Source organism: Pseudomonas simiae (assembly GCF_900111895.1).
Lineage (GTDB): Bacteria > Pseudomonadota > Gammaproteobacteria > Pseudomonadales > Pseudomonadaceae > Aquipseudomonas > Aquipseudomonas simiae.
Map to the genome: position 1 here is coordinate 280,710 of NZ_FOKB01000002.1, position 57,671 is coordinate 338,380.

51 protein-coding genes (2 of these 51 cut by a window edge) are annotated in these 57,671 nt (G+C 60.4%); 23 read left to right on the forward strand and 28 right to left on the reverse strand.

Translation table 11 applies throughout. The features are described 5' to 3' along the window. The 8 genes from ftsW to lpxC all read left to right on the forward strand — a co-directional run. Positions 1 to 403 carry the 3' end of a putative lipid II flippase FtsW gene (gene ftsW / locus BMZ57_RS07320; RefSeq protein WP_010213037.1) on the forward strand. 821 nt of this gene lie to the left of the window's left edge, so 403 of the gene's 1,224 nt are visible here — the last part of the coding sequence; its start codon lies beyond the left edge, outside the window; it ends in the stop codon at positions 401 to 403. Next, positions 393 to 1,463, forward strand: coding sequence for an undecaprenyldiphospho-muramoylpentapeptide beta-N-acetylglucosaminyltransferase (gene murG, locus BMZ57_RS07325; RefSeq protein WP_010213036.1), 1,071 nt, complete (start codon positions 393 to 395; stop codon positions 1,461 to 1,463). The genes ftsW and murG overlap by 11 nt, the downstream gene beginning before the upstream one ends. Beyond that, positions 1,456 to 2,901, forward strand: coding sequence for a UDP-N-acetylmuramate--L-alanine ligase (gene murC / locus BMZ57_RS07330; RefSeq protein WP_010213034.1), 1,446 nt, complete (start codon positions 1,456 to 1,458; stop codon positions 2,899 to 2,901). The genes murG and murC overlap by 8 nt, the downstream gene beginning before the upstream one ends. Continuing rightward, a complete protein-coding gene (locus BMZ57_RS07335) occupies positions 2,898 to 3,854 on the forward strand; it encodes a D-alanine--D-alanine ligase (RefSeq protein WP_069672399.1) in 957 nt (318 codons plus the stop codon). The genes murC and BMZ57_RS07335 overlap by 4 nt, the downstream gene beginning before the upstream one ends. 4 nt (positions 3,855 to 3,858) lie before the next feature. Then, positions 3,859 to 4,728, forward strand: a complete 870-nt coding sequence (locus tag BMZ57_RS07340) for a cell division protein FtsQ/DivIB (RefSeq protein WP_010213032.1) — start codon at positions 3,859 to 3,861, stop codon at positions 4,726 to 4,728. 15 nt (positions 4,729 to 4,743) lie between these two features. Beyond that, a complete protein-coding gene (ftsA, locus tag BMZ57_RS07345; protein ID WP_010213031.1) occupies positions 4,744 to 6,006 on the forward strand; it encodes a cell division protein FtsA in 1,263 nt (420 codons plus the stop codon). A 74-nt stretch (positions 6,007 to 6,080) separates the two neighbouring features. After that, a complete protein-coding gene (ftsZ, locus tag BMZ57_RS07350) occupies positions 6,081 to 7,277 on the forward strand; it encodes a cell division protein FtsZ (RefSeq protein WP_010213029.1) in 1,197 nt (398 codons plus the stop codon). Between the two features lie 112 nt (positions 7,278 to 7,389). Further along, on the forward strand, positions 7,390 to 8,301 hold the full coding sequence (lpxC, locus tag BMZ57_RS07355) for a UDP-3-O-acyl-N-acetylglucosamine deacetylase (RefSeq protein WP_003171886.1): 912 nt from the start codon (positions 7,390 to 7,392) through the stop codon (positions 8,299 to 8,301). Between the two features lie 77 nt (positions 8,302 to 8,378). Here the strand turns inward: lpxC and BMZ57_RS07360 are convergent, their stop codons facing one another. From BMZ57_RS07360 to BMZ57_RS07385, 6 genes are all read right to left on the reverse strand, one after another. Beyond that, positions 8,379 to 9,878: a sensor domain-containing diguanylate cyclase gene (locus tag BMZ57_RS07360; RefSeq protein ID WP_069672398.1), complete on the reverse strand. Its 1,500-nt coding sequence runs from the start codon at positions 9,876 to 9,878 to the stop codon at positions 8,379 to 8,381. An 85-nt stretch (positions 9,879 to 9,963) separates the two neighbouring features. Next, positions 9,964 to 11,286, reverse strand: coding sequence for an OprD family porin (locus tag BMZ57_RS07365; RefSeq protein ID WP_069672397.1), 1,323 nt, complete (start codon positions 11,284 to 11,286; stop codon positions 9,964 to 9,966). A 263-nt stretch (positions 11,287 to 11,549) separates the two neighbouring features. Further along, positions 11,550 to 12,914 (reverse strand): heavy metal sensor histidine kinase, encoded by a 1,365-nt coding sequence (locus tag BMZ57_RS07370; protein WP_044286656.1) that lies wholly within the window; start codon positions 12,912 to 12,914, stop codon positions 11,550 to 11,552. Then, positions 12,904 to 13,581 carry a heavy metal response regulator transcription factor gene (locus BMZ57_RS07375; protein WP_010213025.1) on the reverse strand — a complete coding sequence of 226 codons (678 nt, stop codon included), beginning with the start codon at positions 13,579 to 13,581 and terminating at the stop codon, positions 12,904 to 12,906. The genes BMZ57_RS07370 and BMZ57_RS07375 overlap by 11 nt, the downstream gene beginning before the upstream one ends. 31 nt (positions 13,582 to 13,612) lie before the next feature. Next, positions 13,613 to 16,702: a multidrug efflux RND transporter permease subunit gene (locus BMZ57_RS07380; protein ID WP_069672396.1), complete on the reverse strand. Its 3,090-nt coding sequence runs from the start codon at positions 16,700 to 16,702 to the stop codon at positions 13,613 to 13,615. Beyond that, entirely contained in the window at positions 16,699 to 17,865 is a 1,167-nt protein-coding gene (locus tag BMZ57_RS07385) for an efflux RND transporter periplasmic adaptor subunit (protein ID WP_069672395.1), read from the reverse strand. Before BMZ57_RS07385 ends, BMZ57_RS07380 begins: the two co-directional genes overlap by 4 nt. Positions 17,866 to 18,079: 214 nt before the next feature. On the opposite strand from BMZ57_RS07385, the gene BMZ57_RS07390 reads away from it, so the two are divergent. Continuing rightward, entirely contained in the window at positions 18,080 to 18,313 is a 234-nt protein-coding gene (locus BMZ57_RS07390; RefSeq protein ID WP_010213018.1) for a hypothetical protein, read from the forward strand. A 163-nt stretch (positions 18,314 to 18,476) separates the two neighbouring features. Next, a complete protein-coding gene (locus BMZ57_RS07395) occupies positions 18,477 to 19,247 on the forward strand; it encodes a transporter substrate-binding domain-containing protein (RefSeq protein ID WP_069672394.1) in 771 nt (256 codons plus the stop codon). A 43-nt stretch (positions 19,248 to 19,290) separates the two neighbouring features. Here the strand turns inward: BMZ57_RS07395 and BMZ57_RS07400 are convergent, their stop codons facing one another. The 5 genes from BMZ57_RS07400 to BMZ57_RS07420 all read right to left on the reverse strand — a co-directional run bounded on the left by BMZ57_RS07400 (position 19,291) and on the right by BMZ57_RS07420 (position 23,714). Beyond that, positions 19,291 to 20,034 (reverse strand): YkgJ family cysteine cluster protein, encoded by a 744-nt coding sequence (locus BMZ57_RS07400; RefSeq protein WP_021491864.1) that lies wholly within the window; start codon positions 20,032 to 20,034, stop codon positions 19,291 to 19,293. A gap of 107 nt (positions 20,035 to 20,141) precedes the next feature. After that, positions 20,142 to 20,624: a GNAT family N-acetyltransferase gene (locus BMZ57_RS07405; RefSeq protein ID WP_069672393.1), complete on the reverse strand. Its 483-nt coding sequence runs from the start codon at positions 20,622 to 20,624 to the stop codon at positions 20,142 to 20,144. After that, on the reverse strand, positions 20,621 to 21,523 hold the full coding sequence (locus BMZ57_RS07410; protein ID WP_069672392.1) for a chemotaxis protein CheV: 903 nt from the start codon (positions 21,521 to 21,523) through the stop codon (positions 20,621 to 20,623). The genes BMZ57_RS07405 and BMZ57_RS07410 overlap by 4 nt, the downstream gene beginning before the upstream one ends. Positions 21,524 to 21,646: 123 nt before the next feature. Next, complete coding sequence (locus BMZ57_RS07415; RefSeq protein WP_069672391.1) at positions 21,647 to 22,621, reverse strand: 2-hydroxyacid dehydrogenase; 975 nt, start codon at positions 22,619 to 22,621, stop codon at positions 21,647 to 21,649. A 124-nt stretch (positions 22,622 to 22,745) separates the two neighbouring features. Further along, positions 22,746 to 23,714 (reverse strand): LysR family transcriptional regulator, encoded by a 969-nt coding sequence (locus BMZ57_RS07420; protein ID WP_010213008.1) that lies wholly within the window; start codon positions 23,712 to 23,714, stop codon positions 22,746 to 22,748. A 180-nt stretch (positions 23,715 to 23,894) separates the two neighbouring features. Here BMZ57_RS07420 and BMZ57_RS07425 point away from each other — a divergent pair, with 180 nt between their 5' ends. The 4 genes from BMZ57_RS07425 to BMZ57_RS07440 are packed head-to-tail and all read left to right on the forward strand — an operon-like array spanning position 23,895 to position 28,664. Then, positions 23,895 to 25,406: an efflux transporter outer membrane subunit gene (locus tag BMZ57_RS07425; protein WP_069672390.1), complete on the forward strand. Its 1,512-nt coding sequence runs from the start codon at positions 23,895 to 23,897 to the stop codon at positions 25,404 to 25,406. 10 nt (positions 25,407 to 25,416) lie between these two features. Beyond that, on the forward strand, positions 25,417 to 27,603 hold the full coding sequence (locus BMZ57_RS07430; RefSeq protein ID WP_010213006.1) for an FUSC family protein: 2,187 nt from the start codon (positions 25,417 to 25,419) through the stop codon (positions 27,601 to 27,603). Next, positions 27,593 to 27,793, forward strand: coding sequence for a DUF1656 domain-containing protein (locus BMZ57_RS07435; RefSeq protein ID WP_010213002.1), 201 nt, complete (start codon positions 27,593 to 27,595; stop codon positions 27,791 to 27,793). Before BMZ57_RS07430 ends, BMZ57_RS07435 begins: the two co-directional genes overlap by 11 nt. Positions 27,794 to 27,803: 10 nt before the next feature. Then, positions 27,804 to 28,664: an efflux RND transporter periplasmic adaptor subunit gene (locus tag BMZ57_RS07440; RefSeq protein WP_021491861.1), complete on the forward strand. Its 861-nt coding sequence runs from the start codon at positions 27,804 to 27,806 to the stop codon at positions 28,662 to 28,664. Between the two features lie 7 nt (positions 28,665 to 28,671). Here BMZ57_RS07440 and BMZ57_RS07445 read toward each other — a convergent pair whose 3' ends face one another. Further along, a complete protein-coding gene (locus BMZ57_RS07445) occupies positions 28,672 to 29,073 on the reverse strand; it encodes a hypothetical protein (protein WP_010212999.1) in 402 nt (133 codons plus the stop codon). Beyond that, on the reverse strand, positions 29,070 to 30,254 hold the full coding sequence (locus BMZ57_RS07450; RefSeq protein WP_069672389.1) for an MFS transporter: 1,185 nt from the start codon (positions 30,252 to 30,254) through the stop codon (positions 29,070 to 29,072). The genes BMZ57_RS07445 and BMZ57_RS07450 overlap by 4 nt, the downstream gene beginning before the upstream one ends. Before the next feature lie 111 nt (positions 30,255 to 30,365). On the opposite strand from BMZ57_RS07450, the gene BMZ57_RS07455 reads away from it, so the two are divergent. Continuing rightward, complete coding sequence (locus BMZ57_RS07455) at positions 30,366 to 31,223, forward strand: LysR family transcriptional regulator (RefSeq protein WP_010212994.1); 858 nt, start codon at positions 30,366 to 30,368, stop codon at positions 31,221 to 31,223. On the opposite strand, the gene BMZ57_RS07460 is transcribed toward BMZ57_RS07455, so the two are convergent. Further along, positions 31,220 to 32,032: an SDR family oxidoreductase gene (locus BMZ57_RS07460; RefSeq protein WP_010212993.1), complete on the reverse strand. Its 813-nt coding sequence runs from the start codon at positions 32,030 to 32,032 to the stop codon at positions 31,220 to 31,222. The genes BMZ57_RS07455 and BMZ57_RS07460 overlap by 4 nt on opposite strands. 14 nt (positions 32,033 to 32,046) lie before the next feature. Continuing rightward, complete coding sequence (locus BMZ57_RS07465; protein WP_010212990.1) at positions 32,047 to 32,511, reverse strand: hypothetical protein; 465 nt, start codon at positions 32,509 to 32,511, stop codon at positions 32,047 to 32,049. A gap of 329 nt (positions 32,512 to 32,840) precedes the next feature. Here BMZ57_RS07465 and BMZ57_RS07470 point away from each other — a divergent pair, with 329 nt between their 5' ends. Beyond that, positions 32,841 to 33,170 (forward strand): hypothetical protein, encoded by a 330-nt coding sequence (locus BMZ57_RS07470; protein WP_010212989.1) that lies wholly within the window; start codon positions 32,841 to 32,843, stop codon positions 33,168 to 33,170. 90 nt (positions 33,171 to 33,260) lie between these two features. Here BMZ57_RS07470 and BMZ57_RS07475 read toward each other — a convergent pair whose 3' ends face one another. The 13 genes from BMZ57_RS07475 to yaaA form a co-directional block, all read right to left on the reverse strand. Then, positions 33,261 to 34,712, reverse strand: a complete 1,452-nt coding sequence (locus tag BMZ57_RS07475; RefSeq protein WP_010212986.1) for a mannose-1-phosphate guanylyltransferase/mannose-6-phosphate isomerase — start codon at positions 34,710 to 34,712, stop codon at positions 33,261 to 33,263. Between the two features lie 173 nt (positions 34,713 to 34,885). Beyond that, the gene (locus tag BMZ57_RS07480; protein ID WP_021491856.1) at positions 34,886 to 35,542 is read right to left on the reverse strand and encodes an alginate O-acetyltransferase AlgF; all 657 of its coding nucleotides are present in this window, start codon (positions 35,540 to 35,542) and stop codon (positions 34,886 to 34,888) included. A 16-nt stretch (positions 35,543 to 35,558) separates the two neighbouring features. After that, a complete protein-coding gene (locus BMZ57_RS07485; RefSeq protein WP_042571679.1) occupies positions 35,559 to 36,743 on the reverse strand; it encodes an alginate O-acetyltransferase in 1,185 nt (394 codons plus the stop codon). Positions 36,744 to 36,754: 11 nt separating this feature from the next. Further along, positions 36,755 to 38,287 carry an MBOAT family O-acyltransferase gene (locus BMZ57_RS07490; protein ID WP_010212981.1) on the reverse strand — a complete coding sequence of 511 codons (1,533 nt, stop codon included), beginning with the start codon at positions 38,285 to 38,287 and terminating at the stop codon, positions 36,755 to 36,757. Positions 38,288 to 38,505: 218 nt separating this feature from the next. Beyond that, positions 38,506 to 39,615: a mannuronate-specific alginate lyase gene (locus BMZ57_RS07495; protein WP_010212979.1), complete on the reverse strand. Its 1,110-nt coding sequence runs from the start codon at positions 39,613 to 39,615 to the stop codon at positions 38,506 to 38,508. Positions 39,616 to 39,623: 8 nt separating this feature from the next. Next, positions 39,624 to 41,072, reverse strand: coding sequence for an alginate O-acetyltransferase (locus tag BMZ57_RS07500; RefSeq protein ID WP_010212978.1), 1,449 nt, complete (start codon positions 41,070 to 41,072; stop codon positions 39,624 to 39,626). An 11-nt stretch (positions 41,073 to 41,083) separates the two neighbouring features. Continuing rightward, complete coding sequence (algG, locus tag BMZ57_RS07505) at positions 41,084 to 42,673, reverse strand: mannuronan 5-epimerase AlgG (protein WP_029529241.1); 1,590 nt, start codon at positions 42,671 to 42,673, stop codon at positions 41,084 to 41,086. Beyond that, a complete protein-coding gene (locus BMZ57_RS07510; RefSeq protein ID WP_010212974.1) occupies positions 42,673 to 44,160 on the reverse strand; it encodes an alginate export family protein in 1,488 nt (495 codons plus the stop codon). Before BMZ57_RS07510 ends, algG begins: the two co-directional genes overlap by 1 nt. Then, positions 44,157 to 45,581 carry an alginate biosynthesis TPR repeat lipoprotein AlgK gene (algK, locus tag BMZ57_RS07515; RefSeq protein WP_422393848.1) on the reverse strand — a complete coding sequence of 475 codons (1,425 nt, stop codon included), beginning with the start codon at positions 45,579 to 45,581 and terminating at the stop codon, positions 44,157 to 44,159. The genes BMZ57_RS07510 and algK overlap by 4 nt, the downstream gene beginning before the upstream one ends. A gap of 89 nt (positions 45,582 to 45,670) precedes the next feature. Further along, positions 45,671 to 46,837, reverse strand: coding sequence for an alginate biosynthesis protein Alg44 (locus tag BMZ57_RS07520; RefSeq protein ID WP_010212971.1), 1,167 nt, complete (start codon positions 46,835 to 46,837; stop codon positions 45,671 to 45,673). Between the two features lie 38 nt (positions 46,838 to 46,875). After that, positions 46,876 to 48,357: a mannuronan synthase gene (alg8, locus tag BMZ57_RS07530; RefSeq protein ID WP_032882964.1), complete on the reverse strand. Its 1,482-nt coding sequence runs from the start codon at positions 48,355 to 48,357 to the stop codon at positions 46,876 to 46,878. A gap of 83 nt (positions 48,358 to 48,440) precedes the next feature. Then, entirely contained in the window at positions 48,441 to 49,757 is a 1,317-nt protein-coding gene (locus BMZ57_RS07535; protein WP_010212967.1) for a nucleotide sugar dehydrogenase, read from the reverse strand. A gap of 835 nt (positions 49,758 to 50,592) precedes the next feature. Continuing rightward, positions 50,593 to 51,372, reverse strand: coding sequence for a peroxide stress protein YaaA (gene yaaA, locus BMZ57_RS07540; RefSeq protein ID WP_010212966.1), 780 nt, complete (start codon positions 51,370 to 51,372; stop codon positions 50,593 to 50,595). Between the two features lie 169 nt (positions 51,373 to 51,541). Between yaaA and BMZ57_RS07545 the strand changes: the two genes are divergently transcribed. The 7 genes from BMZ57_RS07545 to BMZ57_RS07575 form a co-directional block, all read left to right on the forward strand. Beyond that, complete coding sequence (locus BMZ57_RS07545) at positions 51,542 to 52,666, forward strand: polysaccharide deacetylase family protein (protein WP_021491849.1); 1,125 nt, start codon at positions 51,542 to 51,544, stop codon at positions 52,664 to 52,666. A gap of 339 nt (positions 52,667 to 53,005) precedes the next feature. Continuing rightward, entirely contained in the window at positions 53,006 to 54,400 is a 1,395-nt protein-coding gene (locus tag BMZ57_RS07550) for a PhoH family protein (RefSeq protein WP_005785025.1), read from the forward strand. A gap of 167 nt (positions 54,401 to 54,567) precedes the next feature. Continuing rightward, positions 54,568 to 55,041 carry a cyclic pyranopterin monophosphate synthase MoaC gene (gene moaC / locus BMZ57_RS07555; protein WP_010212961.1) on the forward strand — a complete coding sequence of 158 codons (474 nt, stop codon included), beginning with the start codon at positions 54,568 to 54,570 and terminating at the stop codon, positions 55,039 to 55,041. After that, entirely contained in the window at positions 55,038 to 55,280 is a 243-nt protein-coding gene (gene moaD, locus BMZ57_RS07560) for a molybdopterin converting factor subunit 1 (RefSeq protein ID WP_010212960.1), read from the forward strand. The genes moaC and moaD overlap by 4 nt, the downstream gene beginning before the upstream one ends. Positions 55,281 to 55,282: 2 nt before the next feature. Next, positions 55,283 to 55,732 (forward strand): molybdopterin synthase catalytic subunit MoaE, encoded by a 450-nt coding sequence (gene moaE / locus BMZ57_RS07565; RefSeq protein WP_069672387.1) that lies wholly within the window; start codon positions 55,283 to 55,285, stop codon positions 55,730 to 55,732. Between the two features lie 246 nt (positions 55,733 to 55,978). After that, on the forward strand, positions 55,979 to 56,950 hold the full coding sequence (locus tag BMZ57_RS07570) for a hypothetical protein (protein ID WP_069672386.1): 972 nt from the start codon (positions 55,979 to 55,981) through the stop codon (positions 56,948 to 56,950). A 53-nt stretch (positions 56,951 to 57,003) separates the two neighbouring features. Beyond that, positions 57,004 to 57,671: the 5' portion of an RHS repeat domain-containing protein gene (locus BMZ57_RS07575; protein ID WP_069672385.1), read on the forward strand. Its footprint extends 4,102 nt past the window's final position; 668 of the gene's 4,770 nt are visible here — the first part of the coding sequence; its start codon is at positions 57,004 to 57,006; the stop codon falls past the right edge of the window.

The window sequence follows — 57,671 nt, forward strand, 5'->3', positions numbered from 1 at the left end:
GGAAGCGCACACCGACTTCGTGTTCTCGGTACTCGCCGAAGAGCTGGGCGTGGTGGGTTCGCTGTGCACCGTTGCGTTGTTCGTGTTCGTGTGTGTGCGCGGTATGTACATCGGCTTGTGGGCCGAGAAGGCCAAACAGTATTTCGCCGCCTATGTGGCCTACGGCTTGTCGTTCCTGTGGATCGGCCAGTTCCTGATCAACATCGGTGTGAACGTCGGCCTGCTGCCGACCAAGGGCCTGACCTTGCCGTTTCTCAGTTACGGCGGCAGTTCGTTGGTGATTTGCTGTGCGTGCCTGGGCTTGTTGCTGCGCATCGAGTGGGAGAGTCGAACCCACCTGGGCAGCGAAGAGATGGAATTCAGCGAAAGCGATTTTGCCGAGGAGCCACCCCATGGGCGCTAACGTGCTGATCATGGCGGGTGGCACCGGGGGCCATGTGTTCCCTGCGTTGGCCTGTGCTAGGGAATTCCAGGACCGTGGCTACTCCGTGCACTGGCTGGGCACGCCGCGTGGCATCGAAAACGAACTGGTGCCGAATGCCGGCTTGCCGCTGCACCTGATCAACGTCACCGGCTTGCGTGGCAAGAGCAAGTTGTCCCTGCTCAAGGCGCCGTTCGTATTGCTCAAGGCGGTGTGGCAGGCGCGCAAAGTGATTCGTGAACTGAAGCCGGTGTGTGTACTCGGTTTTGGTGGGTATGTGACCGGTCCTGGTGGTGTCGCCGCCAAGCTCGCCGGTGTACCGGTGATCGTGCACGAGCAGAACGCCGTCGCCGGTACCGCCAACCGCCTGCTGGTGCCGCTGGCTGCACGGGTGTGCGAGGCGTTTCCGAAGACCTTTGGCGCCTCGGACAAACTGCGTACCACCGGCAACCCGGTGCGCACTGAACTGTTTATGGGCATCGCCCGTGAAGCACTGGCGGGGCGCAAGGTGCACCTGCTAGTCATGGGCGGCAGCCTGGGCTCCGAGCCGTTGAACAAACTGCTGCCGGAAGCACTGGCGCAACTCCCTGTGGAATTGCGCCCGGAGGTCTTCCATCAGGCCGGCAAGCACCACGGTGAAGTCACCGCCACGCGTTATCGCGAAGCCGGTGTCGAGGCGAACGTACAGCCCTTCATCAAAGACATGGCCCATGCCTATGGCTGGGCCGACCTGGTGGTCTGCCGCTCCGGTGCGCTGACCGTCAGTGAACTGGCCGCCGCCGGTCTGCCGTCCTTGCTGGTGCCTTTGCCCCACGCGATCGACGATCACCAGACCCGCAACGCCGAATATTTGGCCGGGGAGGGCGCTGCCTTCCTGCTGCCGCAAAGAACGACTGGCGCCGCCGATTTGGCCGCACGCCTGACCGAGGTTTTGATGCAACCGGAACGACTCAATAGCATGGCGAGCACCGCAAGCCGCCTGGCCAAACCTGACGCAACCCGCACTGTGGTGGATATCTGCCTGGAGGTGGCCCATGGTTGAGAATCAGAAAGCCATGCCGCAACCGGAAATGCGCCGCATCCGTCGTATCCACTTCGTCGGCATTGGCGGCGTGGGCATGTGTGGCATTGCCGAAGTGTTGCTGAACCTGGGCTACCAGGTGTCCGGCTCTGACTTGAAAGAGTCGCCGGTCACTGAACGCCTGAAAACCTTTGGTGCACAGATCTTCATCGGCCACCGCGCCGAGAACGCCGCCGAGGCCGATGTGCTGGTGGTGTCCAGCGCCGTGAACACCTCCAACCCGGAAGTGGCCACTGCCCTTGAGCGTCGCATTCCCGTGGTGCCACGCGCCGAGATGCTGGCCGAGCTGATGCGCTATCGCCACGGCATTGCCGTCGCCGGTACCCACGGCAAAACCACCACCACCAGCCTGATCGCCTCCGTGTTCGCGGCCGGTGGCCTGGACCCGACGTTCGTCATCGGTGGCCGTCTGAATGCAGCCGGTACCAATGCACAACTGGGCACCAGCCGTTACCTGATCGCCGAAGCCGACGAAAGTGACGCGAGCTTCCTGCACCTGCAACCGCTGGTCGCCGTGGTCACCAATATCGACGAAGACCACATGGCGACCTACGACGGGGACTTCAACAAGTTGAAGAAAACCTTCGTCGAGTTCCTGCACAACCTGCCGTTCTACGGTCTGGCCGTGGTGTGCCTGGACGATCCGGTGGTGCGTGAAATCCTGCCACTGGTCAAGCGTCCGACCGTGACCTACGGCTTCAGCGAAGACGCTGACGTGCGCGCGATCAATGTGCGCCAGGAAGGCATGCAAACCTTCTTTACCGTGTTGCGTCCCGACCGCGAGCCGCTGGATGTATCGGTGAACATGCCGGGCAACCACAACGTACTCAATTCCCTGGCGACCATCTGCATCGCCACCGACGAGGGCGTCAGCGATGAAGCCATCGTCGAAGGCCTGTCGCGCTTCGCCGGCGTGGGCCGCCGTTTCCAGGTATACGGCCAGTTGCCGGTAGACGGTGGTGACGTGATGCTGGTGGACGACTACGGTCACCACCCGACTGAAGTGGCTGCCGTGATCAAGGCCGTACGCGGTGGCTGGCCGGAGCGCCGCCTGGTGATGGTCTACCAGCCGCACCGCTACAGCCGTACCCGCGACCTGTATGACGACTTCGTCAATGTACTGGCCGATGCCAACGTGCTGCTGCTGATGGAAGTCTACCCGGCCGGTGAAGAACCGATTCCGGGCGCCGACAGCCGCAAGCTGTGCAACAGCATCCGTCAGCGTGGCCAGTTGGACCCGATCTACATCGAGCGTGGTGTGGACCTGGCGCCCATCGTCAAGCCGCTGCTGCGGGCCGGTGATATTTTGCTGTGCCAGGGGGCCGGTGATATCGGTGGTCTTGCGCCTAAGTTGCTGGCGAGCCCGCTGTTTGCGGCGGCCAAGGGGAAGTCGAAATGATCAACGACTACGGCTCCCTGTTCTCGACAATCGCACCTGCCGACTTCGGTCGCGTAGCGGTGTTGTTCGGTGGCAAAAGCGCTGAACGCGAAGTCTCGCTCAAGTCCGGCAACGCCGTGCTCGACGCCCTGCAAAGCGCTGGCGTGAACGCCTTCGGCATCGACGTGGGCGATGACTTCATCGCCCGCCTGCAGGCCGAGAAGATCGACCGCGCCTTCATCATCCTCCACGGCCGTGGCGGTGAAGACGGCAGCATGCAAGGCCTGCTGGAGTGCGCCGGTATCCCCTACACCGGCAGTGGCGTCCTGGCGTCCGCGCTGGCGATGGACAAGTTGCGCACCAAACAGGTGTGGCACAGCCTGGGTATTCCGACCCCGCGTCACAGTGTTCTGTGCAGCGAAGACGATTGTATTTCTGCCGCCAAGGAACTGGGCCTGCCTTTGATCGTCAAACCAGCCCATGAAGGCTCCAGTATCGGCATGGCCAAAGTGAACTCGGCCGCCGAATTGATCGACGCATGGAAAGCGGCAAGTACCTACGATTCGCAAGTGTTGGTGGAACAGTGGATCCAGGGTCCCGAGTACACCATCGCCACCCTGCGTGGCCAGGTATTGCCGCCTATCGCATTGGGCACGCCCCACACCTTTTATGACTACGACGCCAAGTACCTGGCTTCCGATACCCAGTACCGGGTCCCCTGCGGCCTTGACGCAAGCAAAGAACAGGAATTGATGGACCTCACGGCGAAAGCCTGTGAGGCGCTGCGTATCGCCGGTTGGGCGCGAGCAGACGTGATGCAGGATGACCAAGGGAATTTCTGGTTCCTGGAAGTCAACACCGCACCGGGCATGACGGATCACAGTTTGGTACCTATGGCAGCCCGTGCGGCCGGTTTGGACTTCCAGCAGTTAGTGCTGGCGATCCTGGCCGACAGCATTGAGCCAAGAGGCTAAGGACATGAAAGGCGCATCGCTTCGTCATCAGCCCCCACAAGCACCGAGCCGCAAGCCGGTGCCGCGGGGTGCCAGTCGAATGGTGGCTAAAGAGCCGATGTCGGCGCGCCTGCCGAAAGCCAACTTCGGTTTCCTAAAGGCGCTGTACTGGCCGGTTTTGCTGGTGGTGCTGGGCTTCGGAACCTATGAAGGCGCGCAACGTCTGTTGCCGTATGCCGACCGGCCGATCACCAAGATCAGCGTGCAGGGCGACTTGAGCTACATCAGCCAGCAAGCGGTACAGCAGCGCATCGGCCCGTACCTGGCGGCGAGCTTCTTTACCATCGACCTGGCCGGAATGCGCTCGGAGCTGGAACAGATGCCATGGATCGCCCACGCCGAAGTCCGCCGCGTATGGCCGGACCAGGTGACGATCCGCCTGGAAGAACAGCTGCCGGTGGCCCGTTGGGGGGACGAAGCGCTGTTGAACAACCAGGGCCAGGCGTTCACCCCGCGTGAACTGGCGAACTATGAACACCTGCCGCAGCTGTTCGGGCCGCAGCGGGCACAGCAACAAGTGATGCAGCAGTACCAGGCCTTGAGCCAGATGCTGCGGCCAATGGGCTTCTCCATCGCACGCCTGGAATTGCGTGAACGGGGCAGTTGGTTTTTGACGACCGGGGCAGGCAGTTCCGGCCCGGGCATCCAGTTGTTGCTGGGACGCGACCGCTTGGTGGAAAAGATGCGCCGCTTCATTGCCATCTATGACAAGACCTTGAAAGAACAGATTACGAACATTGCGAGCGTCGACCTGCGTTACGCCAACGGCCTTGCCGTCGGCTGGCGTGAACCGGCTGCGCCCACGGCAGCGCAACCCGCTGTCGCGAAGAATTAAGAAGAGGCAGGACCCATGGCAAACGTGCAAAGCGGAAAAATGATCGTCGGTCTCGATATCGGCACCTCCAAAGTGGTGGCGCTGGTGGGCGAGGTCGGGGAAGACGGCGTCATCGAAATCGTCGGTATTGGCACGCATCCGTCCCGGGGCCTGAAGAAGGGCGTGGTGGTGAACATCGAGTCCACCGTGCAATCGATCCAGCGCGCCATCGAAGAAGCGCAGCTGATGGCCGGTTGCCGGATCCACTCGGCGTTCGTCGGCGTGGCGGGCAACCATATCCGCAGCCTGAACTCCCACGGCATCGTGGCGATCCGCGACCGCGAAGTCAGCTCCGCCGACCTTGAGCGCGTCCTCGACGCCGCCCAGGCCGTGGCGATCCCGGCGGACCAGCGCGTGCTGCACACCCTGCCGCAGGACTACGTGATCGACAACCAGGAAGGCGTTCGCGAGCCTCTGGGCATGTCGGGGGTACGTCTGGAGGCCAAGGTTCACGTCGTGACTTGCGCCGTCAACGCCGCACAGAACATTGAAAAATGCGTGCGCCGCTGCGGTCTGGAAATCGACGACATCATTCTCGAGCAGTTGGCCTCGGCCTACTCGGTACTGACCGACGACGAAAAAGAACTGGGCGTCTGCCTGGTCGACATCGGCGGCGGCACCACCGACATCGCGATCTTCACCGAGGGTGCGATCCGTCACACCGCCGTGATCCCGATTGCCGGTGACCAGGTGACCAACGACATCGCCATGGCGCTGCGTACACCGACCCAGTACGCCGAAGAAATCAAGATCCGCTACGCCTGCGCCCTGGCCAAGTTGGCCGGTGCCGGCGAGACCATCAAGGTGCCGAGCGTGGGTGACCGTCCACCGCGCGAACTGTCGCGCCAGGCCCTGGCCGAAGTGGTCGAGCCGCGCTACGACGAACTGTTCACCCTGATCCAGGCTGAACTGCGCCGCAGCGGCTACGAAGACCTGATCCCGGCTGGCATCGTGCTGACCGGTGGTACCTCGAAGATGGAAGGCGCGGTCGAGTTGGCCGAGGAAATCTTCCACATGCCGGTTCGCCTGGGCGTGCCCCATGGCGTCAAAGGCCTGGGCGACGTGGTACGCAACCCGATTTATTCCACCGGTGTGGGCTTGCTGTTGTACGGGCTGCAAAAGCAGACCGACGGCATTTCCCTGTCGGGCCCAAGCAACCGTGACAGCTACCGCAGCGACGACGAGGCCAAAGCGCCGTTGTTCGAGCGGTTGCAGGCATGGGTCAAGGGTAACTTCTAAAGATTTACCGCGACACCGCAGCACCGCAATAAGCAGTAGGCGAAAAAACTAGAGAAAACGAAAGGAGAGGGAACATGTTCGAACTCGTAGACAACATCCCCGCAAGCCCGGTCATCAAAGTGATCGGTGTCGGCGGTGGCGGCGGCAACGCTGTCAACCACATGGTCAAGAGCAACATTGAAGGCGTTGAATTCATTTGCGCCAACACTGATGCCCAGGCGCTGAAAAGCATCGGCGCGCGGACCATCCTGCAATTGGGCACAGCCGTGACCAAAGGCCTCGGCGCTGGCGCCAACCCGGAAGTCGGCCGTCAAGCCGCGCTGGAAGACCGCGAGCGTATTGCCGAAGTGCTGCAAGGCACCAACATGGTGTTCATCACCACCGGCATGGGCGGCGGTACCGGTACCGGTGCTGCGCCGATCATTGCCGAAGTGGCCAAGGAAATGGGCATTCTGACGGTGGCTGTCGTGACCCGTCCGTTCCCGTTCGAAGGTCGCAAGCGCATGCAGATCGCCGACGAAGGCATCCGTCTGCTGTCTGAAAGCGTCGACTCGTTGATCACCATCCCCAACGAGAAGTTGCTGACCATCCTGGGCAAGGACGCAAGCTTGCTGTCCGCCTTCGCCAAGGCTGACGATGTACTGGCCGGTGCCGTTCGCGGTATCTCCGACATCATCAAGCGCCCAGGCATGATCAACGTCGACTTTGCCGACGTCCGTACCGTGATGAGCGAAATGGGCATGGCGATGATGGGCACTGGCTGCGCCAGCGGTCCGAATCGTGCGCGTGAAGCCACTGAAGCGGCCATCCGCAACCCGTTGCTGGAAGACGTGAACCTGCAAGGTGCACGCGGCATCCTGGTGAATATCACCGCCGGTCCTGACCTGTCCCTGGGTGAGTACTCCGACGTGGGTAGCATCATCGAAGCCTTCGCTTCCGAGCACGCCATGGTCAAAGTCGGTACCGTGATCGATCCGGACATGCGCGACGAGCTGCATGTAACCGTGGTTGCGACCGGCCTGGGCGCGAAAATCGAGAAGCCTGTGAAGGTCATCGACAATACCGTCCATACCAACCATGCCAGCCAGCAAGCTGCCGCTCCAGCGCCTGCGCGCCAGGAACTGCCGTCTGTGAACTACCGTGACCTGGACCGTCCGACCGTGATGCGCAACCAGGCCCAGGCCGGTGCTGCAGCGTCCCGTAGCCCGAATCCGCAAGATGATCTGGACTACCTGGACATCCCGGCATTCCTGCGTCGTCAGGCCGATTAATGGAATGTATCAGGGCTATGAAGGTGATTGGTGTTCAGCAAAGGTCTGGTCTGCTATTATCGCCAGCCTTTGTTGATACCAGTTCGCAATTTGCGCTGAAGCGGTCCAAGCCATGATTAAACAACGCACCCTGAAGAATATTATTCGTGCCACAGGTGTAGGTCTGCACTCCGGGGAGAAGGTATACCTGACCCTCAAGCCTGCACCTGTCGACACCGGCATCGTGTTTGTGCGTGCCGACCTGGACCCTGTGGTGCAGATTCCTGCTCGCGCGGAAAACGTTGGCGAAACCACCATGTCGACCACATTGGTCAACGGTGACGTCAAAGTGGACACGGTGGAGCACTTGCTCTCGGCCATGGCTGGCCTGGGCATCGATAACGCCTACGTCGAGCTCTCCGCGTCCGAAGTCCCGATCATGGATGGCAGCGCTGGACCCTTCGTATTCTTGATTCAATCTGCCGGCCTGGAAGAACAGGACGCAGCCAAGAAGTTCATTCGCATTCTGCGGGAAGTGACAGTAGAAGACGGCGACAAGCGCGCCACCTTCGTCCCGTTCGAAGGCTTCAAAGTGAGCTTTGAGATCGATTTCGATCACCCGGTATTCCGTGACCGCACCCAAAGTGCAAGCGTGGATTTTTCCAGCACTTCGTTCGTAAAAGAAGTCAGCCGCGCCCGTACCTTTGGTTTCATGAGTGACATCGAGTACCTGCGCAAGCACAACCTCGCACTCGGCGGCAGCGTTGAAAACGCCATTGTGGTCGACGCGGATGGTGTACTGAACGAAGACGGCCTTCGCTACGAAGATGAATTCGTGAAGCACAAGATCCTCGATGCAATCGGTGACCTCTACCTGCTGGGCAATAGCCTGATAGGCGAGTTCAAAGGCTTCAAGTCGGGCCACGCCCTTAACAACCAGTTGCTGCGCAAGTTGATTGAGCAGACAGACGCTTGGGAAGTTGTGACCTTCGAAGATGCCAGCACCGCACCGATCTCTTACATGCGTCCCGTTGCGGCGGTGTAAGTAACAACTCTCTTTCTTTCGTTTTGAAAGGCCGCCTTCGGGTGGCCTTTTTTTATGTGCCGGCTACGACGTTGATCCTAGAGTGAGGGGGGTTGAGCCTCGACAATGCGGTTTCGGCCGCTGTGCTTGGCTTCATACAACGCCTGATCCGCACTCAGTAACAACGCTTCCAGCGACAGCCGGCTACGCTTGTCCCAGGTGCTCATGCCGATGCTCGCCGTAATCGGTTGCGCATCCCCCGCCACCCTTGGCAAATGCTCGATGCTGCTGCGGATATGCTCGGCGATGACCCAGGCACCCTTCGCGTCCGTGTGGGGCAGCACCACCGCGAATTCCTCACCTCCATAACGCGCCGCGAGATCAGCCGGGCGGCGGATATTGGCGCCTATCACTTGCGCCACGGTGCGCAATGCCGCGTCTCCACCGTGATGGCCATGGCGGTCGTTAAAGGCTTTGAAGTGGTCGACGTCGATCATCAGCACGGTCAGTGGTTCGAGCGAGCGTTGCGCGCGGTCCCATTCAAGGCGCAGGCGTTCGTCCAGAATGCGACGGTTGGCCAAGCCGGTCAGGGCGTCGACGGCTGCCAGTTCTGACAGCACGCGCTCTGCGCGATAACGGCGTCGCAGTTCGCGGCGCAGCATCCAGGTCAGCCATAACAAACCGATACACAGGATGCCAGTGGCGCCACTGGTCAACAGCGCGGCGCGTTGCCAGCGGGCGAATACATCTTGGCTGGACAGTGCAACCACAACGATCAGCGGTAGCTCACCCACATTGGTGAAGGTGTACAGGCGTTCCGTGCCGCTGATGGCAGAGATCGCCTGGAAGGTGCCACTGCCTTCACGCAGTATTCGCTTGAAATTCGGTCGCTCGCTCAGGTCCTTGTCGATCATGTCGCTTTCGAGCAGCGGCTGCTGGGCCAATAAAAAACCTTGGTTATTAAGCAGGTTGACGCTGCTGCCGTTGCCGATGGTCACGGTGTTGAAGAGCTGGTCGAAATACGCCAGGCGCATGGTCGCGACCGCAACGCCAGCAAACTCACCGTTGGGCCCCGACACCCGACGGCTGAATGCCATGCGCCAGACCTGGTCGCAGTCGCAATGAATCTTGAACGGCCGGCTGATATACAAGCCGGCCTGGGCGTCCTTGGTATGCACCTGGAAGTAATCGCGGTTGGCAAAATTGCGTGGGGTGGGCTGCAGGGTGGAAGAATCGGCGATCACTGTGCCATTGGCATCCAACAACAGCACTTCACCTTTGAAAGGCGCAGCGGTGGACAGGTCAAACTGCACCAAATGCTGGATATTCGCGGAAACCTGGGCCAGGTCCTCACGTTGCCTGGCAGCAATCAACCCTTTGAGGGCCAGGTCGTAGAGTTCGACGTTACGCAGCACGTCGGCATTGATCAACTGCGCAATATTGGTGGTTGAGCGCGTCGCGGCCTGCAGGGTGCTCGCGTGTTCGCGGATCAGCAACACCGCGACGATGACCACGATCAGGACGACAGTAAGGCCACTGCCCAGAATCAGAAATAGCTCTGGGCGTGCCGGTAAGCTTCGAACGCGGGGAGGACTCATCGGGCAGACTTCAGCGGGACAATACTGGCAGTTTAGATCTACCCGATGAAAATTAAATACCCGATAAAAAAGAAAGATCTGGGTGTCAGAACACGTTGATCGGGTAATCGACGATCACTCGGTATTCATCCACGTCTCGATCCACCGCCGAGTAGCCGTTGCTGCCGCGATTGGTCGCCCACTGCAGGCGCACGGCCAGGTCTTTGGCTTTGCCACCCTGTACCACGTACTTGAGGTCGATATCCCGTTCCCAGTGTTTGGCGTCTTTGCCGTCAGCGCTGTACCAGGCGCTATAGCCCCGGCTTTGCGGGTCGACCTTGGTCAGGTCGGTCTTGCCGCTGATGTAGGACACCGCCGAGGTCAAGCCGGGCAGGCCCAGTCCACCGAAGTTATAGGCGTACTTGAGTTTCCAGGAACGCTCATTGGGGCCGTTGAAGTCGGAGTATTGCTGTGAGTTGTCCAGGTACACGCTGTCGCCCTGGGCGATGTAGTCGAACGGCGTGTTGCCGTTGACCCTCTGGTACGCGGCAGTGACGCTGTGATGGCCGACGTCCACGGTGAAGTGCAGGCTGTAGGTGTTGTTGTCGATATCCCCCAGCAGCGACTGCCCGGTGTCCTGGGTGTGGTAGTAATGCAGACCGGGGTTGAGACTGATCATCTCGTTCACCACATAGGTGTAGTCCAGGTCGTAGTAGTACTGATTCCACACGTCCTTGAGTTCGGCGGCGTAGAGGTTGCTGGTCAGCCCGTCGATACCGCTGAACGACACGCCGGCCCAGTTCATGTGCTGGCTGTCCGTGTGCTCGGGCAGCGCGCCGTAGCTGGTGCCGATGCGACGGTGGCCGCTCTGGTTATAGAGCTTGGTGAAGCTGGCCTGGCCACCTTCGAACATCCAACCGTCGAGGCTGTGGTTGGTCAGGCTCACGCCACGGAAAGTCTGCGGCAACATGCGGGTCGCGCCGCCGGCAATCACCGGGTTATTGAGGAACAGGTCGCCGGCTTTCAGCTCGGTATCGAATGCGCGCATTTTCAAGGTGCCACCGGCCGTCGAGAACGAGCCGGGCGCCTTGCCGTTGCCGCTGCCGTACGGAAGGATGCTGGAGCCATCGGTGCCGCCACCGCCGTCCAGTTTGAGGCCGAGCATGGCGTGGGCGTCCAGGCCGAAACCGACCGTGCCCGGGGTGTAGCCGGACTCGAAGATGCCGAGAAACCCCTGGCCCCATTCCTTGCTGTCATCGGTGTGAATATCGCGACGGTCGCGGTTCATGTAGTAGTTGCGGGTGTTGATATTGAGGTGGGCACCTTCGACGAAACCGTCGGCGGGGGTGGAGTCTGCCGCGTGGGCAAGGGGGACAATCGTTGCTGCAATCGCGAGGAATAACGGGGTGAACGTCAGCGAGTTCTTCACCGGTGGAGCTCCTTTGGTCAATCGAAAACGGCCAGTGTCGTTGGGGTGCCTGGCCTTTTTTACGGCAAAAAAAAGCCGCTGAAGTCAGCGGCTTTAAGACAGATTCCCAGTGTAGAGCCCTGGAAAAAAGTCGAGGGAAATTCGGGTAAGCGGAGACTGCCTTTGCCGTCGCGCTCATCGATGCGTCAAATTAACGCAGGCGAGCGGTGCGATACAGAGTGTAACAAGATAATGACTGTTGCCCAAATCGCAACAGTCAGGCGTTAGACCGGCAGGGTAATGCCAAACGTATTCCCACCGCCGTCGCTGCGTACGAACACATCGCCGCCGTGCATCAGGGCAATCGCCTTGACGATGGCCAGGCCCAGGCCATGATTGGCCCCACTGTTGCTGCGCGATGCATCCACTCGATAGAAGCGTTCGAACAGGCGCGGCAAGTGTTCGCTGGCAATCGCGTCACCGGGGTTGGTCACGCCGATTGCTACCTGATGGTCCTGTCGCTCGATGCTCACCACGATCACCTGATCGGGTGCTGTGTGTTGCACCGCGTTGCTCAGCAGATTGATCAGTGCGCGGCGCAGGTGGGCTTTTTCGATCTGCACCCTGGCATCGCCGCGTACCTGCACCTTGACCTGGGCGTCTTCGAGGATGAAGTCCAGGTAGTCGAGGGTGGTTGCCACTTCATCGGCCAGGGAGCTTTCGGTCAGCTTGGTGGCCTTGCTGCCTTGGTCGGCGCTGGCCAGGAACAGCATGTCGTTGATGATCGAGCGCAGGCGCTCCAGCTCTTCGAGGTTGGATTGAAGCACCTCGAAATAATGCTCGGCAGAGCGCCCGCGAGTCAGCGCAACCTGGGTCTGGCCGATCAGGTTGGTCAGTGGCGAGCGCAGTTCGTGGGCCACGTCGGCATTGAACGACTCAAGGCGTGAGTAAGCCTGCTCCACGCGGTCGAGGGTGGAATTGAACGAGTTGACGAACTGGCTCAACTCCGGCGGCAACGGTGACAGTTGCAGGCGTCCGGAGAGCTTGGGTGGGGCGAGTTTCTGTGCCTCATCCGAGAGTTTCCCCAGGGGTTTGAGGCCGATGCGCGCGACCCAGAAGCCCAGCAACGACGCCAGCACCACGCCCACCAACGAGAGGGCGACCAGCGCGACCAGCAAGTGGTGCTGGGTGGCACGGAAATTCTCGGTGTCGATGGCGATCATGAAACGCAAGGGCGGACGCTGATCCTTGGCCGGGAACTGGCTCACCAGCACCTTGAGCGGGTATTCGCGCCCCGGCAGGCGCAGGTCGCGCTTGCCCGTGGGGCCTTCGGCGAAGGCACGGATCTGCGCATCGGGGTTGCCGTACTCATAGTTCGGATCACTGCTCACGACCCAGAAGCGGATGCGCTTGTCTTCCTCACCCAACAACTTGAGCTTGGCCTGAATCTTCACCCAATGGTCCGGTGTACCGAAGCGGTTCACCGAAGACTCCAGCACGCTGTAGCGCGCATCCAGCTCGGCGCCCGGCAACAAGCCGAGGCTGCGGTCCACCTGCTGATACAACGCGCCGCCGATCAATAGGAAGATCAGCAGCGCCACCAGGGTGAACATGCTGCTCAAGCGCAGGGCGATGGAGTTAGCTGACACTTCGGCTCTCCAGCACATAGCCCATGCCACGGATGGTGTGCAGCAGCTTGGTGTCGAACGGCCCGTCGAGTTTGGCGCGCAGGCGCTTGATCGCGACTTCCACCACGTTGGCGTCGCTGTCGAAATTGATGTCCCAGACCATTTCCGCAATCGCGGTCTTGGAAAGGATCTCGCCCTGGCGCCGCGCCAATACGCTGAGCAGTGAGAACTCCTTGGCGGTCAGATCCAGGCGCACGCCGTTGCGGCTGGCCTTGCGGCTGATCAGGTCGATCCACAGGTCGGCAACTGTCACCTGCACCGGTTCGTGGCCGCCGCTGCGGCGGGTCAGGGCTTGCAGGCGGGCCACCAGTTCCAGGAAGGAGAAAGGCTTGCCCAGGTAATCGTCGGCGCCTTCGCGCAGGCCACGGATGCGGTCTTCCACGCGTTCGCGGGCGGTGAGCATGATTACCGGCGTCTGCTTGCGCGCACGCAAGGCGCGCAGCACGCCAAAGCCGTCGAGGCCGGGCAGCATCACGTCAAGTACGATCACGGCGTAGTCGTTTTCCAGTGCCAGGTGCAACCCCTCGACGCCTTCGCGCGCCACATCGACGGTGTAGCCTTGCTCCGTCAGGCCGCGGTGCAGGTAATCCGCGGTTTTTTCTTCATCTTCAATAATCAGGACGCGCATCAGCCTTTTGCTCCAGGGCGGGGCCTCAGCCTCAATGTGTGGTCGCCAATGCAGGCGTTGGTTTGGGCTTGTGGAAAAACTTCTCAAGGTACAAGTATATGACCGGCGTGGTGAACAGCGTCAGTGCCTGGCTCACCAGCAACCCGCCGACCACTGCGATACCCAGCGGTTGGCGCATTTCCGCACCGGGGCCGGTACCGAGCATCAGCGGCACCGCGCCGAGCAGGGCGGCGAGGGTGGTCATAATGATCGGTCGGAACCGCGTGACGCAGGCTTCGTAGATCGCATCCTCCGGCGACAGGCCCCTGACGCGCTGAGCCTCCAGGGCAAAGTCGATCATCAGGATGCCGTTCTTCTTCACGATGCCGATCAACAGCACCAGGCCGATCAGCGCCATGATCGAAAAGTCCTGGCCCATCAGCGACAGCATGATCAGCGCACCCAACCCCGCCGAAGGCAAGGTGGAGATGATCGTCAACGGGTGCACGAAACTCTCGTACAGCACGCCGAGGATAATGTAGACCGCCACCAGTGCCGCCAGGATCAGCCATGGCTGGCTGGCCAGCGAACTCTGAAAGGCCTGTGCCGCGCCCTGGAAGTTGCCGATGAGGGTGGTCGGCATGCCGATTTCATTCTTGGCCTGGTTGAGCATGATCACCGCGTCGCCCAGTGCCACCCCAGGCGCCAGGTTGAATGACAGGTTGGCGGCCGGGAACATGCCGTCATGACTGATCGACAGTGGGCCCACGGTGGGCGGATCGACTTTGGCCAGTGCCGACAGCGGCACCATCTCGTTGGTCAGCGGCGAGCGCAGATAAAAGTAGTTGAGGCTCTCGGCCTTGCCGCGTTGCTGGGTGTCCAGTTCCAGCACCACTTGGTACTGGTTGATCTCGGTCTGGAACTCATTGATCTGGCGTTGGCCGAACGCGTCGTACAGCGCCTGGTCGACATCGGTGGCGGTGAGGCCGAAGCGCGCGGCGGCCTGACGGTCGATGCTGATGTGGGTGATGCTGCCGCCCAGTTGCAGGTCATTGGACAGGTCGCGAAACGCCGGGTTGGCCCGCAGTTTTTCGGTGAGGCGCTGGGTCCAGGTGTTGAGCGTCGGCCCGTCGTTGCTCTTGAGCACATACTGATACTGGGCGCGGCTGGGGCCGGAACTCAAGTTGATGTCCTGACCGGCGCGCAGGTACAGCACAATGCCTGGCACCTTCGCCAGTTTAGGGCGGATACGGTCGATGAACTGGCTGGCTGACACATCGCGGTCGCCACGGTCTTTCAAGGCGATCCAGAAACGGCCGTTGGCGATGGTCTGGTTGCTGCCCGTCACGCCGACCGAGTGCGAAAATGCTGCCACCGCTGGGTCGGCCTTGACGATCTCGGCGAGGGCTTTGTGTTTGGCGATCATGTCCGGGTAGGACACATCGGCCGCCGCCTCGCTGGTGCCCAGAACAAAACCGGTGTCCTGCACGGGGAAGAAACCCTTGGGGATAAACACATAGCCGACCACGGCCAAGGCCAGGGTCACTACAAAGATTGCCGCCATGGTGCGTTGATGGGCCAGGGCACGGCGCAGGTTGCGTGCATAGCCGGCCAGCAGTCGCTCGCTGAAACCGGGTTTGTCGTGGGCATGATGGGTGGGGGCGCGCATGAACAGCGCAGCCAGCGTCGGTGCCAACGTCAGCGAGACCACCACCGAAATCAGGATGGTCGAGGTGGCCGTCAGGGCGAACTCCTTGAACAGCCGCCCGACCACGCCGCCCATGAACAGCAGCGGAATAAACGCGGCCACCAGCGAGAAGCTGATGGACACCACGGTAAAGCCGATTTCACCGGCGCCCTTGATCGCCGCTTCGCGTTTGTCGAGCCCGGCTTCCAAGTGGCGGTGAATGTTCTCTACCACCACGATGGCATCGTCCACGACAAACCCCACGGCAATCACGATCGCCACCAGCGTGAGGTTGTTCAAACTGAAACCCATCAGGTACATCAGCGCAAAGCTGGCAACCAACGACACCCCCAGCACGCTGGACACGATCATCGTTGCCGACAACTGGCGTAGGAACAACGCCATCACCGCCACCACCAGCAGAATGGCGATCAGCAGCGTCACTTCCACTTCATGCAGGGACGCGCGGATGGTCTTGGTGCGGTCGGTCAATACGCTGACCTGCACCGACGCCGGGAGCATGGCTTGCAGGCGCGGCAATTCGGCTTGAATGCGGTCCACGGTCTCGACGATATTCGCCCCGGGCTGGCGCGAGATCACCAGGTTGACCCCGGGCGTGTCGCCGGCCCACGCCTGTACGTAGGCGTTTTCCGAACCATTGATGACTTTGGCGATATCCCGCAACTGAACCGGTGCCCCGTCCTTATAAGACACGATCAACTGCGCGTAGTCCTCCGGGTGGAACAACTGGTCGTTGGTCGACAAGGTCGACACGCTGTTCTCACCGTAGATCGCGCCCTTGGCCAGGTTGAGGCTCGATTGCTGGATGGCCAAACGAATATCGGCCAGGGTCAGGCCGATGGCGGCGAGTTTGTCCGGGGATGCCTGCACCCGAATCGCCGGGCGCTGCTGGCCGGTGATGTTGATCTGGCCAACGCCGTCGATCTGGCTGATCTGCCTGGCCAGCAGGGTTTCCACGTAATCACTCAGCTCGGTGCTGGGCATGCTGTTGGAGCTGACGCTGAGAATCAGCACCGGGCTGTCCGCCGGGTTGACCTTCTTCCAGGTCGGCAGGCTCGGCATATCGCTGGGCAGCTTGCCGGACGCGGTGTTGATCGCCGCCTGCACTTCTTGCGCAGCGGTGTCGATGCTCTTGGTCAATGTAAATTGCAGGGTCAGCAGGCTGGAGCCCAGTGCGCTGCTGGACGTCATTTGGGTCATGCCGGGGATGGCGCTGAATTGCACCTCCAGCGGCGTTGCCACGGATGACGCCATGGTGTCCGGGCTGGCGCCGGGCAGGGTGGCGGTGACCTGGATCGTCGGAAATTCTGCTTCCGGCAGTGGGGCGATGGCCAGGCGCGGGAAGGCAATCAGCCCGAGCAGCACCAGGGCGAAGGTCAGCAGAAGGGTGGCAACCGGGTGGTCGACGCACCAGGCTGAGGGCGAACGGCTCATGGCTGCACCTTGGCATCAACGGTCTGGATCACCTGCGGCGGCTCCTTGAGGACTTCCACCTGGGCGCCTGCCTTGAGTCGCGATTGGCCGTCACTGACCAGCACATCCCCGGCTTGTACGCCCTTGATGATGTTCACGTCGCTGTCCTGGTAGGTGACTTGCACCGGTACCACGTCGACCTTGTCACCGTTGACCCGGTATACGAAGTGCGAATCCAGGCCACGCTGCACCACGGTCGGTGGCACCACCAAGGCGTTTTTGTCGAGGGCGGTCTGGATCTTGATGGTCACCAGTTGTCCCGGCCACAAGCGTTGCGAGGCGTTGTTGAACTCGGCCTTGGCGCGCAGAGTGCCGGTGGTGGAACTGATCTGGTTGTCGATCAGACTCAAGTGGCCTTCGCCGAGCAGGTCGCCGGTCTGGCCATCGGTGTCGGCGCCGAGGTAGGCATCGACGCTGGCCTGGGTAGGCGCTGCGATCAAGCCCTGCAAGGTGGGCAACATCTGCTGTGGCAGGGAGAACTCGACGGCAATCGGGTCGATCTGGGTCACGGAAAACAGGCCCTGGGCATCGCTGGTGCGCAGGAAGTTGCCTTCATCCACGGTGCGAATACCCACGCGGCCACTGACCGGTGAGCGAATTTGGGTGTAGGAAAGTTGTACCTGGGCTGAATCGATCGCGGCCTGGTTGCCTTGGGCCGTGGCCTTTAGCTGGTTGACCAGCGCTTGTTGCTGGTCATAGGTCTGTTTGGACACGCCGTCGTCGACGCTCAATGCCTTGTAGCGCTTGAGGTTGACCAGCGCCACCTGCAACTGTGCCTGGCTTTCGCCCAGTTGTGCCTTGGCCTGGTCAAGGCTGGCGCGGATCGAGCGGTCATCGATGGTCGCCAGCAGGTCACCGGCCTTGACCAGTTGCCCTTCCTTGACCAGCAATTTAGTCAGGATGCCATCCACTTGCGGGCGAATCACCACACTGTGCAACGACAGCACTGAACCGATCCCGCTGACAAAACGTGGAATATCCTGCTGCGCCACGCTTACCACCCTCACCGGAATCGCAGTGGGCGCCGCCAGTTTGGACTTGGCCGGGCGGGTCAGTGCCCAGGCCGCAACAGCCAACACCACGAGGACACCTACGATCAGGGCGGTTTTTCGTTGAATTTGCATGGGGTGAGGTGCCAAGGCGAAGGATTGGAAGTGGATGAGGCCTTTATAGCCCGCCAATCCGGTCAGCAAGGTGACTGCTAACTGACAGCGCTGTCAGTAAAGACCGACCATTCGTACAGGTGGTGGTTAAAGATCCGAGGCGGGCAGGTATACTGCGCGCCAGCGTGGCCCGCAAGCTGGCCCCGCGTCATTTTTTGCACGCTCCGGAGCCTCCATGACTTCCCCGACACAACCCCCTGTTGAAGCGGCCGACCTCGTCGATCCGGCCAGCGCCGAAGGCGTTGAAAAAGCCGAGATCCCGGCGTTCAAGTTTCCCTTCAAACCGGGTGAACTGGCGGGGGCCAAGAATGCCGCCCAGCCCTGGTACAAGAACGGCGCCAAGAACGGCCACACCAAGACCCCGGGCATGGCCCCGCCGGGTACGCGCCGCTCCATGGGTAAACGTTAAGATTAATCGGTTGTAATGTTTGGCGGATGTTGCCTACAGCCTCCGCTGATGTTTCTGATTGTAGGCCGGCGACTGTTTCTTGAAAGCTGCACAGCCTTCGCGCTTCCCTGGGTTTTTAGTGGGGTGGAGCGCAGCGTGCTCTTTCCGGAAAAGGACGTTTCCTGTGGCCCTGATACACCTGTGTGTAATGCTTGCCCTGTCGCTCGCGGTGGATGCCGTTGCAGGCATTGATCAACCACGGCGCGAAATCCGCTTTGCTGTCGTCGCACAGTTTTCCCCTTTCCAGAGTCGCAACCCGCAAGGACAGTTGATCGGTCTGAATATCGAGTTGGGTAACGCGCTCTGCCAGCAATTGAATGTGCGCTGTACCTGGGTCGACCAGGTGCTGGTCGAAAACTTCGAAGGCCTTGAAGCCCGGCAATTCGATGCAATCATGGGTATTGCCTCCACCCCCCAGCGCCGGCGCCGGGTGAGTTTCACCGACAACCTCTACCCCTTCACCACACGGTTGGTGGCGCTGCGAACCTCAGGCCTTTTGCCAACGCCAACGTCGCTCAAGGGCAAGCGGGTCGGGGTATTACTGGGGAGTAACCGCGAAGCGTTTGCCCGGTCCCAATGGGGGCCAAAAGGCGTGATCATCAGGAGCTTCTGGCTCAACGACGAACTGGTTCGCAGCCTGATGGCGGGTGAAATAGACGCGACCCTGCAGGGCACCGTGGAAATTCGCAATGCGCTGCTCGACACTGCCGCCGGCCAGGACTACGACTTTCTGGGCCCCGCCGTGTCTACTGAACTGCTGGGCGACGGTGTGGCGATCGCGCTGCGTAGCACCGATACGGGGCTGCGCACTGAGCTCAACCGTGCCCTCGAGCAGCTTATGCACAACGGCGAATATCAGCGGATCCTTGCACCTTATCGCCTGGACGCGCCGTGATGGCATAGTCAGTTGTAGCGTCAGTGGGCGAGAGCGTTTTGCACTAAGCCGCGCGTAACGGGATAAACGCGTAGTTGGCCGGCACCTCGGTCGCAATCTGCGCCCCGGCATCCAGCACCTGCTCGGCGATGTCCAGTCCGGACACATGGAACACCCACTCATTAGCCACCGACGGCTGACTTATCGCCAACTCGATCGCCTGGGCAAATGCCCCCATGTCCGGCAGGTAAGCGGTAAATCCATCGCCCTTGAGCGCCGTGGTGCGAATGCCCAGTAGTGCGCACACCGCCTCTTTGGTCTGCACATCGTCGCGGTCGGCCTGGCGCGAACGACGGATCAGTTCAGCCAGCGCCTGGTCCATCAGCTCACCGCCGACGATCAGCGCCGGCCCCTGTTCCCAGGATTCCGGCGGACATTCCTTGGCAGCGGGGTTCAGCGGGATATGCGGGTTGATTTCCATCGGATAGATGCGACACACCAACGGGCGGCGCGCATAGATACGGCACAGGTTGTCTTCGTCAAGATTCCGGCAGCGCCCCGCGTTGTAGGCCGCAAAGGTGATTGCCACAAACGCCTCGGTGTTGCCGCTGGGCACCACCACCGAACGGCGCTCGGCATGTTCGCGTTGCAGCTGGGGCAGGCCCAGTCCATTGCCCAGGAAACCTTCCACCAGAACAATGACGTTACCGCCGTCCGCCGCCCACATCCGGGCCTCTTCCAGGGTCAGGGGCACGTGATGGTCGGAGCAGCATTTGCCGCAGCCGACGCAGGAAAATTGAGTATTCATGGCGGATCTGTCACCAGGTTAGGTCAGAGGGCACGCAAGAACGGTGACGGGTTTTTACCTCTGTTCACCAATTCGCTCTCTGGAAGCAAGTTACACGCCAGTGTGTGTTAGTCCTGAGGTACTACGTCGCGCAGGACAAATTTCATGCCCGCGCTTTCATACAGCTGGCGGGCACGCACATTGCTCTCCAGCACCTTGAGGTCCACGTAGGGTTCGCCGCGTTGCTTGAACGTCTGGAAGCTGTGCAGCAACAAGGCTCGCCCCAGCCCTTGGCCTTGGGCGCAGGGGTGAATACAGAGGTTCTTGATAAAGGCGCTGGTCCAGCACTGGGCCACACCGAGAATGCCTTCATCGTTGCTGACCACCAGGCACAGGGTGGGATCGAACTCGGCGTCAGTGGTGAACTGGTGCCGCCAGGTGTCCAGGTTGGGAACGCGACCGCCGCCTTGATCCTGGGTCAGGCACAGCACGGCATGAATCGCTGGAGCCAAGTCGTCGCGGTAGTGATCCAGTCGCGTACCCGGCGGCCACTGAGGGGCGGGCAGGCTGTCGGTGAGGTCACGACGCAGCAGTTGGAAATAGTCGCTCACAGGCCTTTTTGTGCCACCGTTTGAGCGGCCACTACCAGGCACTTGGTCAGTTCCGGCGAGGAGAATTTGGTGAGCACCGCGTCGGCGCCGGCCAGCCGGGCTTTTTCGCTGTTCATCGCGCTGTCCAGGGACGTGTGCAGCAGCACGTAAAGGTGCTGGAAGTCCGGGGTTTCGCGCAGGGTGCGAGTCAGGGCGTAGCCGTCCATTTCCGACATCTCGATATCCGACACCACCACATTGATCTGCTCGACCGTGCCTTGCAGCTCCAGCAGCACATTGATGGCTTCCTTGGCGCTGCGTGCGGTGTGGCAGGTGAGGCCAAGGTTGCGCAGGGTGTGCACCGATTGCTGCAGGGCGACCTGACTGTCGTCCACCACCAGGATGCGTGCGTTGCCCAGTACTTCAGCTTCTTCCATGGTCAGGTCGGTTGGCGCTGCTTCGATCGGTGCCGGCGCGATGCCGTGGATGACTTTCTCGATATCCAGTACCTGCACCAGACCGCCTTCCACTTGAGTCACCCCGGTAATGAACGCACGGTTACCGCCGGAGCCATAGGGCGGCGGGCGGATGTCGGTGGTCAGGCAATGCACGATCTTGCTCACCGCCTGTACATGCAGGCCCTGCTTGGAGCGGCTCACGTCGGTGACGATCAGGCAGCCGCCGTCCGGGTCTGCCAAGGGCATTTCGCCCAGAGCGCGGCTCAGGTCGATCACCGCCAGCGAGTTGCCACGCAGGGTGGCGATGCCTTTGACGTGAGGGTGGGACTCCGGCAGCTTGGTCAGCGGCGGGCAAGGAATGATTTCACTGACTTTCAGCAGGTTGATCGCCATCAGCTTGCCGCTGCGCAAGGTAAAGAGCAGAAGCGAAAGTGAGTCTGCGCGGGCTTTGGTGGTAGACATAAAAACCTTCTGTGGATCAGGGATGACGATCTATAGAGGGTTATCGACTTGGGGAGGCCAGGCTTTAACCGGATTTTGTATCGGGACGGGTGTGTGGGAGCGGGCTCCCACACACGGCCTATTTCAGCCCTTCCACACTTGCGGATTGACCAGGTCCTGCGGGCGTTGGCCCAGCAGAGCACTGCGCAGGTTGTCCAGAGCACGGTTGGCCATGGCTTCACGGGTTTCGTGGGTGGCCGAGCCGATGTGCGGCAGAGTCACGGCATTGCTCAGTTGGAACAGCGGCGACTCGGCCAGCGGCTCCTGCTCATACACATCCAGCCCGGCACCGCGGATGGTCTGGTTTTGCAGGGCGTCGATCAGCGCCGGCTCGTCTACCACCGGGCCGCGGGAGATGTTGATCAGGATCGCGCTGGATTTCATCAAACCCATTTCGCGGGTGCTGATCAGATGACGGGTCTTGTCGCTCAACGGCACCACCAGGCACACGAAATCCGCTTCGGCCAGCAGCTCATCCAGGCTGCGAAACTGCGCGCCCAGTTCCTGCTCCAGTGCCGGCTTGCGGCTGTTGCCGCTGTACAGGATCGGCATGTTGAACCCCAGGCGCCCACGCCGGGCCACGGCTGCGCCGATGTTGCCCATGCCGACGATGCCCAGGGTCTTGCCATGCACGTCGCAACCGAACAACGGCGCGCCGACGCTGGCTTTCCACTGGCCGGCCTTGGTCCAGGCGTCCAGTTCGGCCACCCGGCGGGCGCTGCTCATGAGCAGGGCAAAGGCCAGGTCGGCGGTGCTTTCGGTGAGCACGTCGGGGGTGTTGGTGAGCATGATCCCGCGTTCGTTGAAGTACGCCACATCGTAGTTGTCGTAGCCCACCGACACACTGGACACCACTTCCAGCTTGCTCGCGCCCTGTAACTGCTCGCGCCCCAGCTTGCGGCCCACGCCGATCAGGCCGTGGGCGTGGGGCAGGGCTTCATTGAATTGAGCGCTGATGTCGCCCAGCTTGGGGTTGGGCGCGATCACTTCGAAATCCTGTTGCAGGCGTTCGATCATTTCCGGGGTGACGCGGCTGAAGGCGAGGACAGTCTTTTTCATTGCAGGCGGGCTCATCGACTACGGAAGAATGCCAAGCACGCTAACATTCCTGCCGACAATTGTCAGGGCAGCCTGAACCAAAGTGGGCACAGTCCAAAACGCGGGAGCTGTTGTTTGATAGCCCTCAGTTCGCCAACCGAGCGCCGCTGAGGCTGCCGCTCAATTCATACGCCACCAACTCCGCCTGATGCGCCGCCAGAATCTCCGGCAGCGAGCCACGCAGGTATTCCACCCAGGTTTTGATCTTCGCATCCAGGTATTGGCGCGATGGGTAGATGGCGTACAGGTTCAACTCCTGGGAACGGTAGTTGGGCATTACCCGCACCAGGGTGCCGTTGCGCAGGCCTTCGATGGCCGCGTACACCGGCAACAGGCCGACGCCCATGCCGCTGGTGATCGCGGTTTTCATCGCGTCGGCCGAGTTCACCAGGAACGGCGACGTATTGATCGCCACGCTTTCCTGGCCTTCGGGGCCGTTGAAAGTCCACTTGTCCAGTTGGATCACCGGGCTGACCAGGCGCAGGCAGGCGTGGTTGAGCAAGTCCTGTGGGCGCTGCGCGCAACCTTTGGCCTTGACGTAATCCGGCGAGGCGCACGCGATGCTGTAGGTAATGCCCAGACGCTGGGACACGAAGCCCGAGTCCGGCAGCTCGCTGGCCAGCACGATGGACACGTCGTAGCCCTCATCGAGCAAGTCCGGCACGCGGTTGGCCAGGGTCAGGTCGAAGGTGACGTCCGGGTGGGTGCGGCGGTAACGGGCAATTGCATCGATGACGAAATGCTGGCCGATACCGGTCATGGTGTGCACTTTCAGCTGCCCGGCCGGGCGCGCGTGGGCGTCGCTGGCTTCGGCCTCGGCTTCCTCGACGTAGGCCAGGATCTGCTCGCAGCGCAGCAGATAGCGTTTACCGGCCTCGGTCAGCGCGATGCGTCGGGTGGTACGGTTGAGCAAGCGGGTTTGCAGATGGGCCTCAAGGTTGGAGACCGCGCGCGACACGTTGGCGGTGGTGGTATCCAGTTGCACGGCGGCGGCGGTGAAGCTGCCGGCTTCGGCCACGCAACTGAAGGCGCGCATATTTTGCAAAGTGTCCATGGAGTGTTCTCAGGGGAGATAACAAATTGTGACAGAAAGTTGCGCCGTCCAGTGATCCCTACCAACGGATTATCGCCTGAACGGTAACAAAGATTCACAGGAATGCCAGCTTATCGTCCTCCCTATCGCCCCCTAGAATTGCGCCACCTACCCCCGCATCACCTCAGGAAGTCGCTTGCCGTGCCGCGTCGCATCAGCAGAGAGCTGAAGACTCTCAGTGTTTGGGCCTTATCGTTAGCAATCAGCGGCTGCATCGGAACCGGAGGAATTGCCCCACAAGGCCAGTCCCTCAACGCCAATACCCTGGCCACCGACGACGCCATCCAAAACGCTGCACAAGACGCCCACTGGCCCACCGGGCAATGGTGGCAGGCCTACGGCGACCCGCAATTGAACCGTTGGGTCGACCTGGCCACTCAGCACAGCCCAAGCATGGCCATGGCTGCCGCGCGAGTGCGCGAGGCGCGGGCCATGGCCGGGGTCGCCGAGTCGGCCGAATCGCTGCAGATCAATAGCGACACCACCCTCAAGCGCCACAATTGGCCCAAGGATCAGTTCTATGGTCCTGGCGAACTGAGCGGTGCCAACACCTGGGACAACAATGCCAGCCTGGGCCTGAGTTACGCCCTCGACCTGTGGGGCCGCGAAAGCAATGCCACCGAGCGTGCCGTCGACCTGGCGCACATGAGCGCTGCCGAAGCGCGCCAGACCCAGCTCGAATTGCAGAACAACGTGGTGCGCGCCTATATCCAGTTGTCGTTGCATTACGCCAACCGCGATATCGTCGCAGCGACCCTGGCGCAACAGCAACAGATTCTCGACCTGGCCAACACACGCCTGAACGCCGGGATCGGCACCCACTTCGATGTCAGCCAGGCCGAAACCCCGTTGCCGGAAACCCATCGCCAACTGGACGCGTTGGACGAAGAGATCGCCCTGAGCCGTAACCAGTTGGCAGCCCTGGCGGGCAAAGGACCCGGGGAGGGCGCGCAGTTGCAGCGCCCGAGCCTGTCCCTGGCCGCGCCGTTGAAATTGCCGTCGAGCCTGCCCGCGCAATTGCTCGGCCAGCGCCCGGACGTGGTTGCCCGCCGCTGGCAAGTTGCGGCCCAGGCCCGTGGCATCGATGTGGCCCATGCCGGTTTCTACCCCAATGTCGACCTGGTCGGCAGCCTCGGATACATGGCCACCGGTGGCGGCATGCTGGAATTCCTGGCGGGCAAGAAATTCAACTACAACGTGGGACCTGCGATCACCTTGCCGATCTTCGACGGCGGCCGCCTGCGTGCGGAACTGGGCGAAGCCAGCGCGGGCTATGACATCGCTGTCGCCCAGTACAACCAGACCCTGGTCAATGCCCTCAAGGGTATCAGCGACCAATTGATCCGCCGCGAATCCATGGATAAGCAAGCCACCTTCGCCGCGCAGTCGGTGGCCTCGGCGCAGAAGACCTACGACATCGCGATGATCGCCTATCAACGTGGCCTCACCGATTACCTGAATGTGCTGAATGCGCAGACCTTGCTGTTTCATCAGCAACAAATCGAGCAACAGGTGCAGGCCGCTCGCCTGAGCGCCCACGCCGAACTGGTGACGGCCCTGGGCGGCGGCCTCGGCGCCGGCGACGACGCACCGCAAGATGCCAAGACCCTCCCGAGCAAGACCCCGGCGGCGCTGGCCGTGTTTGATCACTGAGTAGGATTCGATGACTCCCTTGCCTGCACCGCTGCGCTGGCTGCATTCCCTTGAATGGCGCCGTGGTTTTTTCGACTGGGCACGCAGCGATGGCGTGACCTGGGTGTATATCTTCAAGGTGCTGGTCGCCGCGTTCCTGACGCTGTGGCTGGCCATGCGCCTGGAACTGCCGCAACCGCGCACGGCGATGATCACCGTGTTTATCGTGATGCAACCCCAGAGCGGCCAGGTGTTCGCCAAGAGCTTTTATCGCTTCCTCGGCACCCTGGCGGGGTCGGCGGTGATGGTGTTGTTGATTGCCCTGTTTGCGCAGAACACCGAGTTATTCCTCGGCGCGCTGGCGATTTGGGTGGGCATTTGCACCGCCGGCGCGACGCGCAACCGTAACTTCCGCGCCTATGGGTTTGTGCTTGCCGGTTATACGGCGGCGATGGTTGGCCTGCCGGCCCTGGCCCATCCGGACGGCGCGTTCATGGCGGCGGTGTGGCGGGTGCTGGAAATTTCCCTGGGGATTCTGTGCTCCACGCTGGTCAGCGCCGCGATTCTGCCGCAAACCAGCAGCGCCGCCATGCGCAACGCCTTGTACCAGCGCTTCGGCGTGTTTGCGCTGTTCGTCACCGATGGCCTGCGCGGACGCAGTCGACGTGAAGGTTTCGAGGCCAGCAACGTGCGTTTTATCGCTGAAGCGGTGGGCCTTGAAGGACTGCGCAGCGTCACGGTGTTTGAAGACCCGCACATGCGTCGGCGCAACGGCCGGCTCAGTCGCCTCAACAGCGAATTCATGAGCATCACCACGCGCTTCAATGCTTTGCATCAGTTGCTGGAGCGGTTGCGCGCGGATGAAGCGGCCCCTGTTGTCGCCGCCAGACCCGGCGTGCAAGACCTTGCCGAACTGCTCGATGGTTTCTCCGGCCGTGCGCTGACCAGCCCCGATGCGGCGCGCCTGGTCAACCAACTCAGCGCCTATAAGGACGGCCTGCCCGCCAAGGTCCGCAGCCTGCGCGCGGCTTTTCAGGAAGAGCACCCAAGTGAAGCCGAGCAGCTGGATTTCCACACCGCCTACGAGCTGCTTTACCGGTTTGTCGATGACCTGCACAACTACGCGCAAACCCACGCTTCCCTGGCGGAACATAGCCATGAGCGCGAGCAATGGGACGAAACCTTTATCCCCAAGACCAACTGGCTGGCCTGCGCTGCCTCGGGGATTCGCGCGTCATTCATCCTGATGGTACTGGGCAGTTATTGGGTGGCCACCGCCTGGCCCAGCGGCGCGACCATGACCCTGATCGCCGCCGCCACCGTGGGCTTGTCCGCCGCCACGCCGAACCCGAAACGCATGGCGTTCCAGATGGCTTGCGGAACGTTGATAGGGGCCCTGGTGGGCTTTGTCGAAATGTTTTTCGTGTTCCCCTGGATCGACGGCTTCCCGCTGCTGTGCGTGATGCTTGCCCCGGTGATCATCTTTGGCGCGTTCCTCGCTTCGCGCCCGCAATACGCGGGTGTTGGCGTAGGGCTGCTGATCTTTTTCAGCACCGGCTCGGTGCCGGACAACCTGACGGTCTACAACCCTTACACCTTTATCAACGACTACATCGCCATGATCCTCGGCATGCTGGTGTGCGCGGCGGCGGGCGCGATCATTCTGCCGCCCAACAGCCGCTGGTTGTGGCGCCGCCTCGAACAGGACCTGCGCGAGCAGGTGGTGTACGCGATCAGCGGCAAACTCAAGGGGCTGGCGTCGAGCTTTGAAAGCCGCACCCGTGATTTGCTGCACCAGGCCTATGGTCTTGCTGTTGGCCAGCCGCAAGTGCAGCGCGACCTGCTGCGCTGGATGTTCGTGGTGCTGGAGGTTGGCCACGCGATTATCGAACTGCGCAAGGAACAGGCGATGCTGCCGGTGCACCCGGCGTACGCCGAATCCCAGCCGTGGCGCCAAGCCATCCGCGTGATGGGCCGCTCGCTGGTGCGGCTGTTCCTGCAACCCAGCGCGAGCAACCTGGAGCGTGGCCTGATCGCCGTCGACCATGCGATCAGTCGTGTGCAGGCCACCGACGAACCCTTCGCCCCGCACTTCGACACCTCGGCCCTGCGCCGGGTGAAAAGCTACCTGCATTTTATCCGCACCTCGCTTTTGGACCCGCAATCGCCGTTGGCCGCTCTTAAAGGTGCCACGCAAGGAGCCACGCATGCCTCGTGAAATCGCCTTCCACGGCGTGTATATGCCGACCATGACCCTGATGTTCCTGATCGCAGCTGTGCTGGCCTGGGCGCTTGATCGCTGTTTGGCCGGGTTTGACCTGTACCGTTTTTTCTGGCACCCGGCGTTGCTGCGCCTGAGCCTGTTTGTTTGCCTGTTCGGCGCCCTGGCGCTGACCGTCTACCGTTGAGAATCCCCCGATGAAAAAGTTTTTCAGCCTGCTCGCGACCTTGCTGGTATTGGCTTTGGCGATCTGGATTGGCCGTACGCTGTGGGTGCACTACATGGAAACCCCATGGACCCGAGACGGCCGTGTGCGCGCCGATATCATCAACGTCGCGGCCGACGTCACCGGTGAGGTGGTCGACGTGCCGGTGCGTGACAACCAGTTGGTGAAGAAGGGCGACTTGCTGATGCAGATCGATCCCGAGCACTACCGCATTGCCGTCAAGCAGGCGCAATCGCTGGTGGCTTCGCGCAAAGCCACTTGGGAAATGCGCAAGGTCAACGCTCATCGGCGCGCCGATTTGGACGCCCTGGTGATCTCCAAGGAAAACCGCGACGACGCCAGCAACATCGCCGACTCAGCGCTGGCCGATTACCAACACGCGCTGGCGCAACTGGAAGCGGCCGAACTCAATTTGAAGCGCACGCAAGTGGTGGCGGCTGTTGATGGTTATGTCACCAACCTGAATGTGCATCGCGGTGACTATGCGCGTATCGGCGAAGCCAAGATGGCCGTGGTGGATATGAACTCGTTCTGGGTCTACGGCTTCTTTGAAGAAACCAAGCTGCCCCACGTCAAGGTCGGTGACAAAGCCGATATGCAGTTGATGAGCGGCGAGACCCTGAAGGGCCACGTGGAAAGCATCTCACGTGGTATCTACGACCGCGACAACCCCGAAAGCCGCGAGCTGATCGCCGACGTGAACCCGACCTTCAACTGGGTGCGGCTGGCCCAGCGGGTGCCGGTGCGGATTCACATCGATGAGGTGCCGGAAGGGGTGTTGTTGGCGGCGGGGATCACCTGTACCGTGATTGTGGACCAGACACAAAACTGAACCGGCGCTAAGCCTTAATAAACGTTTCATGCAAATGGCGCCACAGCAGCGCACCACTGGCCTGCTTTTCGAACACTACCGTGGCGCGGCGATCCGTGCGGGTGCCGCTGTCGTCGAGCTGATGTTCGCGATAGGTCACCGTGGCGCCACGTGCATGCCGATCGATGCCGGTCATTTCGCTCAAGGTGATCTTCAACCCTGGACGCATGCCGCCCAAACGCGTGAACAGGGCGTTGACCCCGGCGGCATTGACCCGTGTGCCGGTCGCCGGGGCAACCATGCTGAATTCCGGTGAGAAGCGAGCGAGCAAGGTCTGCAAGGTGCCCTCAGGCGCAACCCCGGCAAACCATTGCTCGATCTCCACGTGGGTCTGGATCACTTCTTCGAAAAAGTCGCTGTAATCAATCATCGGTGAGGCTCGCTGGCAGGGTGAAGCAGTGAGCGTACTCTGGATGCATCCAGGCGCAGCACTGCAAAAAGAGGCAGCAGGGTCAAGGCTGCCGCCATCGTGAAGGTTATGGCGAAAGAATCCAAGGCCGACAACAATGCACTCAGCGCTGCCGCGCCCAGGCAGAAGCTCACTTGGCGATTGATGTTCCACAGGGCGCTGGCGTGGCCCATGCGTTCGGCGGGGATATCCACAAAGGCCAGGGTCTGCGCGGTGCTGCTGCACAGGCTGCCACCCAACCCCATCAAGAGGTAGGCAGGGATGATCAGGGCTGGCGCGTTGAGCAACAATATGCCGACGCATTGCAGCGCCATGCCCGCCAGCAACAACGGCTTAGGGCCACAGCGGTTGAACAGTTGTTTGCTGAGGAAAATCGCCAGCGCCGACGCCAGGGCCCAGGGCAACATCAGCGCACCGGTTTGTGTCGCGTCATAGCCGAGTCCGCGCAAGTAGAGGATGGCGATAAGGCTGGTGCCGATGAATACGCCGGGGATGCACAGGTAGATCAGCATGGCGGTGCGCAACATCGGGCTGCGCACTTGTTGGAAAATACTGCCCACGTCCAGCTTCGGACGAAGCTTGGCCGTCACATCGGGCGTTATCCACAGCAGGGTTAGCAGCAAGGTAATCAACGCCAGGGGCAAGTTGGCGTAGAAGATCCAGCGCCACGACAGGCTGTCGACAATCAACCCGCCCAACGCCGGGGACAGCGCCGGCACCAGCAGTGCTACCGACATCACGCGCGCCGTCAATTGGCTGCGCTCAGCCGCAGGGAAATGCCGGTAAGCCATGCCCTGTCCCACCGGAATCAGCAAGCCGCCGCCCAGCCCCTGTAGGGCGCGCCAGCCGATCAGCGTTTCAATCGAACTCGCCTGGCCCACCATCACCGAAGCGCCGGCGAACAACAGCAGGCTGGCGGCGATCAAGGCTCTTTCGCCCATCAGCGCCGCCAGCCACACACTCAGTGGAATGATCACCGTCAGGCCGAGCAGGTAGGCGTTGCTGATCCATGCCAGTTGAGTGACCGAAGCCTGCAGTTCGCGGGCAATATCCGGGTAGGCGACTGTGGCGACAAACATGTTCACCAGGTCCAGGGCAAAGCCCAGCAAAAAGATCCAGGCGACTTTCGAGCGGTAGGTCATGAGCGCGATCCTGCGAATGAAGCGGGCAGGGTAGGCCGCGCATGCTGTTTGGGAAACGTCGGTTTGCCTGTTAGTTTGTCAAAAATATTTTGACAAAGGAGGGCGCCGCCGATGGTCAGCCTGGACCGATTCGACACTTTCAAGGCCGTGGTCGAGGCCGGCTCGCTTACCGCTGCCGCCGACTTGTTGGGCCAGACCCGCGCCGTGGTCAGCTTCAACCTCAAGCGCCTGGAAGCGGAGCTGGGCGTCACCCTGCTGACCCGTAACACCCGGCAACTGGCGCTCACCGATGCCGGCGAGCGTTTCTACGTGCGCTGCACACGCATGCTCGAAGAAGCACGGTTGGCGGTGGAAGAGGCGCGTTCGGAGCATGCCCAACTCAAAGGCACGCTGCGCATTACCACCACTGTGGAATACGCATTGGCCGTGGTTGCCCCGGCTGTCGAAGCCTTCCGCCGCCTGCATCCAGACCTGAACATCCACTTATCCACCTCCTCGACCCATGCAGACCTGATCTCCGAGCGTTTTGACGTGGCGATTCGGCTGGGACGCCTGCTGGATTCCAATCACCGTGCGGTGCAGTTGTCGTCGTTCGACGTGTTTGCCGTGGCGGCGCCATCGTTGGGCGGGGTGAGTACACTGGATGAATTGGAACAGTTGCCCAAGCTGGGACATGGCCGATTGACGGAGTTGCGCGTGACCGATCCCCAAGGCGGCGAACATCTCTATCGCCCCGGCCACGCGTCACTGGTCGCCGACAGCGCAGCCGTGCTCCAGGCCTTCGCCGTGCGCGGACATGGCGTGGCAGTGTTGCCGCAATGGCTGGTGAAGGACGATCTGGAGGCCGGGAGGCTGGTGCGCTTGTTGCCGGACCATCGTTTTGCCCCGCAAGGGGTCTACGCGATGTATCCGGACACTCGGCATTTGCCCCTGAAGGTGCGGGCGTTTATTGATTTCATGAAGGGTTAGAGCGAACCGGCCAGCCCGAAGCGCTTCTTCAACACCTTCTCCAGCAACCCCTTGGGCAACAACGCTGCCATCAACGGTAACGCGCGACTGCCATTGCCCGAACGCAGCAGGCGGGGCGGTTGTGGTTGTTGCACGGCCTTCAATACATCCGCCGCGAACACGTTGGCCGGCGTCGGCTTGTCCTGGGACGCCTGGCTGCGCGCCCGGATGCCATCGCGCAGCGGCCACCACGGCGACTGTTCATTGATCAACAGTTCGGCCTGGGCGCCGGCGTTTTTCGCAAAGCTCGTGTTGATCGCGCCGGGTTGCACTTCCATGACCCGCACGCCAAACGGTGCCAGTTCCATGCGCAGTGCGTCGCTCAAGGCATGCACGGCCGCTTTGGACGCGCAGTAGGCGCCGGCAAACGGGGTCACCAGCACACCGGAAACACTGCCGATGTTCACCACCACTCCCTTGCTGCGCCGCAGGGCCGGAAACAGCGCCTGGGTGACGCCGACGATGGAAAACACATTGGTCTCGAATTGGCGTTGCATCGCCTCGGTGCCGCCGTCGAGCAATGGGCCCATGGCGCCGTATCCAGCGTTGTTGACCAGCACATCCAGTTCGCCCAGTTGTTCGGCCAGCCGTTGCAGGGCGGCGCTGTCGTTGACGTCCAATTGCACCGCGTTAAAGCCTGCGGCCGACAAACCGGCGACGTCTTCCGCACGGCGGGCGCTGGCCCACACGCGGTAGCCTGTGGCCTTGAAAGCGTCAGCCAGGGCACGGCCGATGCCGCTGGAGCAACCGGTGATCAGTACGTTGGGCATGGATCGATCCTTCATCAGTCCGAGAAACTGCCTTGCAGGTGCTCGGCACGGAACTCCAGGGTTTGCGGGCGGTAGCCGGGGCGTAAAGGTGGGGTTGGCAAGCAATCGTCCCAGGTGCCGCCGGCTTGCAGTTCGCCAGGGCCGCGATAGCGTGGGGCGGCATAGACGTTGTCGGCCAGGTTGACCGAGTCGCCCGGTGCATAGGCGGCGACGCGCCAACGCAGCTCAGTGAGGGGCACATCGTTGCCATTGTTGAGGGTCAGTTTCAGCGGACGGTCCGCAGGGCATTCCTGGGGGGCATAGCTGATGCGCAGTTCCAGGCGTGCCAGTTGGGAGGCTTCGCGGTTATCCAGCCAGACGACCCAGATGGCTACGAAACCCAGGCCGACGGCGGCGGCCAACGATACCGGCAAGGCTTTGGCCGGGTAGCGCAGCAGCAGGATCAACCAGGTGATGATCAGTAGGACGCCGAAGAACATGAGGACGGTCTCGTATGCGGATAACCCATCCTACCTGCGCGATGGCCTGGATGCCTATGGCGAGTCTCTGTTTTCATGAGGGAACCGCACAATGCCTTTTCTCCACAAATCCAGCATAGGGACATGCAGATTGCCCAGGAGGGTATCAACCCCAGTCTGATCAAGTGAGACGAACTATGATTGCTTCAGCCGTGCTTATACCCGCTGCCACGTCAGCACTGTCGTCAGTGGCTTCCTCTCTTCTCACACCTCAATCTGCGCCAGCGCCGAGCAGCGCTGCAACATCGAATCAAGCGAACGTAAAGCATGACACTCAAGCGCAGCCCCGCATGCAAAGCCAACAATTGACCAACCTGGGGCAAACGCTGCTGCAAGGGGCTGCGACGCTTTTCCCCACAGCGTTACGTGGCGGCCCCGAAGAAAAGGCGAAGGGCGCTGGACTGATGGTGGGTGGGGCTGCCGCAGAAGGTCTTGGGAAAAGGTTTGGCATGAGTGGTGGTCTGTTGAGCAAAGCCGTTGGCGCCGGTTTGGTATATGGCGGCAGGGCTGCTCAGGAATTTGGCAAGAGCCGATACGACAGCGCGGACAGCACCACGAACAACACGGGTAACTACAACGCCTACTCCCCGTCGAATTGGGGGAGCAGGCCGGCGTCGTAACGGGCTGGCGGTGCAATAAAAAAGCCCCCGCCCAACCGGCTGCGGATAGGGGACGCAGTCGGCTGGACGGGGGCTTCTTTTACGACTGTTTTACTGCGCGATAGTTTTCACCGACACGCCACGTTCAACCGGCGTCGAGCGACCGTAGATATCTTCAAAGCGCTCGATGTCGTCTTCGCCCAAATAGCTGCCCGATTGCACTTCGATGATCTCCAACGGGATCTTGCCCGGGTTGCGCAGGCGATGCACCGAGGCGATCGGGATGTAGGTGGACTGGTTCTCGGTGAGCAGGAACACGTTCTCGTCACAGGTGACTTCAGCGGTGCCGCTGACCACGATCCAGTGTTCGGCGCGGTGGTGGTGCATCTGCAGCGACAGGCACGCGCCCGGCTTGACCGAGATGTGCTTGACCTGGAAACGCCCCCCCATGTCCACCGAGTCGTAGGAGCCCCACGGGCGATAGACTTCGCAGTGGTTCTGGGTTTCGCTGCGGCCCTGGTCGTTGAGGGTCGAGACCATCTGTTTGACGCCCTGGACCTTGTCCTTGTGGGCAATCATCATCGCGTCCTTGGTTTCCACCACCACGATGTTGTCCAGGCCGATCACCGACACCAGTTTGCCGTTGCCGTGGATCATGCAGTTGCGGCTGTCCTGGATCACCACGTCGCCTTTGCTGACGTTGCCGTGGACGTCTTTGTCGTTGACGGCCCACAGCGAGGCCCAGCAACCCACGTCGCTCCAACCGGCGCTCAGCGGCACCACGCAGGCGCGCTGGGTTTTTTCCATCACGGCGTAGTCGATGGAGTTGTCCGGGCAGCAGGCGAAGGTGGCCTCGTCGAAGGACACCGTGTCGGCGGTCTGTTCGCTGCGTTCAAGGGTCAGCAGGCAGGTGTCGTAGATGTCCGGGTCGTGCTTTTTCAGCTCTTCGAGGAAGCGGCTGGCGCGGAACAGGAACATACCGCTGTTCCAGAAGTAACCGCCGCTCTTGACGAACTCCATGGCGCGTTTTTCATTGGGTTTTTCCACGAACTGCTCGACGCGGCTCACGCCTTCGGGCAGCAGCGAATCGTTGGTGGACTTGATGTAGCCATAACCGGTTTCCGGACGGGTGGCCGGCACGCCGAACAGCACCATCTCGCCACGCTCGGCGGCCACGGTGGCCAGGGCCAGCGCACGCTGCAGGGCTTTCTGGTCGTCGATCACGTGGTCGGCGGGCAACACCAGCATCAGCTCGTCGCGGCCTTCATTGACCAGCATCATCGCGGTGAGGGCCACGGCCGGCGCGGTGTTGCGGCCGAACGGTTCCATCAGGATGCGCTGGCTTTCGAGCTTACGCGCGGCCAGTTGCTCGTTGACGATGAAGCGGTGGTCCTTGTTGCAGACCACGATTGGGGAGTCCATGCCTTCAAACACCAGGCGCTCCAGGGTTTGCTGGAACAGCGTGTGCTCGCCGGTCAGGGCCAGGAATTGTTTAGGGAACTGTTTACGCGAAAGCGGCCAAAGACGTGAGCCGCTACCACCGGAAAGGATGACTGGAATCATGGGTGTTTCTCCTTGAATCGATTTGGGTCAGAGCTACGAAGGTTTGTCGTTTCACTCTTGTTTTTGTCTCGGTCTCTGTGGGAGCGGGCTTGCTCGCGAAGGCATCAGCTCGGTGCATCTGACAAACCGAGTCGTCTGCATCGCGGGCAAGCCCGGCTCCCTCAGGGAAATAATCAGCGGGTCGACACCGGGCGTTTCACCCACACTGGCGACAGGCTCGAACCGGAACCGGTGACGTACAGCACCGCCGCTTCACCGCGTTCCAGGGCCACCGGCTTCACGTCGCCGACTTTTTTGTCGCCGTCATACAGCGCCAGGCTGACCTTCACCGGGTTGATTTCGCGCTCGCCACGGCCTTTGGCAGCGACTGCCTTGACCACGTCGGTCTTGCCGTCAGCGGTCTTCAAGGTCAGGGCCTTGTCGCTGAGGTTCTGCACGCGCACCAGGGACTTCTGCTTGTTCTTGAACGGTGGTTCCTCGATCAGCTGTGGCTGGCCGCTGCCGCTGTTGACCAGGGTGTAATAGTGGTCGGCGGCGAGTTTGACCGGCACGGTCTGGCTGCCGACCTTGGCGCTGTAGTCACCGCCGGGCATGAAGCTGAAATCACTGCTGGCCAGTGGTGCGACATCGCTCAGGTTGGTGGCGCCGACAGTGGCGCTGACTTCCTGATTGCTGGCGTTGTAGATCCGCACGAAGCTCGAACCTTTTGGCGCGGTAGGGCCGTAGAGGGCGGCGTCGCCACCGGCGAAGGCGGACATCGATACGAAGCTCAGGCCGGCTGCGATAGCCAGGGTTTTAGCGAGACGACGAGGAGTTGTAGTGAAAGTCATGTGAGTTACCTCTCTTTCAGTTTTGCGCCCGGTCGGGCGTCTCGGATTTTTGGTTTTTAACTGGGGTGTTCAGTGCCATGTTCTGTTGGCGCGAACCGGCTTGTTTAAGCTGCGCAACCCAGGATGGGTCGGCATCACCGATTTCGTTGTTCACGGGCAGATAACGTTCAGGAAACTCCCAGATCAGCACCTGGGGCGGTTTGTTCTTGAAGTCATCGCTTTTGAGGTAGCTGAGCATCGGCAGGATCGGGCCGTGGCCGTCTTCGGCGTAGCTGACCACGTCGCTGCCCAGGGCTTGCTTGAGGGCGCCGACGAAGTTCCAGTTGGGGTTGGCGCTGTAGCTGGTGCCCACCAGTGCCACCGGGGTTTCGCTGTCGCTGAACAGGGCATCGTCACCTTGGGTTTCGGCCAGGTGCGTGACGCGTTTTTCCAGCGGTTCTTTCGGCGGCATCAGGTTTTCGAACAGCGGGTCCAGGGGCAGGAACAGACGCAGGTCGCCTTTATGCGGCTCGGTCTTCTCGGCTTCGGTGATAAAACGCTGCGGCTCGCCGTGGAGCGGGGTCTTGTCGGCGATGGTCTTGGCCAACTGCTTGGCAGCGATTTCGGCACCGTCCGGTGTCCAGTGGGTGTCGGTGCGCAGGAACACTTGCTTGCCGCCGAGCTTGGCCTGTTGCAATGGGCCGAGCAGGTCCGGGGCGATGATCTTGTCGGCCGCGACACGGGCGTGGAAGTCCTGGTACAGGTTGGCGTGGATGCTGGCCGGTTTCACTTCACCCAAATGTTCCGGGTAAAGGCGCACCTTGGCTGGCACGATCGCCATCACCAGTTGAATGCCCTGGGCCTTGAGTTTCTGGCGCACGCCTTCGACCAGCGCGTAGTTGCCTTCAAGGTTCTGGTCTTCGTTGACGGCGGGGTTGAATTCCTCGTCGCTGTACAGCCAGTGATCGCGGCCCAGCACCACACCGGGACGGCCTTCATTGAACAGCTTGTAGTCCAGCGCCGCCCACAGGTTGGTGCCGATGCGCTTGATCGGGAACTCGTCGTCGTAGTGGGTCTCGACGGCTTTGGTCCAGCGACCGTTGAGCACGGTGGCGTCGGCATTGGTGCTGAAGCCGAAGAAACTGCGCAGCGACCAGGCGCCCAGGGCCAGCAGCAGCACCAGGAACAGGCCGATATAGAGGACGCGTAATGAACGGGTCATGGTCGGCTCCCTCAAAATTGGAAGTAAAGGAACGGCGAGAAACTCTGCGCCGACAGTTTGAGAATCGACGCCACGAACAGCAGCAGCACCGCAGCGCGCATCGCGTAGCGTGGCCAGTCAGCGGTCCAGTAGGCCGGTTGCACGGCGGCATCTTTGCCCACGGTGAAACCGGGTTCGTGGATGCTGCCTGGGTTGTCGCCCGGCACAGCCTTGATCAGGCTAGGGTCGGCCGGTTTGGTCTTCTCGGCAGGACGATTGGTGTAGAAGTCGCGCAGGCCGAAGAACGCCAGGGTTGCATACGCCACCACCAGGGTTGCCACTTGCAGGCCGGTGAGGTTGGCGCGGTTGAGTTCCGACAGCGACCACTCGCCAAAGCTGAACATCGCACCGTACATACGGCCGGCGACGTGCAGGTTCTCGGCGCGGAAGATCACCCAGCCCATCACCACCAGCAGGAAGGTGAAGGCCCAACGCACCGGGTTGAAGCTGCGCGGCGACGTGTTGAGGCCGATGGCTTTTTCAATCGCCAGCCACATGCCGTGCCATGCACCCCACACGATGTAAGTGATGTTCGCACCGTGCCACAGGCCGCCGAGCAGCATGGTCAGGAACAGGTTGCGGTAGGTGGTCAGCGTGCCTTTACGGTTGCCGCCCAGGGTGATGTACAGGTAGTCACGCAGCCAGGTGGACAAGCTGATGTGCCAGCGCCGCCAGAACTCGGTGATCGACTGGCTGATGTACGGCTGCTTGAAGTTCTCCATGAAACGGAAGCCCATCATCAAGCCCAGGCCGATGGCCATGTCGCTGTAGCCGGAGAAGTCGAAGTACAACTGCGCGGTATAGGCCAGCGCGCCGAGCCAGGCATCGCCCGTCGTCGGGTTTTGCAGGGCGAAGCAATGGTCGGCCACCACCGCCAGGGTGTCGGCGATGAAGACCTTCTTGATGAAACCCTGCATGAACCGCGTGCAGCCCTCGGAGAACTTGTCGAGGGTGTGGGTGCGGTTGTTGAACTGATCGGCCAGGTCGCGGAAACGCAACACCGGGCCGGCAATCAGGTGCGGGAAGATCGCCACGAACGCCGCAAAGTCGATCAGGTTGCGGGTTGCAGGGGTATCACCGCGATACACGTCGATGATGTAGCTGATGGACTCGAAGATGTAGAACGAGATCCCGATCGGCAGCAGCACGTGGGTGAGAATGAACGGCTCCAGGCCGGCCGACTTCATCATCACGTTGATGCTGTCGACGCCAAAGTTGGCGTACTTGAAGTAGCCGAGGATGCACAGGTCGACCACCACGCCCAGCAGCAGCCAGCGCTGGGCCGGCTTGGTGCGCACGCCTGCCGCACCGACCTTGAGGCCGATCCAGTAATTCCACAGCGTCACGGCGGCGAACAGCGCCAGGAAGTCCACTCGCCACCAGGCGTAGAACACGTAGCTGGCCAGTAGCAGCAGCAGGTTGCGATAGCGTTGCCCGCTCAAGTAGTACAAGCCGAGAAAGATCGGCAAGAACAGAAACAGGAACACATTGGACGAGAAAACCATCCCGATCTCTCCATGTTTAACCAACAGTCAAGGGCCAGAGCCCCCCCAAACCCCCCCACGATTTCGGGGGAGGGCTGTATTGCATTCTCACTGTCGAAACCGGCTCAAAAATGTGGGAGGGGGCTTGCCCCCGATGGCGGTGTAACAGTCGCCATCTGTGTTGAATGACACCCTGCTATCGGGGGCAAGCCCCCTCCCACATTTTTTACCGAGTTCGCTCAGGAACCTTTGTTGCCTTTTTCGTGCGCCGGGTCGTAGACCTTGGTCAGGTCACCCCCGAGGCGGAACGTCTTGAAAGGCTGCATCCCGTGCTTGCGCTCGATCACATCCGGCGCACAGGTGTAGAGGGTGCAGAACGGCTCAAGCCAGGCATATTTCATGTCTTCCTTGAGGTCTTTCATATCCTGCTCTTTGCCGTTCTTCTGTTCGAAGATCTCCGGATCCTTGACCCCGGCCAGCACTTTTTCGCCCAGGCGCTTGAGCGCGCTGTTGTTTTCCTGGCGCAGGTCCACACCGTTGACCAAGGCAAAGCTGGCGATCATCGACAGCGGCGGCAGGGCGTAGTTGTGGTACGACAGGGCGCGTTGCTGGCGCTTCAATTCGTTCGGCAGGAAGCCTTGGTCGTCGACCTGATTCGCGCCGACCTTGTATTCCTTCACGGCCCAGTCGAACAGGTCGCGACGGTTGGTGGCGACGGACGTTGCCATCACCGACCAGGCGGCCCAGTAAGAGTGGTTGTTGGTTTTTTCCAGCGGCAGGTTGTCCCAGTCGCTCACCACCTGGTCGGCCAGTTTGTTGAACCAGGCTTCGATCAGCTGCGATTCCTGCTGGTGGTTGGCCAGCGGGTGCGACTCGGAGAACTTCAAGCGCACATAGGCCGACGCCATGCTGCCCAGTGCCCATTTGCGCATGGACTTGCCGGTGTGGTTGAAGTCTTTGGACATCAACGCATCTGCCCGAGCCCATGTAGCCAGCCAGTTGAGCGTGCATTCCAGTTGTTCGGGCCGGCCATCGCGCATGAACTGCATCACCCGCTTGCTGGTGTCTTTTTCCAGCTTGGTGATGTCGGCGGTGCTGTCACGAAAGGCTTTTTCGGATTGCACATTCAGCGTGGAACGGGCCTTGTCCGAGCCTTCGTACTTGCTGCGAAATTGCAGCGAGCCGGTGTACGGCGCGGGCATGGCGTCGCAGTCATTCTTGAAGTCGCCGGTCTTGAACGCTTCAATCGGTGCGAAATAACCCTGGGGTGGACGCAGTGGGGCGGCGGCGTTGACTGAGCCGGCGAACATCGCCAGGCCGAGTAACGTGGGAATCAATAACTTCTGCATAAGTAACCTCATTGCCCAGTTGAGGCGGTCTGTTGACCACCGGCTGGGAATACGTTGCGTGTGCAAATTTTCGCTTCGACTTTCTGCGCGGCAGCGCCCGCTTCGGGACCCTGCACTTCCACGGCCAGCAAGTTCTGCGAGGCCCAGTCTTCATCGGTGCGCAGTTCAAAGGCGAAACGCCCGTCTGTATCGGATGTTTCGGGTTTTTCGATCTTGATGTCCTCGTGGCGCCCGTTCATGTACCAGAGGGTGGCTTGCAGGGTTTTCACCGACGGGTCGGCGAAGCGGATATCAACCTGGTGGTTGGCGTTGCGCAGGTCTTTATTCGAACTGTTAACCAGCAATTCGTTCTTGCCGGGCTTCAATGTCGTGCTGGCGGTCATCTGCGCGGTCTTGCCTTCGCAGCCGTTGTCCAGCAGCGCCATCATCTGGCGGTAGATGGTCTCCTGGTCCAGGCGATACAGCGGCGAGAATTCCCAGATCAGAATCTTTGGCGGGGTCTTCTGGAATTCTTCGCTGCCCAGGTACTGGATCATCGAGCCTTCCAGGCCACCGCCGGGGAAGGCGACGTTGAGGATGTCAGCACCGATTTCCTGCTCCAGGAAGCCGGCGAAGTTGTAGTTCTTGCCACTGTGACTGGTGCCCACCAGCGTGATCTGCGGGTTGCCCGAATCGCTGAACAGGTCGCCGTCGCCCGCTTCGCCCTTGGGCTCGGTGGAGAACTGATCCATGTACTGGATCGCGTAGCTGGTGCCACACAGTTGCCCGGCCATGTTGTGCAGGGTGCCGGTCTTGCCCATGCGTCCGGACACTTTGGTCTCGAATTCACGCTTGGGAATATCGGCAAATTCAGGCATTGCACGCACTTTGGCGCCGACGATTTTCGCCGTGCGCTGGGCACCATACGGGGTCCAGTGCTGGTCGCCACGGAAGTAGAAATCGTGGGCTGGCAGCTCATCCGGCAGTTGCTCGTTGGTCAACGGCGACAGGTCCGGCACCACGTAGCCCATCTTGGCGAAACGGCCGAGCATGGTCTTGTAGTTGGCCAGTGCCTTGTCGAAATCGAACTTGGCTTTTTCTTCCGGGTTGAGCTTGTTGCGGTTCACCAGGCCACGGGTCGGCTGGTAGACCACCACCAGTTCCACGCCCTTGGCCTTGAACGCATCGTGCAGCTGTTGCATGCGCTTGTAGCCGGACGGGGTGGTATCGAATTCGGTGCGCAGGTCTTCCTGGGTCCGGAACAACCAGTCGCCCTGGGCTTGCACCAGGGTGGTGAAGTTCTGCTGGTAGCGCGTGGTGTAGTTGCGCGCATCGTGGGCGGCCGGACACAGGCTGCAGCACGGCTCGGCGGTGAAGGTCGGTGCCTTGACTTCGTCGGCGCGCACGCCCTGGCTGGCCGCGAGCAGGCCGAGGGTCAGACCCGAGAGGCTCAACAGTTTGATCATGTGTGGGTGCATAAGGGTCATCCTCAGTCCTGCAATTCGGTCTGGCGTTCGACAGGGTCGATCAGCACGGCTTTCTGCTGGCGTACCAGCAGGTCGAGAATCTCTTCCTGGCGATCGCCCAGCACGCCGTTGAAGCTGATGCCGCTGGATTTGGTCGGCGCCAGCATCGACACGCGGTACAGCTCCACGCTCAACGGCGAGTCGATGGACAGCGGCCCGCTGCCGTTACCCGCCAGTTCACCACCGACCACGATCAGCGAGACCTTGGCGTCGAACGGGTCGAGGGCGATGTCGCGGTCGGTGTCGGTCAAGTCCTTGATGTGGCCGTAAAGCCCGGTCAGGCCGTTGGCCATCGAGGTGTTTTCGTACAGCTTGATGTTCACGCTGTTACGCACGCGAATACCGTGGCGACGGTTGGCAATCACTTTGTTGCCCCACAGCAGGTTGTCGCCGCTCTCATAGAGGGTGATGCCGTCGGTGTGGTTACGGTAGAACTCGTTGTCGGCCACGATGTTGTTGACGCTGTTACGGTCGAGTACCAGGCCGGAGAGCTTGTTGTCGTAGCTGCGGTTGTTGAAGATGAAGCTGTCGTTCACTTCCCGGGAAATGATGATGCCGTGCTTCTTCTTGGTGCCGTAGACGGTGTTGTCCGCGATGATCAGACCGTGGGAACGGTCGTGGGGGTCAATGCCGTAGACGATGTTGTCTTTGTAGGTATTGCCCTTGATCACGAAGTTCGTGGTCTCGTAGCAGTAGAAGCCGTACCACATGTCCGAGAACTCGGAGTTGATGATCCAGCCGGTCGGCTCTGGACGCTTGAGCACCTTGGCCATGTTCGGCGTGTACTGGGAAATACTCACCCCGTACGACTTACTGTTGGCGTAGCCGAAACTGGCCATCTTGGTGTTGGAGATGTAAGTCTCGGTGCCGCCCCACGCCAGTAGAAACGGACGGAATTCCTTTGGCGACTTGAACAGCGCCGGGCCGTTGGCTTTTTCGCTCCAGCCGGTGACTTTGGTGTCACGCACAAACAGCTGGCCGTCGTTGATCAGGAACGAACCGCCTTCCTGGGACAGGCGCAACTCCTGGGTTTTCTTGTCGATTTCCAGGATGCCCTTGCGACCGACCACGATTGGCAACTTGGCCAGGAATACACCCGGCGATGTCTCGCTCAGGTACTGTTTGGGCACCTTGCCCAGCAAGTCCTTGAGGTTCATGTAGCCGTCGTCGACAAAGATCGCCTGGGGAATGCCGTGCTGGCGCACCACCCATTCGGCCATCTTGTTGTCACCGCCGATGAAGTCCTTAAGGGCATCTTCCTGCATCATGCGGCGGATGCTGATCTTGCCTGGCTTGGCGCGCACGATCTTTTTTTCCATCGCCGCGTCGGTATAGCCCGACAGGTCCGGCAGGGCCGGCTTGGCCATTTCCAGCGGCGCGGTCGGCGGGCTGGAGATGGTGTAGGTCTTGGCCTGTTGCAGCTCTTTGGCGATGGTCGGCGCTTTAGCCTGCGGCGCGACATCGGCCATGGCAGCAGCGCTGGCCAGCAGCATCGCTGCCGCCAACATGGCCGAGCCTTTGAGGGCTTGAGGGTTCATTGCGCAGGCTCCCATCAGAACTTCCAGATCACGTCGACAAAGGCGCGATGCATGTACGAGTCAACCTGGCTGCCATAGGCGTCGCCCGGCTTGAACACACCTGCACGGAAACGCACCAGGGCCGATGGCTCGTCGATCGACTGGCTGAGCGCAGCCGGCAACAGGCCGGTCTTGAAGTACTTGGTGACTACCAGGTCCATCTCCTGGCCCAGGTCTTTCTTGCCGTCTTCAAGCGGCAGGGAAGTGCTGGACAGGATCGCGCCGGTCACGTCATCGGTGTTGTTCTGTACGGCATCGATGCCGTTGCTGCCCACCGGCTTGTTACCGTCGACGCGCCAGAACTTGTGGTACACCAGGCTGGCGTCGTAGTCCTCGCGCAGCTGCCAGGAGCCGAACAGGCTCATGGACTGCATGTTGTTCATCTCGCCACGGAAGGCTTCGCCGAAGCGGTGCACGCGGGACTGGGTGCCGGTCCAGTTCGAACGGTTGCTTTGCAGGCCGTTCTGCTCGTACTCGGCGCTGGCGCGGGAGTAGGCCGCACCGACTTGCCACTGTGGGTCCAGGCGCAGGCGGATACCCAGGTCGGTGGCCCAGCCATTCACGTCATCGCTGCGCTTGGCCGTGGTCGGACGGGTGCCGTCGGCGTTCAAGGCGTTGACCGTGTCGCGGTCGCCCTGCATACCGGTGATGCTCGCCCAATAGTTGACGGTGTTGGTGTTGCGCCAGTTGTAGGCGTCGCTGTTGGCTTCGATGCCGAGCCAGGTCAGGTCGCCGTTCTCGCGCTTGTCCAGCGAGTCAGTGGCGACGCCCGGTTCCGGGTAGTCCAGCTTGCCGTCGTCATGGGTGTGGTGAGCGCGCAGGCCGATCCACTGGCCTGGCGTCCACTGGTAGGCGGCGTCGGCGTAGAGGTGCTGACGGTCCTTATCCTTGGGCGACAGTTCCTTGAGGTCGGTGCGGTATTCGCTGAAGCGTTCAGCGACGCCGACGTTGGCCTTGAGCAAGGTGGTGTCGAAGGTCCAGTTCAGCGCTTCGATGTTGGTGTCGCGCCATTGGCCGTCGTCATTGCGCAGGCGTTGGCGGCCCAACTTGAGGATCTCGCCGGGGTAAGGCGTGAAGCCGCTGTAGCCGACCCAGAACTCACGCATGGCCAAGTAGTTTTTCTTGGTTTTGCGGTCGTTGTTGGTGGTCTGCTGGTTTTCGTCATCCGCCGACTGTTGCAGCGTGTCGGTCTCGATGATGTCGCTCGATACCACCGCCTGGCCCATGGCATAGGCGCTCCACGCGCCGCTTTCACCGTAGATCCACGGGCGCAGGTCGAGGCCGATACCGTTGACGTCGCCGCCTTTCTGCGTGCCGAGGTCGCGGTCATCTTCGGACTGGGCGGTGGCTTTGACTTCCAGGCCGAAGTTTTTGGCTTCGGTCAGCGCGGCCAGGGTAGGGCACGACCACAGCAGGGCGAAGGTCAGGCCGATGCCGGCCTTGACGAATGGGTTGAGCTTCATAGGGATTCCTCGCCGTCTTCTTCTTCCAGGGCGTGCAGTTGCAGCGTGCTCTGAGCCAGGGTGCCGCGGGCGGCCAGTTCCTGTTGCACCAGGCGTTGGCCTTGGGCGCGTTGCTCCGGAGTCAGTGGGGTTTCCAGCTGCGTGGCCAAGTCATTGGCCTCTGGCGTGTCTTGGGCTTTAGCCAACTGGCTGAAGACATAGGCATTCAATGGGTCGGGCTTGGTGCCCTTGCCTTGGGAAAACAATTGGGCAATCGCGAAATCGGCGCTGTTCTGGCCATTGCGCGCAGCGGTCAGCAAGTGGTCCAGGGCTTTTTGCGGGTAAACCTTGCCCAGGTAGCCACGGCGATAGATCTGGCCGAGGTAGTAATCGGCGGCCACTTCCTTGCCCACGGCTTTTTCGAAGTGTGCTTCGGCGGCCTTGGCGTCGGCGGGCACCCACTTGCCTTCGTAGTAGAGCTTGCCCAGCAACAGCTCGGCGCGCGGTTGGTCGGCGGCGCGGCCGTTGTCCAGGTACTTCATCATCTGGTCGACATCGCCCAGTTCGGGGAAGTCGTAGAGCAGTTGTGCCAGGCTGACCCACGAAGCCGGGTAGCCGGGGGCGATTTTTTCCAGCAGCGCCTGGGCGGTTTTTTCGTCGGTCTTGCCAAGCGATGCGTCACCCAATACACGGGCTACGCTGTCGACGCGCTGTGCAGTGACGGTGCCACGGCTGTAGCCGGCTTCCATCTGCTTGAGCAGCTCGGCCTGCTTTTCCGGCTCGGCTTTTTTCTGGTAAACCGTGGCCAACTCGACGTAGCAGATATCGGTGGTATTCAGCGCGGCCTTGCAGATGCGCTCCACGTCATCCAGATGCTGGTCGTAAGTGTCCTGAGTGCGATACAGCAGCACTTGGGCGAGGCCGGCTTCCGGGTAACCGGCGGCCTGCCATTTGCTGATCTGCTGCTGGGCATTCACATTCGGGAAGCTGTGCGGGTATTGCAGGTACAGCATCGCCAGTGGAATCAGGGTGTTGCCTTCGCCATTGGCAAAGGCTTTTTTCAGCAGGCCTTCGGCTTCATGGTGTTCGGCTTCGGTGCTGCCAGGCTTGGCCACCAGCAGGCGACCGAGACGGGCCTGGGCGCGGGGCGAAGTGTCCGCCGCGGCGCGGTAGGTGGCTTCAGCCTGTTTGATTTGCGCCGGATCGCGGGTGCCGACCTGGATGTCAGCCAGGCCCACCTGGGCCTCGCTGTAACCCAGGTCTGCCAGTTGCTGGTAATTCTGCTGGGCGGTGACGGTGTCGCCACGTTTCAACGCTTCGTTAGCCAGGCGTTGGTCGGGCAGGCCGGCGCAACCGGCGAGGCTGACTGCAACAGCTAGCAACGCCGCAGTACCCATGTGGGAGCGGGCTTGTTCGCGAAGGGGCCCTGTCAGTTGATGCATGTGCTGGCTGACACACTGCTTTCGCGAGCAAGCCCGCTCCCACAGGGATTGCGGTGTTTTTGAGAAAGTCGTCACAGGCATGTCCTCGCTTACAGACCGTGGGCCATGGCTTTATCGATCAGCCAGTTCAGGGACGGGCCACGGTCGCTGGTCACTTCCACCGGGCGACCGGCGTAGGTGCTGTCCAGCGGTGCGTCAGGCTTGATCTGCACGCGAATGTCGGAGGACAGGTCGGCGCTGTTCAGGCTGGTGCTGCTGACGATGGTGCCGGTACGGATCTGTTCTTCGTCGGCCACCTGGAAGCTCACCGGTGTACCTGGGCGAACGTCGGCGAACTGGCGATAGGTGAAGCGCGCTTCAACATTGGCGAGGCTGCCGCGCGGCACCAGTTGGAAGATCACATCACCTTTGTTGGCGTACTGACCGTCCGCGACCATTTGCTGGGCCACCACGCAATCGCAGGGCGACGTCAGGGTGCCGGTCATTTGCTTGCCGAACAGCTCTTCAACCTTGGCCGGTTGCAGTTGGTCTTCGTCCAGGTGACCCTTGAGCACGTCCAGCATGCTGGTGCTGAAGGTCGCCAATGGCGCGCCTTTGGCAGCGATCCCGTCACCCTTGAGCAGGCTTTGCACAGTGCCGTCGCGCGGCATGGTCACGTTCATGCCGGGTACGTTGACCAGGCCTGCCTGGGCGTGGCTGACGAAGTACATGCCGTAGATCGACTTGAAGACAAAACCGAACGCGGCGAGGCCGACCAGGAAGATCGCCAGGCTGAACGTCACGGCGCGCAGGCGGCCGAAGGCGCTCATGTTGCTGCCGCCGTCCTTGACCTTGCGCGCCTTGGTGAAGTTGTCGCGTTGCAGGGTCGCCAGCACGTCGCCCATGGTCACGATGTCACCGGACAGGTGCGAGGTGATCAGATGGCGCAGGGTGGAAATGTCCTGAGCGTCGAGGTTCTGGAACTGGCAACCGGTACGGCCGCTCTGGCGATCGTAGGAGCGGATCTGCAACTCCACATCCATGGCCAGGCCGAGGTTGTCGATGACGAATTGCAGGCGACCCTTGTGCACTTCCCCCACGGTCAGCGGCTGCGTGGCGGTGAACGCCAGGCCGCCGGCCGACAGGTCGATGACCCGTGCTTCGGTCTGGGTGCGGTCGGTGTTGAAGAAGCGCAGCTTGGCCGGGATTTTTACCCGGGCATGTTGGCGCTGGGCTTCGGATTCGTGGACAACGTTGGCGTTTACTTGGCTGTTCATGACGGTGTAATTCCTTGGTTAATTCAGGCTTGGCAGGGTCAGACCATCATCAGCAACACGGCGACGAAAATGCTGCCGGCGGAGAAGGTCATGGTCCGAGACGACCAGGTGTTGAACCAACGTTGAAAGCTGGCCAAATCGCGGGTCAGTTTGGTGTCCTGGCGGGTCCAGGACTGTTGATCAAGGCGGAAGAACACGTAGATCTTCACCAGCGCGCCCATGATCTGGTTGTAATAGAGAATCACCGGGTACGCCGGGCCGATCTTGTGGCCGGAGCACGACAGCAGCAGGGTCAGAATCAGACGGGTGATGCCGATCCACAGCAGGTACGCGAGGATGAACGCGCCGCCGTACTTGAAGGTGGCGATAATTGCCACGGTCAGGCCGAGCAGGGAGGTCCACATCGAGACGCGCTGGTCGAACAACACGATGCTGGTGAACAGGCCCAACCGACGCATACCCAGGCCCAGGGCACGGGAGTTCTGGCGCAGGTTGTTGCCGTACCAGCGGAACATCAGTTTGCGGCTGGCCTTGATGAAGCTCTTTTCCGGCGGGTGTTCCACGGTGTGGATCGCCGCGTCCGGCACGTAGAACGTGTCGTAGCCCAGGCGCATCAGGCTGAACCAGCTGGACTTGTCATCACCGGTCAGGAACTTGAAGCGGCCCAGGCGCCAGTGTTGCAGCGAGTCGCTTTCCACGTCGGCGATAAAGCCCGGGTCGGTCACTACACTGGCGCGGAACACTGACATACGACCGGTCATGGTCAGTACGCGCTTGGACAGGGCCATGGAGCACATGTTGATGTGGCGCTGGGCGAAGCGCAGCTTGTGCCACTCGCTCATGATGTAGCCGCCGCGCACTTCGCAGAACTCGTTGGTGGTCAGGCCGCCGACATTGTCGAACAGCTGGAACCACGGCACGGTTTTGCGTACCACGCCTTCGGCGAGCACGGTGTCGCCATCGATCACCGCAACCACTGCGCGGTCATCCGGCAGGTGGCGGGAGATGGCGCGGAAACCGAAGGCCAGGCCGTCGCGCTTGCCGGTACCGGCGATACGCACAAAATCGAGCTTCACGTGTTCCGGCGGGTTCATGCGTTCCCACAGGCTTTTCACCAGCAGCTCATCGGACATTTCCACCAGCGAGCAGACCACGGTGGTGGGAAAGCCACATTCGATGGCTTCACGGATCACCGAGCTGTAGACCTGCGCGGTGGTCAGCGCATCGATACGGAAACTGGTGACCATCAGGAACACATGGGATGGGTCGGCAGCTTTGCCCAGCTTGCGCACTTTACGGCGCAGGTGTGGGTAGACCACGTAGAGAAACAGCATGCCGCGAAAGAAATGCGTAGCACCCATCGAGTAGCGCCAGATGCCGACGGCGCCAATCAGGAAAATAAAATTCTTCGACTCGGAGTCGAACGTACTCGCCGGCAAAAGCAGGGCGAGTCCCATCAGCAGGCTCAGAAAGAACAGCCAGCCGGCGGATTGGAGCAGTACGTGTTTTAACTTGGACATAAGCGTCATCCGAAGGTGAAGAAGGCTCCAGGCTGCAAGCGCTGGGGATGGGTACGCTTGCAGCCCGGAACTTGCCGTTGCTCTTACCAGCAAATACCTTCGGTGCGGCTACCGGCGCTGGTGGCATTGGCCATGAAGCCCACCAGGTCGATCACTTGCTTGCCGTGCGGTGCGTTATGCGCCAGGGCACGGAACTTCTCATCGCGGTTGCCCAGGATGATCACGTCGGAGTTGTTGATCACGTCGTCGAAGTCCGAGTTGAGCAGGGACGACACGTGCGGGATCTTGCCTTCGATGTAGTCTTTGTTCGCGCCGTGGACACGGGCGTACTCGACGTTGCTGTCGTAGATGCTCAGATCGAAGCCTTTGCCGATCAGCATTTCGGCCAGCTCCACCAATGGGCTTTCGCGCAGGTCATCGGTGCCGGCCTTGAAGCTCAGGCCCAGCAGCGCGACTTTGCGTTTATCGTGGCTGGAAACGATGTCGAAGGCGTTCTGTACCTGGGATTCGTTGCTGCGCATCAGCGAGTTGAGCAGTGGTGCTTCCACATCCAGGGAACTGGCGCGGTAGGTGAGGGCACGCACGTCTTTAGGCAGGCACGAACCACCGAAGGCGAAGCCAGGGCGCATGTAGTACTGGGACAGGTTGAGGGTCTTGTCCTGGCAAACCACTTCCATCACTTCGCGACCGTCGACGCCGACGGCCTTGGCAATGTTGCCGATCTCGTTGGCGAAGGTCACTTTGGTGGCGTGCCACACGTTGCAGGTGTACTTGATCATCTCGGCAACGGCGATGTCCTTGCGGATGATCGGTGCATCGAGTTCTTCGTACAGCGACTGCAGGACATCGCCGGAGGCTTTGTCGAATTCGCCAATGACCGTCATCGGTGGCAGGTCGTAGTCGGCGATGGCGGTGGATTCACGCAGGAATTCCGGGTTGACCGCGACACCGAAGTCGACGCCGGCTTTTTTGCCGGAGCAGTCTTCAAGGATCGGGATTACCACGTTGGCCACGGTGCCCGGCAGTACGGTGCTGCGCACGACCACGGTGTGGCGGGTGGCTTTGTCACGCAGGACCAGGCCGATTTCGCGGCATACCGCTTCGATGTAGTCCAGTTCCAGATCGCCGTTTTTCTTGCTCGGCGTACCGACGCAAATCATCGACAGGTCGGTATCACGGATGGCTTCGGCGAAGTTGGTCGTGCCGCGTAGTCGGCCGGTTTCGATACCCTGGCTCAACAACTCGCCCAGACCCGGTTCAACGATTGGCGATTTGCCGGCATTGATCAGGTCAATCTTGTCCTTGGAGATGTCTACGCCAACCACTTCGTGGCCACGGGCAGACAGGCAACCGGCACATACTGCGCCAACGTAACCGAGACCAAATATGCTGATGCGCATCGCATTTACCTCTTTGTCATTGAAGACTGTATTAATCATGCCAATTAATGGCCGGAGTTCATGTTTGCAAGCGTCACTGATGCCACGAAAGTTGGGCGAATAGACGCCGACTTACCGCGTACAGGCATGTTAATTAGTGAGTGACTAACTATTGCACTCAAGTTGTGCGCAACTTGGCCTTGTTATTGGGGCTTGCCCTGAAATGCAGCCGGCCTTCCTGGTGGAAGGTGCCGACGCCAGTGCCTCAGGGTGCAGATAGAAGCTTTAAGCCTTTAACTATCAACACCTTGGGTGTCATCACTGACACATTTGGGTAAGCGCTCCCTTGGCCTATAGGGGATAGCAATTCATCCTTATCGCCGCCCTCAACTCATATCAGTTGATGTTATGACCCATGAGTCAAAGTTGATGGGGCAACTTTGCTACTTCCTTGGGTCATGGTGTAAGTCATCTCCTACAGAAACAGAGAATTTCGTTACCGGTGGTATGAGCCGTGCGTTTAGACGAAGTTCCAGGCCGCTCATCCTGTTTCCGGAAATTTCTTGAAATATTAGGAAAGATGGCACTGGTACTATATTGATAGCACTTGCTACTTGGGCCAGTAGTTGTGGGGAGTTGGTACAGGGAGATAGTTTTGTGCCACTACACTTTAAAAAAAGTGGTGCCACTACGAAAAAAAACGACGAATGTCGAGTGAAAGAATTGTTAGAGAGGTTTCGGAATGTTTTTTGACGTCAAAATAATGACTATTTTCTGAGTGAGCTGGATAAAAAAGTGGGAGCTGGCTTACCTGCTCCCACAGTTGATATTCCGTGTGGTGACGGGCGGAGCCGCCTTATTCCGGTGCGTGATCGCGCAAAAACACCAGGTTGTCCGGCTTCGACTGCTCGGCATTGAAGCGATAGCCCTGCACATCAAACGCCTTGAGCTTGGCCGGGTCATTGATGCGTTCTTCGATCACAAAGCGGCTCATCATGCCCCGTGCTTTCTTGGCATAGAAGCTGATGATCTTGTACTGGCCGTTCTTCAGGTCCTTGAACTCGGTGTTGATGATCCGCGCGTTCAGGGCCGTACGCTTGACCGCCGAGAAGTACTCGTTGGAGGCCAGGTTCAACAGAACGTCATCGCCTTGTTCAGCCAACGCTTCGTTCAGCCATTCGCTGATACGTGTGCCCCAGAACGCGTACAGGTCCTTGCCACGGGCATTGGGCAGCTTGGTGCCCATCTCCAGGCGGTACGGCATCATCAAGTCCAGGGGGCGCAGCAGACCGTACAGGCCCGAGAGCATGCGCAGGTGGTCCTGGGCGTAGGAGAAGTCGGCATCGCTGAAAGTGTCGGCATTCAGCCCGGTGTATACGTCGCCTTTGAACGCCAGCAGCGCTTGCTTGGCATTGGCGGGGGTGAACGCCGGGGTCCAGCTGCCGAAACGGGCGGCGTTGAGGCCGCCGATCTTGTCGGATACGTGCATCAATTCGCTGATTTGCGCCGGGCTGAACTCGCGCAGTTGCTCGATGAGCTCCTGAGAGTGGTCCAGGTACTGCGGCTGTGTAAAGCGCTGGGTCGCAGGCGCGGTCTCGAAATCGAGGGTCTTGGCGGGTGAAATCACCATCAGCATGAAGTCGTCTCCTGTAATCGTGAAGGGATTCTAGGGGCTGGGGCGTTTTGACTCCACCTATGAAGCCCATAGATACCCCGATTTCTGTAGGCGCGAGCAAGCGCGCGCCGACGATAATCGGCAGTTAGTCCGCTATGATGGCCGGTGACTCTGGAGAGGGAGACCCCGTGTGCGAATAGCGCTTTTGTTGTTGGCTTGTATGTTGTGCCTGAATGCCCGGGCGGCGCCCGTGGATGTGGCCAGCCTGGACCGTGGCACCTGGCCCGAAAAACTCGGCAGCCCGGCGTTGTTCGACGTGGCCTCACGCGCCGAAATCCTGATGTTCGCCCACAGCCTGCTGGCCAGCGAGAATCAGGACGAAGCCGCGCTCAAGCAGCGCCTGGGCCTGAAGATCATTAACCTCTCCGCCATTGACGACCTGCGTCGCCAGCTCTGGCAGCGATTGTTGGAGAACTACACTTTTGCCCAGCAGAGCTGCGAGGTAGATGCCTCATTCTGCTACCTGGTAGAGAGCATGGACGACCTGCGCGAGCAGGCGGGCAAGTTCGAGGTCAGTGCAGATTCCTTCTATATAGGCTGGGCCGACCCCAGCCGGCACTTTCATGAGCGCTATCTGGACGAGCTGCTGCGCAAGGCCGCGCTGTTCCCGCAGATCAGCAGTGAAGTCGCGCGCTTTGGCGACCATGAGCGCAATGGCGATGAATTCAACGATCGCCTGTTCCTGCTCACCTTTGACGGCGGCCCGGCCCCGGTCGGCGGCAATACCGACTGGCTCACCGACTACCTGCGCAAGCAGAAGATGAACGCCACGTTCTTCGCCCTCGGCAGCAGCCTGCAAACCCGTGTCGAACGCAGTTCGGTTGCCGATGTGCAGGCGCTGTACCAGGGTCAGTGCGTGGGCTCCCAGGGTTGGCAGTACCGCTCCCACAGCCATTGGGTGGACTGGCAGAGTTCCATCACCCGCAGCGCGACACTGGCGCAAAACCTGATGCCGGAAAACTACGTGCCGCTGTTCCGTCCTCCCTATGGTCAACGTCGCGCAGACAGCCAGGGTTTCTTTCAAGCCCAAGGCTTGCAAGTGGCATTGTGGGACATCGATTCCCAGGACGAGCCGGGCAAGCTCAAGGCCGATGAGTCGGCGCAGCGGGTGCTGACGTTGATGCTGCTGTGGCGCAAAGGCGTGATTGTGTTTCACGACACCCAGGACAAGGCGCGGGTAGCACTACCCATGCTGTTGCAGGCGACGGCGCAGAGTGGTCTGGGTTGGCAGGACTGCCGGGAGGCATTTCGCTGAAGTGCCCGGCCCTGTTGGGTGTGAGGCGATTTCGGGGTGATTTTGTGCGAGATTTCGATGCAGGCGGACTTCCGACTTTAGCGGGGTACGTGGCACGCGGCTAGTGCTATTCGTCATCCTGAAAAATAAACTTCAAAAAAACGTCAAAGTGCTTTTTTCTGTCACACGTTTTGCGGTATTACGAAGTCAGATCGCCGAAACCTGCAGCACAGGTGGCGTCTTCCAAGACTCCTCAGGTGGGCACTGCGCTTGACGTCACTCAGGTGCAGTCGGTGGTCGAATCGAGGCGCAGCACCGCCCAGGTATTGCGTCGACTGGCTCCCACAAAGGTGACCGAGTATGGATGATCATGGACGTAACCCTTCTTCCGACCAGCCAATCCTTTATGTGCTTGATACCAACGTACTGATTCACGATCCAAACGCACTGCTCAACTTCGAAGAACACCACGTCGCCATCCCGATGATCGTGCTTGAGGAGCTCGACAAACTCAAAAGTGGGCACCACAGCGTTGCCGCCGAATGCCGCCAGGCCATCCGCCTGATCGACAAGACATTGGGCGAAGCGTCGCCGGAGGACGTCGAAGTCGGCGTACCGATCCAGCGCGGCAAAAGCGGGCCCAAGGGCTTGCTGTCGATTCTGATGAGCAAGCGCAGCGAGCCCAACAGCCTGCTGCCGGAGAATCTGAACGACAACAAAATCATCAACCAATTGATCGACCTGCACGCCCGCGACAAGGACCTGCGCGTGGTGCTGGTGACCAAAGACATCAATATGCGTCTCAAGGCCCGAGCGTGTGGGATCGCGGCCGAGGACTACAGTACCGACCAACTGGTCGACGACGTGTCGATGCTGTCCCGTGGTTATCACATGATGACTGGCTCATTCTGGGACCGCGTCAGCAAGGTCGAAACCCGCCAGGACCATGGCCGCACTTGGCACCAGGTGCAGTTGATCGACAACCTGCCGGCCGTGCACATCAATGAATTCATCGTCGACGAACAAGGCTTCGTGGGCTGGATCAAAGAGATCCAGGTCGACAAGCTGCTGATCCTCGACCTGCATCAGGAACCCCTGTTGCACCAGGAAGCCTGGGGCCTGAAACCGCGTGACATCTACCAGAGCCTGGCGCTGTATGCGCTGCTCGACCCGGACATCCACCTGGTCAACCTGACCGGTGCTGCCGGTTCCGGTAAAACCATTCTTGCCCTGGCTGCCGCCATCGAGCAGACCATGGTGACCAAGCGCTATCGCCGCATCATCGCCACCCGCAGTGTGCAGGGCCTGGACCAGGAAATCGGCTTCCTGCCCGGCACCGAAGCGGAAAAAATGGAACCGTGGCTGGGGGCGATTACCGACAACCTCGAAGCCTTGCACATGGATGACGAAAACACCCATGGCAGCGTCGACTACATACTCAGCAAAGTGCCGTTGCAGTTCAAATCCCTCAACTACATCCGAGGTCGCAGCTTCCAGCAGAGCCTGATTTTGATCGATGAATGCCAGAACCTCACCCCGCACCAGATGAAAACCATCATCACCCGTGCCGGCGCCGGTTCCAAAGTGGTGTGCCTGGGTAACCTGGCACAGATCGACACCCCCTACCTGTCCGCGACCAGCTCCGGGCTGACCTACCTGACGGAACGCTTCAAGGACTTCCCGAACGGCGTGCATATTGCGCTGCAAGGGGTACCTCGTTCGATTCTGGCTGAATACGCCGAATCGCATTTGTAAACGCAATCACTGTGGGAGCGGGCTTGCTCGCGAAAACGGTGTGTCAGTCGCCGGCTTTATTGGCTGACACGCCGCATTCGGGAGCAAGTCCGCTCTCACGTAAGGCTGCTGCCACATTTTGATCGGTGTTAGGTTTACAATCGACGCTCCTGATCAGGAGTATCCCCGTGCTGACTCATCTCGATTCCCAAGGTCGCGCCCATATGGTCGACGTCACCGACAAGTCCGTGACGTTCCGCGAGGCGGTGGCCGAAGCGCGCGTGCGCATGTTGCCCGAGACCCTGCAAATGATTGTCGACGGCGCCCATCCCAAGGGCGACGTGTTTGCCGTGGCCCGCATTGCCGGGATCCAGGCCGCGAAAAAAACCAGTGACCTTATCCCGCTGTGCCATCCGCTGATGCTGACCGGCGTCAAGGTCGAATTGAGCGCCGAGGGCGCAGACTCCGTACACATTGTGGCGCGCTGCAAACTCTCGGGGCAGACCGGCGTGGAGATGGAAGCGCTGACGGCCGCCAGTGTCGCCGCATTGACCCTCTACGACATGTGCAAGGCCGTGGACCGCGGCATGACCATCGAAAACATCCGCCTGCTGGAAAAGCTCGGCGGTAAAAGCGGGCATTTCAAGGCGGATCAGGCATGAGCATCAACGTATTGTTTTTTGCACGTTACGCAGAGGCTGTGGGCTTTGATTCGCTGGAGATGGAGGGCGATTTCGCCACCGTCGATGCTGTGCGCCTCGCGTTGGCCAGCGACCCTGCGTTCGCGGTACTCAACGAGACCAGCCTGATGTGCGCGCGCAACGAAGAGTTGTGCGACCTCGAGGAACCGGTGCAGGCAGGTGACGACGTGGCGTTCTTCCCCCCCGTGACGGGAGGCTGACCATGGCCGTTCGTGTGCAAGCCCAGGCGTTTGATCCGGGCGTCGAGGTGAATGCCATGCACGCGGCCAATGTCGGCGTGGGGGCGGTGGTGAGCTTTGTTGGGTATGTGCGCGACTTCAACGACGGCCTGGATGTGGCGGGAATGTTCCTTGAACACTACCCCGGCATGACCGAAAAAGCCCTGGCCAAGATCACCGTCGAAGCCGAGCAGCGCTGGCCGTTGCTCAAGCTGGAAGTGCTTCACCGCATCGGCGCGCTGGAGCCGGGCGAGCCGATTGTGTTTGTCGCGGCAGCCAGTGCCCATCGTCAGGCAGCGTTTGATGCCTGTGCGTTTGTGATGGATTACTTGAAGACGCGGGCGCCGTTCTGGAAGAAGGAAAATACGCCTCAGGGCCCCCGCTGGGTAGAAGGTCGCAGTAGCGACCATGATGCGGCGCTGCGCTGGAAGTAATGCAAGGTTAAAAACCTCGTTAATACATGCTCAAGGTGATAACGAGGTTTGAGCGCATGGCTCAGTTGAAACGCTCTGAGCGACAGTCTTTTAATTCAAAACTAATCTGAAAAACACCGCTTGCCTGTCAGTTCTGACAGTAGGCACGGTGCCGCGCTGAATATTAAATAAGTCTAGGTAGTTAAATTTACTTTGATGGTCATGCCGCCAGTGCGACAGCATGAGGCATGCGTGAAGGAGAGCGTTATGGCCGCGGGCGACATTGTTATAAGAGCCTTTGAGGTGAAGCTGCCTAACGGGCAGAACTGGACTAATGAGCTTTATGCCAACGGTCGGCATCAATGCCAGTTAAATATATTGATAAAGAAAGAAGTCGAAGATGCCAATGGCAGCTATATTGAAACTCCGTTAACTACAACTGAGCGCAATAGCGCAACAATTACGGCTTATGGTTTTCCTGAATCCGTACTTCCTCGGGGGTGGTCGTGCGATAAAACTAAAAACCAATTCGACGTAGGCCTGCGGCCGCTAGGCACGGAAGACTCCGCGGAAGAGCCTAGGGCAGAATTCGACCCTGTTGACAGCAGTTTTGAATTGATAAAGTTGTATATGAGAGCCGGTACGAGCGCGTCCATAGGGACCGAAAGGTTAATGGCAAAAATTTACGTAGGGGGAAAAACGTATACCACCAATGGATCGGTGGGGGGGGTACCCTTTCAGAGTTACGTGGATATCCAACTCACTAGACCCTACCGGTTAGAGATTAACGAGCTGAGTACCTATGTCGACCTTGATGCGTACTCCCACAACCACAATAAAGTCGATATAGATATCTATTATATGACGCCAACCGTTAAAGGTATTCGTTTTGTTGAAAATCGGGGTTTGGATTCGCCCGTGGTTGTCGAGGGAGAAGGGTCACATTTTCATACCTCGTATGTTCAGCATACGAACGATGGGATCCGGTTTAAAGGTGGTGTTGTAATGGTTGAGAGCGGTAGGTTAACAGTGGATAAAATTCAGAAGGACAATGGTTCGGGGGAGGTTCTTTATAATAAGATGTCTACCATTATGCGTGCTGCGCGATATAGAGGGTGGATCAATACTCCCGATGACAACCGGCAAAGTGGATGGCGTCTGTGGGATAACTATGGGTGTGAGCACGTTTTTTATATTGGCTTCACCGACAAAGGAAATGTGCTGGTGTTAAGAACTTAGTTGTTGATTGGGGTTGTGACGCGCATCTATTTTGAATAGGGGCTTTCACTTTTATGAACGTTTACTCCAATGCTTTTAACTTCAATAGCCGCCTCAATGGCGTTGTCGACACGCGCACTGGTCAGTACGTTTGCCGTATTGCACTGGCCACACTCTACCCGCAGGGGCCGTTGGAAATAAGTCGTGAAATTGCACTCTCCTTCTCCCTGTTGAACTCAGATGTCTCAGGTAACTATGGCGCCGGGTGGCGCCTTGACAACACGGAGTTTGATCTGGCGACTTCAAAGCTGACGTTGTTGACAGGTGAGCAATACCAAACCCATGGGCTGCCGTCTGTGGGGCGCACATTGGTGATCAAGGACCGAAAGCTCAAGGACCTGGTGGTCCAGCGTGTCGGCGAGTCCACGCTTCATGTGATTTATAAGGACGGCACCCTTGAAATCCTAGGGCGCCCGAGTAGCTCTGGGCCTTACAAGATCACAGCCATTCAGTTTGAAAACGGTGAGCGCTTGCGCTTTTCTTATCTCCAGGGGGGGCCGTTGGAGCGCATTCAGAACGATCAAGGGCAAGACTTGTTGGTGTTGACCTACATGGGCGCCTTACTTGTGGAGGCCGACGTTTTGATTGACGGTGGCCGGTATGCCCGTACTCGAATTGCCTATGGGAATGTTAACAACCAACTAGTGCGCGTCACTGTCCCTTACGATCGTACACAGGCTCC

Bases quoted from the DNA above. Each gene is read 5' to 3' on its own strand.
- BMZ57_RS07570 (WP_069672386.1), top strand. From the start codon at position 55,979: ATGGCCGCGGGCGACATTGTTATAAGAGCCTTTGAGGTGAAGCTGCCT.
- BMZ57_RS07500 (WP_010212978.1), bottom strand. From the start codon at position 41,072: ATGCACCCACACATGATCAAACTGTTGAGCCTCTCGGGTCTGACCCTC.
- yaaA (WP_010212966.1), bottom strand. From the start codon at position 51,372: ATGCTGATGGTGATTTCACCCGCCAAGACCCTCGATTTCGAGACCGCG.
- BMZ57_RS07415 (WP_069672391.1), bottom strand. From the start codon at position 22,621: ATGAAAAAGACTGTCCTCGCCTTCAGCCGCGTCACCCCGGAAATGATC.
- BMZ57_RS07375 (WP_010213025.1), bottom strand. From the start codon at position 13,581: ATGCGCGTCCTGATTATTGAAGATGAAGAAAAAACCGCGGATTACCTG.
- lpxC (WP_003171886.1), top strand. From the start codon at position 7,390: ATGATTAAACAACGCACCCTGAAGAATATTATTCGTGCCACAGGTGTA.
- BMZ57_RS07520 (WP_010212971.1), bottom strand. From the start codon at position 46,837: ATGAACAGCCAAGTAAACGCCAACGTTGTCCACGAATCCGAAGCCCAG.
- BMZ57_RS07390 (WP_010213018.1), top strand. From the start codon at position 18,080: ATGACTTCCCCGACACAACCCCCTGTTGAAGCGGCCGACCTCGTCGAT.
- BMZ57_RS07470 (WP_010212989.1), top strand. From the start codon at position 32,841: ATGCAAAGCCAACAATTGACCAACCTGGGGCAAACGCTGCTGCAAGGG.
- moaD (WP_010212960.1), top strand. From the start codon at position 55,038: ATGAGCATCAACGTATTGTTTTTTGCACGTTACGCAGAGGCTGTGGGC.
- BMZ57_RS07510 (WP_010212974.1), bottom strand. From the start codon at position 44,160: ATGAAGCTCAACCCATTCGTCAAGGCCGGCATCGGCCTGACCTTCGCC.
- BMZ57_RS07335 (WP_069672399.1), top strand. From the start codon at position 2,898: ATGATCAACGACTACGGCTCCCTGTTCTCGACAATCGCACCTGCCGAC.
- BMZ57_RS07495 (WP_010212979.1), bottom strand. From the start codon at position 39,615: ATGCAGAAGTTATTGATTCCCACGTTACTCGGCCTGGCGATGTTCGCC.
- alg8 (WP_032882964.1), bottom strand. From the start codon at position 48,357: ATGTCCAAGTTAAAACACGTACTGCTCCAATCCGCCGGCTGGCTGTTC.
- BMZ57_RS07465 (WP_010212990.1), bottom strand. From the start codon at position 32,511: ATGTTCTTCGGCGTCCTACTGATCATCACCTGGTTGATCCTGCTGCTG.
- BMZ57_RS07385 (WP_069672395.1), bottom strand. From the start codon at position 17,865: ATGCAAATTCAACGAAAAACCGCCCTGATCGTAGGTGTCCTCGTGGTG.
- BMZ57_RS07550 (WP_005785025.1), top strand. From the start codon at position 53,006: ATGGATGATCATGGACGTAACCCTTCTTCCGACCAGCCAATCCTTTAT.
- BMZ57_RS07340 (WP_010213032.1), top strand. From the start codon at position 3,859: ATGAAAGGCGCATCGCTTCGTCATCAGCCCCCACAAGCACCGAGCCGC.
- BMZ57_RS07400 (WP_021491864.1), bottom strand. From the start codon at position 20,034: ATGAATACTCAATTTTCCTGCGTCGGCTGCGGCAAATGCTGCTCCGAC.
- BMZ57_RS07430 (WP_010213006.1), top strand. From the start codon at position 25,417: ATGACTCCCTTGCCTGCACCGCTGCGCTGGCTGCATTCCCTTGAATGG.
- algK (WP_422393848.1), bottom strand. From the start codon at position 45,581: ATGCATCAACTGACAGGGCCCCTTCGCGAACAAGCCCGCTCCCACATG.
- ftsA (WP_010213031.1), top strand. From the start codon at position 4,744: ATGGCAAACGTGCAAAGCGGAAAAATGATCGTCGGTCTCGATATCGGC.
- BMZ57_RS07445 (WP_010212999.1), bottom strand. From the start codon at position 29,073: ATGATTGATTACAGCGACTTTTTCGAAGAAGTGATCCAGACCCACGTG.
- BMZ57_RS07480 (WP_021491856.1), bottom strand. From the start codon at position 35,542: ATGACTTTCACTACAACTCCTCGTCGTCTCGCTAAAACCCTGGCTATC.
- BMZ57_RS07440 (WP_021491861.1), top strand. From the start codon at position 27,804: ATGAAAAAGTTTTTCAGCCTGCTCGCGACCTTGCTGGTATTGGCTTTG.
- algG (WP_029529241.1), bottom strand. From the start codon at position 42,673: ATGGGAGCCTGCGCAATGAACCCTCAAGCCCTCAAAGGCTCGGCCATG.
- BMZ57_RS07460 (WP_010212993.1), bottom strand. From the start codon at position 32,032: ATGCCCAACGTACTGATCACCGGTTGCTCCAGCGGCATCGGCCGTGCC.
- BMZ57_RS07360 (WP_069672398.1), bottom strand. From the start codon at position 9,878: ATGAGTCCTCCCCGCGTTCGAAGCTTACCGGCACGCCCAGAGCTATTT.
- BMZ57_RS07485 (WP_042571679.1), bottom strand. From the start codon at position 36,743: ATGACCCGTTCATTACGCGTCCTCTATATCGGCCTGTTCCTGGTGCTG.
- BMZ57_RS07490 (WP_010212981.1), bottom strand. From the start codon at position 38,287: ATGGTTTTCTCGTCCAATGTGTTCCTGTTTCTGTTCTTGCCGATCTTT.
- BMZ57_RS07420 (WP_010213008.1), bottom strand. From the start codon at position 23,714: ATGGACACTTTGCAAAATATGCGCGCCTTCAGTTGCGTGGCCGAAGCC.
- BMZ57_RS07475 (WP_010212986.1), bottom strand. From the start codon at position 34,712: ATGATTCCAGTCATCCTTTCCGGTGGTAGCGGCTCACGTCTTTGGCCG.
- BMZ57_RS07435 (WP_010213002.1), top strand. From the start codon at position 27,593: ATGCCTCGTGAAATCGCCTTCCACGGCGTGTATATGCCGACCATGACC.
- murG (WP_010213036.1), top strand. From the start codon at position 393: ATGGGCGCTAACGTGCTGATCATGGCGGGTGGCACCGGGGGCCATGTG.
- ftsZ (WP_010213029.1), top strand. From the start codon at position 6,081: ATGTTCGAACTCGTAGACAACATCCCCGCAAGCCCGGTCATCAAAGTG.
- BMZ57_RS07450 (WP_069672389.1), bottom strand. From the start codon at position 30,254: ATGACCTACCGCTCGAAAGTCGCCTGGATCTTTTTGCTGGGCTTTGCC.
- BMZ57_RS07380 (WP_069672396.1), bottom strand. From the start codon at position 16,702: ATGAGCCGTTCGCCCTCAGCCTGGTGCGTCGACCACCCGGTTGCCACC.
- BMZ57_RS07410 (WP_069672392.1), bottom strand. From the start codon at position 21,523: ATGTCTACCACCAAAGCCCGCGCAGACTCACTTTCGCTTCTGCTCTTT.
- moaE (WP_069672387.1), top strand. From the start codon at position 55,283: ATGGCCGTTCGTGTGCAAGCCCAGGCGTTTGATCCGGGCGTCGAGGTG.
- BMZ57_RS07535 (WP_010212967.1), bottom strand. From the start codon at position 49,757: ATGCGCATCAGCATATTTGGTCTCGGTTACGTTGGCGCAGTATGTGCC.
- BMZ57_RS07455 (WP_010212994.1), top strand. From the start codon at position 30,366: ATGGTCAGCCTGGACCGATTCGACACTTTCAAGGCCGTGGTCGAGGCC.
- murC (WP_010213034.1), top strand. From the start codon at position 1,456: ATGGTTGAGAATCAGAAAGCCATGCCGCAACCGGAAATGCGCCGCATC.